Annotated in this window: 53 protein-coding genes (2 of these 53 running past the window's edge); 45 read left to right on the top strand and 8 right to left on the bottom strand. The window is 60.5% G+C overall.

What is annotated here, in order from left to right; translation table 11 throughout:
• Nucleotides 1-2,179, bottom strand: the 5' portion of a protein-coding gene (barA, locus tag PU634_RS13280) for a two-component sensor histidine kinase BarA (protein ID WP_306761268.1). It extends 518 nt beyond the left edge of the window; only the first 2,179 of its 2,697 coding nucleotides appear in the window; its start codon is at nt 2,177-2,179; its stop codon lies beyond the left edge, outside the window.
• 80 nt (nt 2,180-2,259) lie between these two features.
• Here barA and rlmD point away from each other — a divergent pair, with 80 nt between their 5' ends.
• The 5 genes from rlmD to PU634_RS13255 all read left to right on the top strand — a co-directional run bounded on the left by rlmD (nt 2,260) and on the right by PU634_RS13255 (nt 7,912).
• Entirely contained in the window at nt 2,260-3,570 is a 1,311-nt protein-coding gene (gene rlmD, locus PU634_RS13275; RefSeq protein ID WP_306761267.1) for a 23S rRNA (uracil(1939)-C(5))-methyltransferase RlmD, read from the top strand.
• 9 nt (nt 3,571-3,579) lie between these two features.
• The gene (gene relA / locus PU634_RS13270) at nt 3,580-5,790 is read left to right on the top strand and encodes a GTP diphosphokinase (protein ID WP_306761266.1); all 2,211 of its coding nucleotides are present in this window, start codon (nt 3,580-3,582) and stop codon (nt 5,788-5,790) included.
• Between the two features lie 44 nt (nt 5,791-5,834).
• A complete protein-coding gene (gene mazG, locus PU634_RS13265) occupies nt 5,835-6,638 on the top strand; it encodes a nucleoside triphosphate pyrophosphohydrolase (protein WP_306761265.1) in 804 nt (267 codons plus the stop codon).
• A 53-nt stretch (nt 6,639-6,691) separates the two neighbouring features.
• A complete protein-coding gene (locus tag PU634_RS13260) occupies nt 6,692-7,360 on the top strand; it encodes a tetratricopeptide repeat protein (RefSeq protein ID WP_306761264.1) in 669 nt (222 codons plus the stop codon).
• Between the two features lie 93 nt (nt 7,361-7,453).
• Nucleotides 7,454-7,912: an Rrf2 family transcriptional regulator gene (locus PU634_RS13255; protein ID WP_306761263.1), complete on the top strand. Its 459-nt coding sequence runs from the start codon at nt 7,454-7,456 to the stop codon at nt 7,910-7,912.
• Between the two features lie 7 nt (nt 7,913-7,919).
• On the opposite strand, the gene PU634_RS13250 is transcribed toward PU634_RS13255, so the two are convergent.
• Both PU634_RS13250 and PU634_RS13245 read right to left on the bottom strand, forming a co-directional pair.
• Nucleotides 7,920-9,197, bottom strand: a complete 1,278-nt coding sequence (locus tag PU634_RS13250; RefSeq protein ID WP_306761262.1) for an HlyC/CorC family transporter — start codon at nt 9,195-9,197, stop codon at nt 7,920-7,922.
• Nucleotides 9,198-9,253: 56 nt separating this feature from the next.
• Entirely contained in the window at nt 9,254-10,045 is a 792-nt protein-coding gene (locus tag PU634_RS13245; protein ID WP_306761261.1) for a cytochrome C assembly family protein, read from the bottom strand.
• Between the two features lie 144 nt (nt 10,046-10,189).
• Here PU634_RS13245 and ffh point away from each other — a divergent pair, with 144 nt between their 5' ends.
• The 6 genes from ffh (at nt 10,190) to PU634_RS13215 (ending at nt 14,970) form a co-directional block, all read left to right on the top strand.
• Entirely contained in the window at nt 10,190-11,575 is a 1,386-nt protein-coding gene (ffh, locus tag PU634_RS13240; protein WP_306761260.1) for a signal recognition particle protein, read from the top strand.
• Nucleotides 11,576-11,743: 168 nt separating this feature from the next.
• Nucleotides 11,744-11,995, top strand: a complete 252-nt coding sequence (rpsP, locus tag PU634_RS13235) for a 30S ribosomal protein S16 (RefSeq protein WP_094201349.1) — start codon at nt 11,744-11,746, stop codon at nt 11,993-11,995.
• Between the two features lie 23 nt (nt 11,996-12,018).
• Nucleotides 12,019-12,540 carry a ribosome maturation factor RimM gene (rimM, locus tag PU634_RS13230; RefSeq protein WP_306761259.1) on the top strand — a complete coding sequence of 174 codons (522 nt, stop codon included), beginning with the start codon at nt 12,019-12,021 and terminating at the stop codon, nt 12,538-12,540.
• 27 nt (nt 12,541-12,567) lie between these two features.
• Nucleotides 12,568-13,314: a tRNA (guanosine(37)-N1)-methyltransferase TrmD gene (gene trmD / locus PU634_RS13225; RefSeq protein WP_306761258.1), complete on the top strand. Its 747-nt coding sequence runs from the start codon at nt 12,568-12,570 to the stop codon at nt 13,312-13,314.
• 32 nt (nt 13,315-13,346) lie between these two features.
• Nucleotides 13,347-13,700 carry a 50S ribosomal protein L19 gene (gene rplS, locus PU634_RS13220; RefSeq protein ID WP_306761257.1) on the top strand — a complete coding sequence of 118 codons (354 nt, stop codon included), beginning with the start codon at nt 13,347-13,349 and terminating at the stop codon, nt 13,698-13,700.
• Between the two features lie 103 nt (nt 13,701-13,803).
• Nucleotides 13,804-14,970, top strand: coding sequence for an MFS transporter (locus PU634_RS13215; RefSeq protein ID WP_306761256.1), 1,167 nt, complete (start codon nt 13,804-13,806; stop codon nt 14,968-14,970).
• 1 nt (nt 14,971) lies between these two features.
• Here the strand turns inward: PU634_RS13215 and mutH are convergent, their stop codons facing one another.
• A complete protein-coding gene (gene mutH / locus PU634_RS13210; protein ID WP_306761255.1) occupies nt 14,972-15,649 on the bottom strand; it encodes a DNA mismatch repair endonuclease MutH in 678 nt (225 codons plus the stop codon).
• Between the two features lie 615 nt (nt 15,650-16,264).
• Here mutH and rppH point away from each other — a divergent pair.
• The 7 genes from rppH (at nt 16,265) to PU634_RS13175 (ending at nt 23,501) form a co-directional block, all read left to right on the top strand.
• Nucleotides 16,265-16,819, top strand: a complete 555-nt coding sequence (rppH, locus tag PU634_RS13205; protein ID WP_306761254.1) for an RNA pyrophosphohydrolase — start codon at nt 16,265-16,267, stop codon at nt 16,817-16,819.
• 16 nt (nt 16,820-16,835) lie between these two features.
• Nucleotides 16,836-19,094 (top strand): phosphoenolpyruvate--protein phosphotransferase, encoded by a 2,259-nt coding sequence (gene ptsP / locus PU634_RS13200; protein ID WP_306761253.1) that lies wholly within the window; start codon nt 16,836-16,838, stop codon nt 19,092-19,094.
• Nucleotides 19,095-19,159: 65 nt separating this feature from the next.
• Entirely contained in the window at nt 19,160-19,978 is an 819-nt protein-coding gene (gene lgt, locus PU634_RS13195; protein WP_306761252.1) for a prolipoprotein diacylglyceryl transferase, read from the top strand.
• Nucleotides 19,975-20,769 (top strand): thymidylate synthase, encoded by a 795-nt coding sequence (gene thyA / locus PU634_RS13190; protein WP_306761251.1) that lies wholly within the window; start codon nt 19,975-19,977, stop codon nt 20,767-20,769. Before lgt ends, thyA begins: the two co-directional genes overlap by 4 nt.
• Before the next feature lie 177 nt (nt 20,770-20,946).
• Nucleotides 20,947-22,146, top strand: coding sequence for a Na+/H+ antiporter NhaA (nhaA, locus tag PU634_RS13185; protein ID WP_306761250.1), 1,200 nt, complete (start codon nt 20,947-20,949; stop codon nt 22,144-22,146).
• Between the two features lie 88 nt (nt 22,147-22,234).
• Entirely contained in the window at nt 22,235-23,179 is a 945-nt protein-coding gene (nhaR, locus tag PU634_RS13180) for a transcriptional activator NhaR (RefSeq protein WP_306761249.1), read from the top strand.
• A 28-nt stretch (nt 23,180-23,207) separates the two neighbouring features.
• The gene (locus tag PU634_RS13175; protein WP_306763694.1) at nt 23,208-23,501 is read left to right on the top strand and encodes an ArsR/SmtB family transcription factor; all 294 of its coding nucleotides are present in this window, start codon (nt 23,208-23,210) and stop codon (nt 23,499-23,501) included.
• 147 nt (nt 23,502-23,648) lie between these two features.
• Here PU634_RS13175 and rpsT read toward each other — a convergent pair whose 3' ends face one another.
• Nucleotides 23,649-23,909, bottom strand: coding sequence for a 30S ribosomal protein S20 (gene rpsT, locus PU634_RS13170; protein ID WP_014291441.1), 261 nt, complete (start codon nt 23,907-23,909; stop codon nt 23,649-23,651).
• A 238-nt stretch (nt 23,910-24,147) separates the two neighbouring features.
• Between rpsT and murJ the strand changes: the two genes are divergently transcribed.
• The 6 genes from murJ to ispH all read left to right on the top strand — a co-directional run bounded on the left by murJ (nt 24,148) and on the right by ispH (nt 31,431).
• The gene (gene murJ / locus PU634_RS13165; RefSeq protein WP_371319603.1) at nt 24,148-25,668 is read left to right on the top strand and encodes a murein biosynthesis integral membrane protein MurJ; all 1,521 of its coding nucleotides are present in this window, start codon (nt 24,148-24,150) and stop codon (nt 25,666-25,668) included.
• Between the two features lie 103 nt (nt 25,669-25,771).
• The gene (ribF, locus tag PU634_RS13160; RefSeq protein WP_306761247.1) at nt 25,772-26,719 is read left to right on the top strand and encodes a bifunctional riboflavin kinase/FAD synthetase; all 948 of its coding nucleotides are present in this window, start codon (nt 25,772-25,774) and stop codon (nt 26,717-26,719) included.
• A gap of 5 nt (nt 26,720-26,724) precedes the next feature.
• Complete coding sequence (gene ileS, locus PU634_RS13155; protein ID WP_306761246.1) at nt 26,725-29,550, top strand: isoleucine--tRNA ligase; 2,826 nt, start codon at nt 26,725-26,727, stop codon at nt 29,548-29,550.
• Nucleotides 29,550-30,038: a signal peptidase II gene (gene lspA / locus PU634_RS13150; RefSeq protein WP_306761245.1), complete on the top strand. Its 489-nt coding sequence runs from the start codon at nt 29,550-29,552 to the stop codon at nt 30,036-30,038. The genes ileS and lspA overlap by 1 nt, the downstream gene beginning before the upstream one ends.
• Nucleotides 30,035-30,484 carry an FKBP-type peptidyl-prolyl cis-trans isomerase gene (fkpB, locus tag PU634_RS13145; RefSeq protein WP_306761244.1) on the top strand — a complete coding sequence of 150 codons (450 nt, stop codon included), beginning with the start codon at nt 30,035-30,037 and terminating at the stop codon, nt 30,482-30,484. The genes lspA and fkpB overlap by 4 nt, the downstream gene beginning before the upstream one ends.
• 2 nt (nt 30,485-30,486) lie before the next feature.
• Nucleotides 30,487-31,431, top strand: a complete 945-nt coding sequence (gene ispH, locus PU634_RS13140) for a 4-hydroxy-3-methylbut-2-enyl diphosphate reductase (RefSeq protein WP_306761243.1) — start codon at nt 30,487-30,489, stop codon at nt 31,429-31,431.
• 25 nt (nt 31,432-31,456) lie between these two features.
• Here the strand turns inward: ispH and PU634_RS13135 are convergent, their stop codons facing one another.
• On the bottom strand, nt 31,457-31,843 hold the full coding sequence (locus PU634_RS13135) for a type IV pilin protein (RefSeq protein ID WP_306761242.1): 387 nt from the start codon (nt 31,841-31,843) through the stop codon (nt 31,457-31,459).
• Nucleotides 31,844-31,919: 76 nt separating this feature from the next.
• Here PU634_RS13135 and PU634_RS13130 point away from each other — a divergent pair, with 76 nt between their 5' ends.
• From PU634_RS13130 to PU634_RS13065, 14 genes are all read left to right on the top strand, one after another.
• A complete protein-coding gene (locus PU634_RS13130) occupies nt 31,920-32,420 on the top strand; it encodes a GspH/FimT family pseudopilin (RefSeq protein ID WP_306761241.1) in 501 nt (166 codons plus the stop codon).
• A complete protein-coding gene (locus PU634_RS13125; protein WP_306761240.1) occupies nt 32,414-33,085 on the top strand; it encodes a PilW family protein in 672 nt (223 codons plus the stop codon). The genes PU634_RS13130 and PU634_RS13125 overlap by 7 nt, the downstream gene beginning before the upstream one ends.
• Complete coding sequence (locus tag PU634_RS13120) at nt 33,072-34,226, top strand: pilus assembly PilX N-terminal domain-containing protein (protein ID WP_306761239.1); 1,155 nt, start codon at nt 33,072-33,074, stop codon at nt 34,224-34,226. The genes PU634_RS13125 and PU634_RS13120 overlap by 14 nt, the downstream gene beginning before the upstream one ends.
• Nucleotides 34,227-34,237: 11 nt before the next feature.
• Entirely contained in the window at nt 34,238-36,226 is a 1,989-nt protein-coding gene (locus tag PU634_RS13115; protein ID WP_306761238.1) for a type IV pilus modification PilV family protein, read from the top strand.
• A gap of 82 nt (nt 36,227-36,308) precedes the next feature.
• The gene (locus tag PU634_RS13110; RefSeq protein ID WP_306761237.1) at nt 36,309-37,928 is read left to right on the top strand and encodes an NAD+ synthase; all 1,620 of its coding nucleotides are present in this window, start codon (nt 36,309-36,311) and stop codon (nt 37,926-37,928) included.
• A 10-nt stretch (nt 37,929-37,938) separates the two neighbouring features.
• Nucleotides 37,939-38,277 (top strand): nitrogen regulatory protein P-II, encoded by a 339-nt coding sequence (glnB, locus tag PU634_RS13105; RefSeq protein WP_014291454.1) that lies wholly within the window; start codon nt 37,939-37,941, stop codon nt 38,275-38,277.
• 122 nt (nt 38,278-38,399) lie between these two features.
• Nucleotides 38,400-38,909 carry an S-ribosylhomocysteine lyase gene (gene luxS, locus PU634_RS13100; protein ID WP_306761236.1) on the top strand — a complete coding sequence of 170 codons (510 nt, stop codon included), beginning with the start codon at nt 38,400-38,402 and terminating at the stop codon, nt 38,907-38,909.
• Nucleotides 38,910-39,025: 116 nt separating this feature from the next.
• Nucleotides 39,026-41,362 carry a ribonuclease R gene (rnr, locus tag PU634_RS13095; protein ID WP_306761235.1) on the top strand — a complete coding sequence of 779 codons (2,337 nt, stop codon included), beginning with the start codon at nt 39,026-39,028 and terminating at the stop codon, nt 41,360-41,362.
• A gap of 95 nt (nt 41,363-41,457) precedes the next feature.
• Nucleotides 41,458-42,192 carry a 23S rRNA (guanosine(2251)-2'-O)-methyltransferase RlmB gene (gene rlmB / locus PU634_RS13090; protein ID WP_306761234.1) on the top strand — a complete coding sequence of 245 codons (735 nt, stop codon included), beginning with the start codon at nt 41,458-41,460 and terminating at the stop codon, nt 42,190-42,192.
• A 94-nt stretch (nt 42,193-42,286) separates the two neighbouring features.
• Nucleotides 42,287-43,150, top strand: coding sequence for a DMT family transporter (locus PU634_RS13085; protein ID WP_306761233.1), 864 nt, complete (start codon nt 42,287-42,289; stop codon nt 43,148-43,150).
• Nucleotides 43,151-43,367: 217 nt separating this feature from the next.
• Complete coding sequence (rpsF, locus tag PU634_RS13080) at nt 43,368-43,739, top strand: 30S ribosomal protein S6 (protein ID WP_106454056.1); 372 nt, start codon at nt 43,368-43,370, stop codon at nt 43,737-43,739.
• A 27-nt stretch (nt 43,740-43,766) separates the two neighbouring features.
• Nucleotides 43,767-43,994 carry a 30S ribosomal protein S18 gene (rpsR, locus tag PU634_RS13075; protein WP_014291460.1) on the top strand — a complete coding sequence of 76 codons (228 nt, stop codon included), beginning with the start codon at nt 43,767-43,769 and terminating at the stop codon, nt 43,992-43,994.
• 40 nt (nt 43,995-44,034) lie between these two features.
• The gene (gene rplI, locus PU634_RS13070) at nt 44,035-44,484 is read left to right on the top strand and encodes a 50S ribosomal protein L9 (protein ID WP_306761232.1); all 450 of its coding nucleotides are present in this window, start codon (nt 44,035-44,037) and stop codon (nt 44,482-44,484) included.
• A gap of 96 nt (nt 44,485-44,580) precedes the next feature.
• Entirely contained in the window at nt 44,581-45,318 is a 738-nt protein-coding gene (locus PU634_RS13065) for a ferredoxin--NADP reductase (protein WP_306761231.1), read from the top strand.
• Nucleotides 45,319-45,370: 52 nt separating this feature from the next.
• Here the strand turns inward: PU634_RS13065 and PU634_RS13060 are convergent, their stop codons facing one another.
• Complete coding sequence (locus PU634_RS13060) at nt 45,371-45,538, bottom strand: hypothetical protein (protein ID WP_306761230.1); 168 nt, start codon at nt 45,536-45,538, stop codon at nt 45,371-45,373.
• A 162-nt stretch (nt 45,539-45,700) separates the two neighbouring features.
• On the opposite strand from PU634_RS13060, the gene PU634_RS13055 reads away from it, so the two are divergent.
• The 4 genes from PU634_RS13055 to PU634_RS13040 are packed head-to-tail and all read left to right on the top strand — an operon-like array spanning nt 45,701 to nt 51,865.
• A complete protein-coding gene (locus PU634_RS13055; protein WP_306761229.1) occupies nt 45,701-46,633 on the top strand; it encodes an NADP-dependent oxidoreductase in 933 nt (310 codons plus the stop codon).
• A gap of 30 nt (nt 46,634-46,663) precedes the next feature.
• On the top strand, nt 46,664-49,468 hold the full coding sequence (locus PU634_RS13050) for a M16 family metallopeptidase (protein WP_306761228.1): 2,805 nt from the start codon (nt 46,664-46,666) through the stop codon (nt 49,466-49,468).
• Between the two features lie 55 nt (nt 49,469-49,523).
• Nucleotides 49,524-51,125: a glutamate--cysteine ligase gene (gshA, locus tag PU634_RS13045; protein WP_306761227.1), complete on the top strand. Its 1,602-nt coding sequence runs from the start codon at nt 49,524-49,526 to the stop codon at nt 51,123-51,125.
• Nucleotides 51,122-51,865 carry a helical backbone metal receptor gene (locus tag PU634_RS13040; protein WP_306761226.1) on the top strand — a complete coding sequence of 248 codons (744 nt, stop codon included), beginning with the start codon at nt 51,122-51,124 and terminating at the stop codon, nt 51,863-51,865. Before gshA ends, PU634_RS13040 begins: the two co-directional genes overlap by 4 nt.
• Nucleotides 51,866-52,044: 179 nt before the next feature.
• Here the strand turns inward: PU634_RS13040 and PU634_RS13035 are convergent, their stop codons facing one another.
• Nucleotides 52,045-52,791 carry an outer membrane protein assembly factor BamD gene (locus tag PU634_RS13035; protein ID WP_306761225.1) on the bottom strand — a complete coding sequence of 249 codons (747 nt, stop codon included), beginning with the start codon at nt 52,789-52,791 and terminating at the stop codon, nt 52,045-52,047.
• A 102-nt stretch (nt 52,792-52,893) separates the two neighbouring features.
• On the opposite strand from PU634_RS13035, the gene rluD reads away from it, so the two are divergent.
• From rluD to clpB, 3 genes are all read left to right on the top strand, one after another.
• Nucleotides 52,894-53,874: a 23S rRNA pseudouridine(1911/1915/1917) synthase RluD gene (gene rluD, locus PU634_RS13030; RefSeq protein WP_306761224.1), complete on the top strand. Its 981-nt coding sequence runs from the start codon at nt 52,894-52,896 to the stop codon at nt 53,872-53,874.
• On the top strand, nt 53,865-54,590 hold the full coding sequence (gene yfiH / locus PU634_RS13025; RefSeq protein WP_306761223.1) for a purine nucleoside phosphorylase YfiH: 726 nt from the start codon (nt 53,865-53,867) through the stop codon (nt 54,588-54,590). Before rluD ends, yfiH begins: the two co-directional genes overlap by 10 nt.
• A gap of 105 nt (nt 54,591-54,695) precedes the next feature.
• A protein-coding gene (gene clpB, locus PU634_RS13020) for an ATP-dependent chaperone ClpB (RefSeq protein WP_306761222.1) crosses the window boundary here: on the top strand, nt 54,696-57,176 show its 5' portion. Its footprint extends 93 nt past the window's final position; only the first 2,481 of its 2,574 coding nucleotides appear in the window; it begins with the start codon at nt 54,696-54,698; its stop codon lies off the right edge, out of view.

Genomic DNA, 57,176 nt, shown 5'->3' with positions numbered 1-57,176 from the left:
CCTGCGTGGCCTGAATGCCGTCGAGCACCGGCATCTGAATGTCCATAAAAATGATGTCGTAGCGGTTGGCGGTGGCCAGATTGAGCGCCTCCCGTCCGTTGCGGCCGGTGTCCACCTGGCTGACCTGCTCGGCCAGCATGGCGCTGATCAGCTTGAGGTTGGCCGGGTTGTCATCCACCGCCAGCACCCGCATCGGCCGGCGGCTGGCCGGCGGCGGCAGGGCGATGGGCGCCACCGGCTCGTCGGCGGGGCGGCGCTGCTCGGTCAGGGCCTGGGCCAGCTTCTGGTAATGGGCCGGCTTGCTCAGGCAATAACTGGCGCCGGCCACCAGCAGCGAGTCGCTGAGGGTGGGATCGGTGGAGCTCAGCAGTATGATGGTCTTGTTGTTGAAGGAGAGCTGACGCTTGAGCTCCTGCTCGATCTGGCTGGGCAGGGCGTGGGGGCCAAAGCCGAGCAGGGCCACGTCCACCGGCTGTGCCGGCGAGGGCTCGTACAGCACCTGCATGCCCCATTCCCGCAGCAGGGCGCTGGTGGCGCGGCGGCTGAAGCCGTCCTCTTCCTGATAGAGCACCGTCTTGCCGCTGAGCTCGGACAGCGGCAGCGGCTCGGCCAGGGGCAGGGCGGCCTTGTCCAGCTCCAGGGTAAAGCTGAACACCGACCCCGATCCCGGCTCGGAGTAAAGCTCGATGTCACCGGCCATCTGGTGCACCAGCTTTTGCGTTATCACCAGCCCGAGGCCGGTGCCGCCATAGCGGCGGGAAATGCTGGAGTCGGCCTGGTTAAAGGCCTGAAACAGCTGGCGGCGCTGGCTGTCGGAAATGCCGATGCCGGTATCCTGCACGTGAATGCACAGCCCGCTGCGCTCGGGCAGGCTGGCGGGGCGGGCATCCACCCGCACGTCCACGTTGCCCTGCTCGGTAAATTTGATGGCGTTGCCCACCAGGTTGTTGAGCACCTGCTGCAGCCTGAGCGGATCGCCCACCAGGCTGTCGTGCACCGCGGCATCCACCCGCATGGACAGCTCCAGCCCCTTGTCGTGGGCGCTGGGCGCCAGCAGGGTCATCACCTCCTGCAGGGTGTCGCGCAGGGAAAAGGGGATCTGCTCCATTTTCAGCTTGCCCGCTTCCAGCTTGGAGAAGTCGAGAATATCGTTGATGATGCCGAGCAGGTTTCGGGCCGATTTTTCGATGGTCTTGAGGTAGTCGAGCTGGTTGGCGGTAAGCTTGGTTTTTTGCAACTGGCGGGCAAAGCCGATCACGCCGTTGAGCGGGGTGCGCAGCTCGTGGGACATGTTGGCCAGAAACTCGGTCTTGACCCGGGCGGCTTCCTGGGCCCGCTTCTTGGCCATGTCGAGCTCGATGTTCTGTATCTCGATCTGTTCCAGGGTTTCGCGCAGATCCGAGGTGGCCTGATCGATGTTCTGCTGCATTTCGTCGTGGTATTCCGACAACGACTTGGCCATGGCGTTGATGCCGTTTTTAAGCATCTCCAGCTCGCCGCTGAACTCGCCGCTCACCCGGGTATCGAGCCGGCCTTCCCGAATCTTGTAGACGGCGCTGACCATATCGGTGATGGGCTGGGACACCCCCTTGATCAGCCTGACCCCGAACAGGGCGCTCACGCACACCCCCAGCAGCACGATCAGGCCGGCAAAGAAGGTATCGCGATAATGCAGCAGCATGGCCGAGTCGTCGGTCAGCTGCATGGCCACATACCCCAGGGGCTGGGTGGAGGACTCCTCCCACAGGGCGTCGACCCGGGCCGTGTCAGTGAGTACCGGCGTGCGCAGAATAATGCCGCCTTCGCCGGTTTCCACACTGGTGGCGGCGGGAATGCCGGCACCGGCGGGCAGGCGCAGGCTGTTGAAATCCCGGTGGTAGTTGGAGGTCACCAGCAGCCGGCCCTCGGTGTCGAACAGGGCGATGGCGCTGACCAGCGGGCTGTTGTTGCGGTGAATGTTGCTGAGCAGGCGGTTGAGGGCTTCCCGGTTGCGACCGGACAGTGCCAGCTCGCTGGCCAGGGCCAGGGGTTCGATGACGTTGACCCCTTCCTGGATCAGCGCATCCTCCAGCTGCTGGTAACGGTTTACCGAGAAATACCCGGCCAGCAAAATGCCGATGATCAGGGTCGGAATAATGGTAAAGGCCAGTACCCGGGCTCGCAGGCCGTATTTGGTCATAGTGGGCTAATGTGGGACAATGCGCGTTCAAAAGACAGTAGACTTATGATGACATAGCCGGTTCGAGGGCTCCACGTTTTATGGTTCAGTTCTTCAAGGTCAAAAAGCCCGCTGTGCCGGCGCAGACACCGCTGGATATTCGCATTCTGGAACTCAATGGCCACGGCATGGGCGTGGCCCGCCACCAGGGCAAGCCGCTGTTTGTGGCCGGCGTACTGCCCGGTGAGGAAGTGCGGGTAAAACTGACCACCCAGACCAGCCGTTACGCCACCGCTACCCTGCAGAAGGTGCTCAAGGCCTCGCCCGAGCGGGTCCGGCCCTTTTGCAGCCATGCCGCTGACTGCGGCGGCTGCAACCTGCAGCAGGTGCCGCTCCCGGCCCAGCGCGCCCTCAAGCACAAGGCGGTGACCGGTCTGTTTGCCCGTCATGGCATTCATGCGCTGCCCGAGCCGGAATGGCTGAGCGGTGAGGGCCAGGGCTATCGCCGGGTGGCGCGGCTGGCCATTCGCCGCCAGGGCAAGGGCGTGGCCCTGGGGTTTCGCCAGCCCCAGTCTCACGAGCTGGTGGAGATAGCGCACTGCGGTGTGCTCACGCCGGCGCTTTCGAGCCTGATCGCTCCGTTGCGCCAGTTGCTCAACCGGCTGCGGGCCCTGCGTCAGCTGGGCCATCTCGAGCTTTATGACTCGGCCGAGGGCGTGGCCCTGCTGCTGCGCCACACCGGCACCCTGCCGGTGGCGGATCTGGACAGCCTGCTGGCCTTTGCCCAGGCGCGCACACTGGCGTTGTTTTTGCAGGATGATACCGCCAGACGCCCTTTACATGTTCCATTTCCGCTTTATTATCAGATAGATAATTTACGGCTCTGTTTTACCCCCGGCGACTTTATTCAGGTCAACGGTGCCCTCAATGAGGGCATGGTGCACCAGGCCATCGACTGGCTGGCGCCCGAGCCGGGCATGCCGGTACTGGATTTGTTCTGCGGCATCGGCAACTTCTGTCTGCCCCTGGCGGCCGCCGGCCACCCGGTGGTGGGGGTGGAAGGAGTGATGGAAATGGTGGAGCAGGCCCGGGGCAATGCCGAAGACAACCAACTGAGCCGGGCCCGTTTTTACCGGGCCGATCTGGCCGCCGACTTTACCGGCGAGCCCTGGGCCACGGAAGGCTTTGACCGAGTGCTGATCGATCCCGGCCGGGCCGGTGCCGAGCGGGTAATGCCCTATCTGGCCGAGCTGGCGCCCGAGCGGCTGCTGTATGTGTCGTGCAACCCCGCCACCCTGGCCCGGGACAGCGAAATCCTGCTGGCCGCCGGCTACCGCCTCGGCCGGCTCGGACTGATAGATATGTTTCCCCACACGCCCCATTGCGAGGCAATGGCGCTGTTCGAACGCTAAGGACGCTCAATGGTTTCAGTGCGCGATACTCACCTCAAGTCGACTTTCTTTCTTGACGAATGGGCCCAGGGACTGCCGCTGGATGCCAACGAGCGAGAGCAACTGAAGGCGGTGTATGAATACTGCGCGCGACTGGAGCCCTGTCAGCAGATAAGGGATCGTCTGCATGCCCAGGGGGTGGAAATGGTCGGCATTCTGCTGACCCTGAGCATGGATGCCGACACCCTGACGTCGGCCCTGCTTTATCCGTTTGTGGAGCAGGGAGCGCTGAGCCCGGAGCGGGTGCGGGAGGACTTCGGTGACAACATTCACCGCCTGCTGCAGGGCGTGGCCGACATGGAGGCGATTCGCTCGCTGCAGCACGTGCACGGCGACAAGGGTAACGAAGCCCAGGTCGACAAGGTGCGGCGCATGTTGCTGGCCATGGTAGAGGACGTGCGCGCCGTGGTGATCAAGCTGGCCGAGCGCATCACCTGCCTGCGCGAGGTCAAGCGTGCCGACGAGGAAACCCGGGTGCTGGTGGCCAAGGAGATCGCCAACATCTATGCGCCCCTGGCCAACCGGCTGGGTATCGGCCAGCTCAAATGGGAGCTGGAGGATCTGTCGTTTCGCTATCTGCACCCGGACACCTACAAGCGCATTGCCCACTTGCTGGATGAGAAGCGGCTGGCGCGGGAAGACTACATCAGCAATTTTGTCGCTACCCTGCAGGCGGCGCTGAAGGAGGCCGGGGTGGAGGCCGAAGTCTATGGCCGGCCCAAGCATATTTACAGCATCTGGCGCAAGATGCAGAAAAAGAACCTCGACTTCGACGAGCTGTTTGACGTGCGCGCGGTGCGGGTGGTGACCCACCGGCTGCAGGACTGCTACGCCGCGCTTGGCATAGTGCACACCCAGTGGCGTCACATTCCGCGGGAATTCGACGACTATGTTGCCAATCCCAAGCCCAACGGTTACCAGTCCATTCACACCGTGGTGATCGGCCCTGAGGGCAAGACGGTGGAGATTCAGATCCGCACCGATCAGATGCATCAGGATGCGGAGCTGGGGGTGGCGGCCCACTGGAAATACAAGGAAGGCACCGGCGGCGGCAGGCAGGGTGGTTTCGAGGAAAAGATCGCCTGGCTCAGAAAGCTGCTGGCCTGGCAGGAAGACATGGCCGAAAGCGGCTCTCTGGTGGACGAGCTGCGCAGCCAGGTGTTTGAAGACCGGGTGTACGTGTTTACCCCCAAGGGCGATGTGGTGGACATGCCCGCCGGCGCCACCCCCCTGGACTTTGCCTATTACGTGCACAGCCAGGTGGGCCACCGCTGCATCGGCGCCAAGGTGGACGGTCGCATCGTACCCTTTACCTATCAGCTGCAGACCGGCGATCAGGTGGAGATCATCACCCAGAAGCAGCCCAACCCCAGCCGTGACTGGATGAACCCCAACCAGGGCTTTCTGCGCACCGCCCGGGCCCGCTCCAAGGTGGCCACCTGGTTCAAGAAACAGGACAGGGACAAGAACATACTGGCCGGGCGCGAACTGCTCGACAAGGAGCTGGAGCGGCTGGGGCTGAGCTTTGCCAAGGTCGACAAAAAAGTGCTGGAGCGCTTTAACGTGACCAGCCTGGACGACCTGCTGGCGGGCATCGGCGGGGGCGATCTGCGCATCAACCAGCTGCTCAATCATCTGCAGAGCCAGCACAAGAAGCCCACCGACGCCGAGCAGGATCAGCAGGTGCTGCGCGAGCTGGAGCAGAAGGCCGCGAAAAAACAGGACAGCAAGCCCAGGGGCCACATAGTGGTGCAGGGAGTAGGCAACCTGCTGACCAATACCGCCCGCTGCTGCCAGCCCATTCCCGGCGATGAGATCATCGGCTTTATCACCCAGGGGCGGGGCATTTCCATTCACAGATCCGACTGTGATCAGCTCAAGGAGCTGACCGCCCAGCATCCGGAGCGGGTGGTGGAGGCGGTATGGGGTGAAGACAACGGCGGCGGCTATCAGCTGACGCTGCGGGTCGTGGCCAACGATCGTTCCGGCCTGTTGCGGGACATCACCACCATACTGGCCAACGAAAAAATCAATGTGATGGGGGTCAACAGCCGCTCCAACCGCAAGCAGCAGACCGCCACCATCGACATGGAGCTGGAAGTCTACAACATCGACACCCTGAGCCGGACCCTGGCCCGCATCAGCCAGCTGCCGGACATTCTGGAAGCCCGGCGGCTGTAGCTGGCCGCCCTTTTATGGCAACGGCTTACCCACTAGGGAGACACATGGAACAACATCATTATTCGCTGACCGATTTGCTGGCGATCATGGCCGCGTTGCGGGATCCGGAAAACGGCTGCCCCTGGGATCTGAAACAGGACTTCGCCAGCATAGTGCCGCATACCCTGGAAGAAGCCTACGAAGTGGCCGACACCATTGCCCGCCGGGCCTGGGACGAGTTGCCCGGGGAGCTCGGGGATCTGCTGTTTCAGGTGGTATTTTACGCCCGCCTGGGCGAGGAGCAGTCCCGTTTCAATTTTGGCGATGTGGTGCAGGCCATCAGCGCCAAGCTGGTCAGCCGCCATCCTCATGTGTTTGGCAACGCCCGTTTCGATGACGAGGCCGCCATCAAGGCCAACTGGGAGGCCACCAAGTCCGGGGAGCGCAAGGCACGCGATGCCGCGGCCACCAGTGCTCTGGATGACATTCCCCTGGCGCTGCCGGCGCTGACCCGGGCTCATAAAATCCAGAAGCGCTGCGCCGCCGTTGGGTTTGACTGGCGTGAGCTGCCACCGGTGGTGGACAAGATTCGGGAAGAGCTGGACGAAGTGATGGAGGAAGTGAACCGTCCCGAGCGCGATGCAGATCGTATCGCCGATGAGCTGGGGGACCTGTTGTTCGCCACCGTCAACCTGGTGCGTCACCTTCAGCAGGAGCCAGAAAGCGTGTTGCGCCGGGCCAACGACAAGTTCGAGCGCCGTTTTCGCGCCGTGGAGCAATTGCTCACCGCCGATGGCAAGGACAGCCGCGCCTGCTCGCTGGCAGAGCTGGACCATTACTGGAACCGGGTCAAGGACGGCGAGGGCTGAGCCGCTTAATGTTTGCCGGATCCGGCCGATAACCGGCACATAAAGGAGGAGCCATGACGCGTTTGCCCCTGTTGTTGCTGTGCTGTTGTTTGTCGGTGTCGGCGGCCGAGCCCCTGGCCACGGATGCTGCCACGCCTGCCACCCTGGCGGTGGATCTGGACGGGCTCAAGGCCGTGCCCCTGTACGAAGAAAGCGAGCTGATCGGGCTTATCAACCAGAACCGCCACCTGCAGCGGGTGCGGGATCAGGATGAGTGCCAGCTGGTGCAGGACATCGAGGCCCGGGCCGAGGTCCTGCGGCTGCCGTCCTACCAGTTTCTGTGGGGCGACATGCTGGCCTGGGGGGTGTGCGTGCCCGCCGAGCCGCGTCGGGGACTGCAAATGCTGTGGGCGGCGGCCCGCCAGGGACTGCCCGCGGCCCTGGAGCAACTGGGGCGTTACTATTATGCGGGCACCCTGGTGCAGCAAAACCGGGAGCGGGCCGAGCCGCTGATGCAGGAAGCGGCCAGCCTGGGGCTGGAAAAGGCACAGCTGACCTGGGCCGCCTGGCTGCTGGAGGGGGCCGGCAGCCCGCTGGACTATCCCCAGGCCTATTTGTGGCTCAAGCAGATTGTCACCGATGACAAAAGCCGCTACCGGCAAGCGGAGCGCCTGAGTCAGGGCCTGGCGGCGCGCATGCCGGCGCACACCGTCAAGGCATTGAACCACCAGCTGTTATACTGAGCCCGGTCGCCTTTTGGCATGACATTTAATGTCAGCCCGGGCATGAATGTGTATCATGTATATATGTTCGCCCCTCACTCGGATCCGTGACCCATGAAGCTGACCACCTATACCGACTTCGGCCTGCGGGCCCTGATGTATCTGGCCACCCTGCCGCGGGGCGAGCTCACCAGTGTGGCCCGGGTATCGGCACTGTACGATGTGTCGCGCAATCACATGGTCAAGGTGATCAATCAGCTGGCGCGGGAAGGCTACATTCACGCCCTGCGCGGCAAGAACGGCGGCATTCGCCTGGCTAAAGAGCCGAAAGACATCAATGTGGGTCGGGTGATCCGGCTGCTGGAGCACAACCTCAGGGGCATTGACTGTGGCAGTCCGGCCTGTCAGCTGGTGCCGGCCTGCCGGCTGAGGAACGCCCTGGGGCAGGCGATGGAGGCGTTCTTGCAGGTGATGGAGGGTTACACCCTGGCGGATCTGGTGGGCAACCGGGACGAGCTGATGACCATCTTCAGCCATCTGGAAGCGGAAAGCCTGCGCCGCAGCGCAGGCTGAACCTTGCTCAAGGGTGCCCCGGCAGGTAGTACTGGGGCTGCACCCGCACCTGCTTGATCACGTTGTTTTCCACTTCCAGGATCTCTATCGGGTAACCCGCCAGACGCAGGCCGATATTGGCCTCGGGAATGTCTTCCAGATACTCCAGAATAAGTCCGTTAAGAGAACGGGGGCCGTCGGTGGGCAGGTTCCAGTTCAGCTCCTTGTTCAGATCCCGAATGCTGGCGGAGCCTTCAATCAGGTAGGAGCCGTCGTCCTGGGGCTTGATCTCGTCGCTCAGGGTGGGGCTGATGGTGGTGGTGAAGTCACCCACTATTTCTTCCAGAATGTCATCCAGGGTGATCAGGCCCTGAATATCGCCGTACTCGTCCACAATCAGGCCAATGCGCTCCTTGTTGCGCTGGAATTTGAGCAACTGCACATTGAGCGGCGTGGCCTCGGGAATAAAATACAGTTCCCGGGCCGCCCGCATCAGGCTGGGCTTGCACAACTCCTCCTTGGCCAGCAGGCGCAGGGCGTCGCGGGCGTGAATAAAGCCCAGAGCATCGTCGATGTTGTCCCGGTACAGCAGCACCTTGGTGTGAGGGCTTTGCAGCAGGCGGCGGTTGATGCTCTTCCAGTCCTGAGTGATGTCGATGCCGTAGATCTCGTTGCGCGGCACCATGATGTCGTCCACCGTCACCTTTTCCAGATCCAGAATCGACACCAGCATGTCCTGGTGGCGGCGGGGAATAAGGCCTCCGGCCTCGTTGACGATGGTGCGCAATTCCTCAGAGGTGATGGCGGTGTCTTCGCCGCCCTTGGGGTTGATGCGAAACAGTGCCAGCAGGCCGTTGGAAATGGCGTTGATGGTCCACACCGCCGGATACAGCAGCACCATCAGGGGCCGCAGAATAATGGAGGCGGGAAAGGCCACCTTTTCCGGGTAGAGCGCGGCCAGGGTCTTGGGGGTGACTTCCGAGAAGATCAGCACCGCCAGGGTCAGGCCGATGGTGGCCACGGCCACGCCGTAGTCGCCAAACAGGCGAATGGCCAGCAGGGTGGCAATGGCGGAGGCCAGAATGTTGACCAGGTTGTTGCCTATCAGGATGAGGCCAATCAGGCGGTCCGGGCGTGACAGCAGCTTTTCAACCCGGGTGGCGGCCTTGTGGCGGCTTTGCACCAGGTGCCGCAACCGGTAACGGTTGAGCGACATCATGCCGGTTTCGGAGCTGGAGAAAAAGGCGGAAACAAACAGCAGTGCAATCAGGATGCCGGTAAGCGCACCCGTCGATATGTCGTCCAAACAGACCGTCCTGTGTAAAAAACCTGATCAATTTCTACGAGTTTGCCGAAAGTCTGTCAAGAACCGAGCAGAACTTCCCGCACGAAGCGGCTGCCAAAATAGGCCAGGGTCAGCAGCAGGCTGCCGGCCACGCTGGTCCAGATCACCTTGCGCCCCCGCCAGCCCAGGCGGTGATGGCCCCACAGCAGGCCCACATACACGCACCAGGCGATAATGGTGAGCACCGCCTTGTGTACCTTGCCAGGGCTGAACATTTCCTGCAAAAAGAACAGGCCGCTGGAAATGGACAGGGTCAGCAGTACTACGCCGGCAAAGATCAACCGGAACAGATAACGCTCCAGGGTCATCAGCGGCGGCATGGCGGGCAGGTTGGTGAGCTTGTGTTTCTTCAGCCGGTGGTCGAGAAAACCGAGCAGAATGGCCAGCAGGCAGGCAATGCCCAGCAGCGAGTAGGACATCAGTCCCAGGGTGATGTGCACCAGCACCTCGGGACGGGTTTCCAGATGCATGGTGTAATGGCCGGGCAGCAGCATGTCGGCCACCAGCAGCAGCAAGGCAAAACCGTACACCACCGGCATCAGCACCCAGACGTTGAAGCGGGTCACCAGCAGGGTCATCAGGCCGGCCACGATCAGACTGACCAGTGAGGCAACGTTAAGCATGCTCAGGTTCTGCCCCGGCACCAGCACCACCGTATTGACCAGCCAGGTGCCGTGCAGCAGCAGGGCACACACCGCGGCCAGCAGGCCGTAGCGGCGCCCCTGGTTGTGCGGGTTAAACAGGTTGTGCACGCAGGCAAAGGCCGCCAACAGGTAAAACGCCATCGCCAGAACAGCAAGCAGTTCCATAATGAATGTCAGCCATTTATCGGAAATATAAAAAGAAAGGCCAGTATACCCCCAAGGCCTTTGCCATCGCCAGCCGGCGCGCTTAAGTTCGGAGCGCAACTTGGTTATACTGGTCGCAATTTTCGCCATTTGCGGACGTAGTTCATGTTTGAGAATCTCACCGAAAGGCTGTCGCGCACGCTGAAAAACATCAGCGGCCGCGGACGCCTGACCGAAGACAATATCAAGGAAACCCTGCGCGAAGTGCGCATGGCTCTGCTCGAAGCCGACGTCGCCCTGCCGGTGGTGCGGGAGTTCGTCAACCGGGTCAAGGAACGGGCGGTGGGCCAGGAGGTTTCCAAGTCCCTGAGCCCGGGCCAGGCCTTTATCAAGATCGTCAACGCCGAGCTGGTGGCGGTGATGGGCGAGGCCAACGAAGCCCTCGACCTGGCGGTGAGCCCGCCGGCGGTGGTATTGATGGCGGGCCTGCAGGGGGCCGGTAAAACCACCTCGGTGGGCAAGCTGGCCAAGTACCTGAAGGAGCGGGAAAAGAAGAAGGTGCTGGTGGTCAGTGCCGACGTCTATCGTCCGGCGGCGATCAAGCAGCTCGAGACCCTGGCGGCGGATCTGGAGGTGGAATGCTTCCCCAGCGACATCAGCCAGAAGCCGGTGGACATCGGCCGCAACGCCGTGGAGCACGCCCGCAAGAAATTCTTTGACGTGGTGCTGGTGGATACCGCCGGTCGTCTGCATGTCGACGAAGACATGATGACCGAGATCCAGCAGTTGCACGCCGCCATCGAGCCGGTGGAAACCCTGTTCGTGGTGGACGCCATGACCGGTCAGGACGCCGCCAACACCGCCAAGGCCTTCAGCGAGGCGCTGCCGCTCACCGGGGTGATCCTCACCAAGGCCGACGGTGACGCCCGGGGCGGTGCTGCGCTGTCGGTGCGCCACATTACCGGCAAGCCGATCAAGTTTATCGGTATGGGTGAAAAGGTCGATGCCCTTGAACCCTTCCACCCGGACCGGGTGGCCTCGCGCATTCTGGGCATGGGCGACGTGCTGTCGCTGATCGACCAGATGGAGCGCTCGGTGGACAAGAACAAGGCCGCCGAAATGGCCCAGAAGCTCAAGAAGGGCAAGGGCTTTGATCTGGAAGACTTCCGTGACCAGCTGGTGCAGATGCGCAACATGGGCGGCATGATGAGCCTGATGGACAAGTTGCCGGGCATGAACCAGCTGCCCGACAACCTCAAGGATCAGGTCAACGACAAGCTCACCGTGCGCATGGAAGCCATCATCAACTCCATGACGCCGAAAGAGCGCCGTCATCCGGAGCTGATCAAGGGCAGCCGCAAGCGCCGTATTGCGCTGGGCTCGGGCACCGAGGTGCAGGAAGTGAACAAGCTGCTCAAGCAGTTCACCCAGATGCAGAAAATGATGAAGAAAATGTCCGGCAAGGGTGGCATGCGCAAGATGATGAGCCAGATGCAGGGCATGATGGGACCGGGGGGACTGGGCGGCGGTGGCCGTCGCGGGCCATTCTGACCGGACCACGAATTCTTCGCCGGCGGCTGCCGGCAGAAGGAAAGCAAGCTGCGCAGGCCCCCTTTTGGTTGCATTCTCACCTGATCGGAGTACAATTGCGCGGCTTATTTTAAGCCGGGGTTCGCATTGTTCGCGAACCTTGTTTGTTTCAAGTGAATAGAGGACGGTATGGTAACCATTCGTTTACAACGTGGTGGCGCGAAAAAGCGTCCGTTCTACCAGGTAGTAGTTGCAGACAGCCGCTACGCTCGCGATGGTCGTTTCATCGAGAAAGTAGGCTTCTTCAACCCGATCGCCGCCGGCCAGGCAGAAAAACTGCGTCTGGACCTGGAGCGCATCAACCACTGGGTAGCCCAGGGTGCAAGCCTCTCCGAGCGCGTGGCCAAGCTGGTCAAAGACGCTTCCAAAGCCGCCGCCTGAGCCGGTCGGGCGAGGAGTGAAAGGTGAGTGAACCTGTCATAGTAGGCCGCCTGGGCGCCGTTTACGGCATTAAGGGCTGGTTGAAAGTCAACTCCTTTACCGAACAGCCCGATGGCATTTTCGATTATCAGCCCTGGCTGATAAGAGATGGCAAAGGCTGGCGTGAAATTCAGGTCACTGGATGGAAACGCCACAACAAGAGCCTGATTTGCAAGCTGGCCGATATCGACCAGCGTGAAGAGGCTCAGGCACTGACCGGTGCCGACATCGCAGTCAGCGCCGAGGCTCTGCCCTCGCTGCCGGCGGATGAATTTTACTGGCGCGATCTGGTCGGTTGTCAGGTGAAAAACACCCAGGGGTATGACCTCGGTGTGGTGTCTCAGCTGATGGAAACCGGCTCCAACGACGTGCTGGTGGTCAAAGCCAATGCCAACGACGCATTTGGTCAACGGGAACGGTTGATTCCGTTTCTGGAACAACAGGTGATCAAGTCCGTGAACATTCAGGACCGAGTCATCGAAGTAGAGTGGGATCCGGATTTTTAATCCCGGTAGTCCTGCGCGGAGAGAATCATGTGGATAGGGGTCGTCAGCCTCTTCCCGGAGATGTTCCGGGCAGTCAGTGACTACGGGGTCACCGGTAGGGCCGTGAAAGAAGGCCTGCTGACATTTGAAAGCTGGAATCCGCGGGATTTCACCCGGGATAAACACCGCACTGTCGACGACAGACCCTACGGGGGCGGACCGGGCATGCTGATGATGGTGCAACCATTGCGCGACGCCATAGCGGCGGCGCGGGCAGCGGCGGGCGAGGGCGCCAGGGTAATTTACCTTTCCCCTCAGGGCCGCAGGCTGGATCAGCAGGGCGTGCGCGAGCTGGCAACTCAGGACAAATTAATCCTGGTGGCCGGACGCTATGAAGGTGTGGACGAGCGGGTAATAGAAGCCGATATCGACGAAGAATGGTCGGTGGGCGATTACGTGCTCAGTGGCGGCGAATTGCCGGCCATGGTGCTGATAGATGCGGTGGCCCGTCTGGTGCCCGGCGTATTGGGTGACATGGCCAGTGCGGAGCAGGACTCCTTCAGTGAAGGTTTGCTGGATCATCCTCACTACACCCGCCCCGAGCAGCTGGAGGGAATGGCCGTTCCCGAAGTGTTGCTCAGTGGCAACCACGCCGACATAGAGCGCTGGAGAATGCAGCAGTCGCTGGGCCGTACCTGGTTGAGAAGGCCGGAACTGCTTAACAACCTAGCTCTGACTGACGAGCAGGAACAGCTTCTTGCCCAATTTGTGCGCGAACAGCAGGACAAACAGTAGAGTTTTCAGTTTACCCTAGGTAAGGAAATATCATGAGCAACATCATCAAGCAGCTTGAAGAAGAACAACTGCGCAAGGACATTCCCGACTTTGGTCCGGGTGACACCGTGCGTGTACAGGTACGCGTTGTAGAAGGCGGCAAAGAGCGTCTGCAGGCTTACGAAGGCATCGTTATCGCCAAGCGTAACCGCGGTCTGCACTCTTCCTTCACCGTGCGCAAAATCTCCAACGGTGAAGGCGTTGAGCGTACCTTCCAGACTCACAGCCCGCTGATCGGCAGCGTGGAAGTGAAGCGTCGTGGCGCCGTGCGTCGTGCCAAGCTTTACTACCTGCGCGACCGCTCCGGCAAGTCTGCTCGTATCAAAGAGCGTCTCGCCACCAAATAAGCCGAACCGGCTGTCGAAAAGGGCCCGCATTTGCGGGCCTTTTTGTTTTCGGGCAGGCGCGTTATCATGCTTCAATTGTTTCTAATGTAACCAGGAATGCATCATGCCGATCACCGTGTGGGGGCTGGCCATCGCCCAGGCGCTGCTGGCCTCGGGCAATATTTTGCTGGTGTCGGTGTCGGCGCTGATCGGCCAGCAACTGGCCAGCGCGCCCTGGCAGATCACCCTGCCGGTGGCCTGCCAGTTTACCGGCCTGATCGCCGCCACCCTGCCGGCGGCACACCTGATGCAGCGGCTGGGCCGCAAGGCGGGCTTTGTGCTGGGCAACCTGTTCGGCTTGCTGGGGGCTTGGGTGGCGCTGCAGGGGCTGACGGCGACCAGCCTGATCCTGTTTGCCTGTGGCACCTTTCTCACCGGCATCGCCATCGGGGTGGGCCAGCAATACCGCTTTGCCGCGCTGGAAGCCTGCGACAGCGGCCGGCATGCCCGGGCCATCAGCCTGGTGATGGCCGGCGGCATACTGGCGGCGGTGATCGGCCCCAACCTGGCGGTGTGGTCCCAGGGCTGGCATGACGGCAGTGCCTATGCCGGTGCCTTTTACGGCCTGCTGGGCCTGTATGCGCTGGCGCTGCTGCTGATCCTGCTGCTGCCGTTGCCGGCGGCGACCCCGGTGCGGCCCGGCGAACGGCTGCGGGCCTACGGCGAGCTGTTTCGTCAGCCGCTGCTGCTGGCGGCGGTGGCTTCGGGCATGATCGGCTACGGCATCATGGTGCTGCTGATGACCGCCACGCCGCTGGCGATGGACGGTCACAGCCACGACTTTCCTGCCACCGCCATGGTGATCCAGTGGCATGTGCTGGGCATGTTTGTGCCGTCCTTTTTTACCGGCAATCTTATCCGCCGCTTTGGCACCCGCAAGGTCATTCTCTGGGGCTGTGCGGCGCTGCTGCTGAGTGTGCTGGTGAACCTGTCCGGCACCGGTTTCTGGCACTATTGGTGGGGGCTGCTATGGCTGGGCGTGGGCTGGAATTTCACCTTTATCGGCGCCACCCACCTGCTTACCTTCAGCTACCGGCCGGCAGAAAAGGCCAGAGTGCAGGGCATCAACGAGTTTATGGTGTTCAGCGCCGCCGCCCTCGGCAGTCTGTTTGCCGGCCAGGGCGTGGTGCTGCTGGGCTGGAGCGGTCTGAACCTGTTTGCCGTGCCCTGGATTTTGCTGGTATTCGCCCTGATCTGGCGGCTCAATATGCGGGAGCCGGTGGCAGCCTGATTCACAGCATAAAGTGCCGGGCCAGCAGGGCGGCGGTGAAACCGGTTTTCAGATAAAAGCCCCGGGGCCGGGTCTGAATATAACCGCCGTCGGGGCCGATGGCGTCGGTGAGGGCGCGACCGTTGGCGGCCTTGGGGCGCAGTTGCAGGGCCTGGCCGTGGCGGGCGGTGATCTCCTGCACCCGCCCCAGGCTTATCAGCTCCATGATCTCTTCCCAGTCCTGGCGCAGCAGCCATTCTTCTTCCTCACTCGGCGTCCACAGCAATGGCTGGCCAATCAGGCGATCACCGGGAGGGGTATGCCGTTCGCCAATCACCGGCACCCACAGCACCCGGGACAGCTTGTTGCGCACATTGCTGGTGTGCCAGGTCAGGCCGGCAATATCGAGCAGCGGCGCCACGCATACGAAGGTGGTTTCCAGTGGCCGGGCGGCGGCGTCCAGCGGAATGGTCTTGAGCTCTACCCCCAGCTCGGGAAAGTCCTGCTCGGGCTTGGACCCGGCGCTGGCGCCCAGGCTCAGCTCCAGTAACTGACCGATCCAGCCCTTGTCCCGGCGCAGGTTGGCCGGCACCGGCAATCCCCGTTCACCGGCCACCGCGGCCAGTGAACAACCGGCCAGTTGCCGGGCACGTTCCAGTAACGTTGCAACACTGTCGGGACGGGAAATCGGGGTGTTCAATTTTTCATCACCTTTTGTGTGGAGTGCCGTCGCCCGGGGGAACGGGGCGGCGCACGATCATATACCCGTTTTACTCAAGTATGAACATGCCGTTGCACAAGCTTATCCACAGAAAAACTGGATAACTGGCCGGGGACCGCCGGCACGCCTGAGTTTGCCGAAGTAAAGCCGAAAAACCGGAAAATTTTTGGCAAAGGTTCGGCGGGATTATACCCTGCCCTGTGGATAACATTGCGATGGTGAATTCTTGACCTAGGCAACTTATCAACATCGGGATCCACCTTTGCCGACCTGATCAAAGATCCAGATCGATCCTTTTTTTTGTTTTTATGATATTGTTTTACAAGTATTTATTTTATTTTTATCGATACAGATCACCTTCACTGAGCCATCGGGGTTAACAACTCGGTGCCGCCTATACCGCTTTTATCACAGTATTATCCACATGTTCTGGGGGAAACGAGACCCAGGGTCAGCTTTTTTTGTTTATAAGTATTGACAAAACACCGAGTTATTCAGTTCGTTAGTGGAAAAGAGCCGTGCAGGCTTGATTTGCCGGGAATGGGGGAATATGGAACAATCGATACCATGTTAGCTTTATAGTCTGGTGATTGCGTGATAGATGGCGACGGATTTCGTCCCAATGTAGGCATAGTGATCTGCAATCGCAAAGGCCAGGTATTGTGGGCCAGGCGCTATGGTCAGCACTCCTGGCAGTTTCCCCAGGGCGGCGTGGACGACGGCGAAAACCCCGAGCAGGCCATGTACCGGGAATTGTACGAGGAAATCGGACTCAAGCCCGAGAACGTGACCCTGCTGGCGGTGACCCGTCACTGGCTCAAGTACAAGCTGCCCAAGCGGCTGGTGCGCTGGGACAGCAATCCGGTCTGCATTGGCCAGAAACAGAAATGGTTTTTGCTGCGATTGGACTCGGATCATGAATCACACATCGAATTCGGCTGCCACGGGCATCCGGAGTTCGATGACTGGCGCTGGGTCAGCTATTGGTATCCGGTGCGTCAGGTGGTGTCTTTTAAACGGGAAGTATACCGGCGGGTGTTGCGGGAATTTGCCCCCATCGTAATGGCAGAAAGCCGTCAGCGGACCGACCAGGGGCGCCAGCGGGTGGAGCAGGGACGTCCGCGGGACGGACGCAGACGGCACAGGTAATAAAGGGGGAGCGGCAGTGTTAAGGGAACTGAGGGAAATCGTCCAGCGGGTCACGGCCAGCTCCGATCTGAACGAGGCCATGGCGGGGCTGGCACAACAGACCCGTCAGGCCATGCTGGTGGACTGCTGCTCCATCTATTTGCGCCGGGATGACGAACCCTGTTATCTGCTGGCCGCCACCGACGGCCTGGCGCCGGAGGCGGTGGGCCGGGCCCGCATTCCCCTGGGCGAAGGCATTGTTGGCCTGATCGGTGAAAAGGAAGAGCTGATCAACCTGGCCGATGCCCAGCACCACCCCAGCTTCAAATACCTGCCCGAAGCCCACGAAGACGAATTCCGCTCCTTTCTCGGTGCCCCGATTATTCATCAGCGCAAGACCCTTGGGGTGCTGGTGGTGCAGCAAAAGCAGGTGCGCCTGTTCGAGGAAGGGGAAGAGTCCTTTCTGGTAACCCTGGCGGCCCAGCTGGCCACCGTCATCGCCCATGCCGAGGCCAGGGGGAATCTCAAGTCCCGCAACTGGCACGGCATGCTGCGTGGCTTGGCCGGCTCACCCGGGGTAGCCATCGGCAAGGCCTGGGTATGGCGCCCCAGGGTGGAGCTCGATCGAGTGCGGGTGCGCCGGGCCGACGATTTGCCTCAGCAGCATCAGCGACTCGACAAGGTGTTACAGCAGGTGGAAGCCGAGCTCGATGGCATGGCGCTGCGCTTCAAGGAGTCCCAGGCCGGCGAGTCGATGGCGGTGTTTGAGGTGTACCAGTACATTCTCAAGGATCCGGTGTTTATCGGCCTGATCCGTGAGGAGATCGAGCACGGCTGGACCGCCGGCAGCGCGGTCAAGCGGGTATGCGAGAAGCAGATCGCCCAGTTTGCCAACATGGCCGACCCTTACCTGCGCGAGCGCGCCGCCGACATTCGGGATCTGGGCCAGCGGCTGCTGACCCGGCTGATCCACGAAGACGAGGGCCCGCTGGCGCTGTCTGAGCCCATTATTCTGGTGGCCGACGAGATCAGCGCCACCCTGATTGCCGAAATTCCCCGCAACAAGCTGAAGGCCATCGTCTCGGCCAGGGGCTCCATCAACTCCCACGCCGCCATTCTGGCCCGGGCCATGGGCATTCCGGCGGTCATGGGCATCGATCACTCCTTTGAACTGCTGGAAGATCGCCAGCTGGTGGTGGATGGCTACACCGGCGAGCTGCTGGTGGAGCCGGCGCCCTCGGTGCTGAAGGAATACCGCCGGGTGATCGCCGAAGAAGCCCAGATGGACGAACTGTTCGCCACGGTGCGCAAGGAGGCGTCACGCACCCAGGACGGGGTGCAGGTCTCGCTGTTGCTGAATGCCGGCCTCAGTGCCGACGCCGATATCGCCATGAACGACGCCGCCGACGGGGTGGGCCTGTTCCGTACCGAGATCCCCTTTATGATGCGGGATCGCTTTCCTTCCGAGCAGGAGCAGGTGCACAGCTACCGCCGGGTGCTCACCAGCTATGTGGGCAAGCCGGTGTGCATGCGCACCCTGGACGTGGGCGGCGACAAGCAGCTGCCCTATTTTCCCATCGTCGAGGAAAACCCCTTTCTCGGCTGGCGCGGCATTCGCCTGACCCTGGATCATCCGGAGATCTTTCTGGTGCAGCTCAAGGCCATGCTGCGGGCCAGCATCGGCCTCGATAACCTGTCGATCATGCTGCCCATGGTGGGCAGCCTGGATGAGGTGCGGGCGGCCCGCCGGCTGCTGGACCGGGCCTGGCGTGAGGTGTCGGCGGAAACCGCCGATGAGCAGGGCATTATTCGCTACCCCAGCCTGGGGGTGATGATTGAAGTGCCGTCGCTGCTGTATCAGCTGGGCGAGCTGGCGCCGCTGGTGGACTTCTGGTCGGTGGGCACCAACGATCTCACTCAATACCTGCTGGCGGTGGATCGCAACAACGGCCGGGTGGCCGACATTTACGACTCGCTGCACCCGGCGGTGCTGCGCGCCCTGCAGCAGATTATCGACACCGCCCGCAAACATGCCCGGCCGGTGTCCATTTGCGGCGAGCTGGCCGGGGATCCCATCGGTGTGCTGGTGCTGATGGCCATGGGCTATCGCCGTTTCAGCATGAACAACAGCAATATCATGCGCATTAAATACATCGTCCGCCAGTCCCGCACCGATGAGCTGCACCGGCTGTTGCAGGAGGCCCTCAGCCACCGCCATATCGGCGCCTTCAAGGGGATTTTCGGCCGCTATCTGGAAGAACGCGGCCTGGGCGGCTTGCTGCGCTCGGCGCTCTGACGAAGCGCTGCAACCGACCGCCATTTGCCTTACAATAGCCGCTTTCCAATTTTCGGGGTAAGCGCATGTCTGATTCTCACTGGGTGTTTCCCGGCTTCGATCCCGTGGCCATTCAGCTGGGGCCGCTGGCGGTGCACTGGTACGGCCTTATGTATCTGCTGGGCTTTCTGTTTGCCTGGTGGCTGGGCAACCGGCGGGCGGCACAACCCGGCTCCGACTGGACCAGGGATCAGGTCTCCGATGTGCTGTTCTACGGTTTTCTCGGGGTGATTGTCGGTGGCCGGCTCGGCTATGTGCTGTTCTATCAGTTCGACACCTTTCTCGCCGATCCGCTGTACCTCATCAAGATCTGGTCCGGCGGCATGTCGTTCCACGGTGGCCTGATCGGTGTGCTCACCGCCTTTTGGCTGTTTGGCCGCAAGCATCACAAAACCTTCTTTGCGGTGGCGGACTTTATCGCCCCGCTGATCCCCTTTGGCCTGGGTGCCGGTCGTCTGGGCAACTTCATCAACGGCGAGCTGTGGGGCCGGGTAACCGATGCGCCCTGGGGGGTGATTTTTCCCACCGCCGGCGCCTTGCCCCGGCACCCGTCCCAGCTGTATCAGTTCGCCCTGGAAGGAGTGCTGCTGCTGCTTATTCTCAACCTGGCCTGGCGCGCCCGCCCGCCCCGGGGCGTGATCTCCGGGCTGTTTCTGCTGTGCTACGGCGCGTTCCGCTTTATGGTAGAGTTCGTCCGCCAGCCTGATGCCCAGCTGGGGCTTTACCTGGACCTGTTCAGCATGGGCCAGCTGCTGTCGTTGCCGATGGTGATCGGCGGCGCCTTGATGTTATGGGCGGCCTGCCGTCGCCCTCACTGGTTTGGTAACGGAGCAAAGACCGCATGAAAGCCTATCTTGAGCTGATGCAACACATTCTTGATCATGGTGAGCGCAAGGAAGACCGCACCGGCACCGGTACCCTGTCGGTGTTCGGTTATCAGATGCGCTTTAACCTGGCCGAGGGTTTTCCGCTGGTCACCACCAAGAAATGCCACCTCAGATCCATCATTCACGAGCTGTTGTGGTTTCTCAATGGTGACACCAATATCGCCTACCTCAAGGACAACGGCGTCAGCATCTGGGACGAATGGGCCGATGACAACGGCGATCTGGGCCCGGTCTACGGCAAGCAGTGGCGCAGCTGGCAGGCGGCCGACGGCCGGGTGATCGATCAGATCAGCCAGGCCCTGGAGACCATCAAGACCAATCCGGACAGCCGCCGCATTATCGTCTCGGCCTGGAACGTGGGTGAAATCGAACACATGGCGCTGGCGCCCTGCCATGCTCTGTTTCAGTTCTACGTGGCCAACGGCAAGCTGTCGTGTCAGCTCTATCAGCGCAGCTGCGATGTGTTTCTGGGATTGCCGTTCAATATTGCCAGCTATGCGCTGCTCACCATGATGATGGCCCAGCAGGCGGGCTTGCAGCCGGGGGACTTCGTCTGGACCGGGGGTGACGTGCATCTTTACAGCAACCACCTAGAGCAGGCCCGGCTGCAACTGGGGCGGGAACCGAGAGCCTTGCCCACCATGCGGCTGGCCCGCCGCCCGGATTCACTGTTTGAGTATGTTTATGAGGATTTTATTCTGGAAGACTACCATCCTCACCCCCATATAAAAGCGCCGGTAGCCGTTTGACAGATTTTTGTTTGTAAATAAAGCTATACTTTAGTTTAACATTTTAATTTCATCGGTATTTGTGAGTCGTTTTGCACTTTCTTTCGTTTTTCCCGAGGTGTTAATCAGAAACAACCGATTATTACCTCTGTAACAAGCTGATTACACTCGGGCTGTTCTTTGAGAAGGAGCTCGATTATGTCTCATGTGCTTAAACGCTTTCTGGCCATGGAGTCGGCCGGTGGAATACTGCTGATCATCGCGGCCCTGATCGCCATGCTGATGGCCAACACCGGCCTGTCCGGTGTGTACCATGACTTCCTCGACATGCGTATTCAGCTGCGCATCAGCGATCTCAACCTCGACAAACCGCTGCTGCTGTGGGTGAACGACGGCATGATGGCGGTGTTCTTTCTGCTGGTAGGTCTTGAGGTCAAGCGCGAGATGGTGGAAGGCGCCCTGTCTACCCGTGAGAAGGCCATGTTTCCGGCCCTGGCGGCCATTGGCGGCATGGTGTTTCCGGCGCTGTGGTTTATGCTGCTGAACCTGGGCGAGCCCGCCAACCAGAGTGGCTGGGCCATTCCCGCCGCCACCGACATCGCCTTTGCCCTGGGGGTGATGGCGCTGCTGGGCAAGCGGGTGCCCCTTACCCTGAAAGTCTTTCTGCTGGCACTGGCCATCATCGACGATCTGGGGGCCATCATCATTATCGCCCTGTTCTACAACCACGGTGTCGATTTCACCGCCATGGCGGTGGGCGCGCTCGGTATTGTCGGTCTGGTATGGCTGAACCGGGCCAAGGTATGCAATCTGGTGCCCTACCTGCTGCTGGGCTGGATTATCTGGGTGGCAGTGCTCAAATCGGGCGTGCATGCCACCCTGGCCGGGGTGATCCTTGGGTTCCTTATTCCGTTGTATGGTCACCGTTTCTCGCCATCCAGGCAGCTGGAGCACTTCCTGCATCCCTGGTGCGCCTTTGTGATATTGCCGCTGTTTGCCTTCGTGAATGCCGGCGTGTCACTGGAAGGGCTGTCGCTGGCTGATCTGACTTCGGCGCTGCCGCTGGGCGTGATGGCGGGTCTGTTGCTGGGCAAGCCCATGGGCATCTTCCTGGTCAGCTGGCTGTCGGTACGCCTGGGCTACGCCCAGTTACCGGCGGGGGTATGCTTTAAGCAGATCTTTGCGGTGTCGGTGCTGTGCGGCATCGGATTTACCATGTCGATCTTCATTTCCTCACTGGCCTTTGCCGATCAGGCCCAGCTGGCCAACCTGTCGCGTCTGGGCATTCTGATGGGCTCCACCCTGGCGGCGATAAGTGGTTACGTGATGCTGAGACGGGTGCTGCCGCAAAAGGAGCCGCAACGGCGCAAGGTGGCGGTGCGTACGCAACTGGTGTAAGAAAGCGCCGATAGTGAATGGAGCCGGCCGGGTGTAAAAACCCGGCCGGTTTCTTTATGATGGGCCATTGCACGACGGAGGCGGCAGCTTGTCACACCTGAATTACAATCATCTTTACTATTTCTGGATGACCCAGAAAAAGGGCTCGGTCACCAAGGCCGCCGAGGCTCTGTTTCTGACCCCCCAGACCGTGACCGGGCAGATCCGCCAGCTTGAGGAACGCCTGGGGGGCAAGCTGTTCAAGCGTAAGGGCCGTCAGCTGGAAGCGAGCGAGCTGGGGCAACTGGTGTTTCAGTATGCGGATCGCATGTTCAGCCTGTCCTATGAGATGCTGGATATCGTCAACTACCGCAAGGAAGATCATCTGGTGTTTGAGGTGGGCATCGCCGATGCCCTGTCGAAGCGGCTGGCGAGCCGGGTGCTGCTGTCGGTGATCCCCAACGACGGCTCCATTCACCTGCGCTGTTACGAGTCTACCCACGAAATGCTGCTGGAGCAGCTCAGCCAGCACAAGCTCGACATGATCCTTTCCGACTGTCCGGTAGATTCGGCCCAGCACGCCGGCCTGCTGTCGAAAAAGCTGGGGGAGTGCGATATCGGTTTTTACTGCCGCGAACCGCTGCCGGTCAAACCCTTTCCCGCCTGTCTGGAAGAGCGCAAGCTGCTGATCCCGGGACGGCGCACCGCCATGGGCCGCCAGTTGCGTCACTGGCTGGAAGTGCAGGGCCTCAAGCCCCAGATCCTGGGGGAGTTCGACGACGCCGCCCTGATGAAGGCCTTTGGCTTTTTCAACCAGGGTATTTTTGTGGCCCCCGCCATTTACCGGGACGCCATATTGCAGTACCAGCCGGTGATCGAAATTGGCCGGGCCTCGGAGCTGAAAGAGGAATATTATGTGATCTTCGCCGAACGCATGATCCAGCATCCGGCGGTAAAGCGGTTGTGCGAAAGTGACTTTACTTCCCTGTTCTCCGGCCTGGACGACTTTTCGGCGGTCACGCCTCCCGCCACCTTTGACGATGAATTCAGCTGAGAGCTCAAACGTGAACGCGACCAAAGCAATGAATATCGAGGACATGGAAGCCAACGCCGCCCGGGCGGTGAAGCTGCTCAAGGCCCTGGCCAACGAGCGGCGGCTGTTTATTCTGTGCCATCTGCTCGACAACGAACTGTCGGTGGGGGAGATGAACCAGTTTCTGGGCCTGAGCCAGTCGGCCCTGTCCCAGCACCTGGCGATTTTGCGCAACGACGATCTGGTGAGCACCCGCAAGGAAGCCCAGACCGTGTATTATTCGCTGAAAAGCGACGAAGTGCGGGAAATGATCGCCCTGCTGCACCGGCTGTATTGTCAGTAGGGTTTCGGGGGAAGTGGTAGGCCCCGATTTATCGGGGCAACGGCATCGCCTGCAGCTGGCTTTGCCCGGCTGAAGCCGGGCCTACACCGAGAAGCAGACAACAAAAAACCGGCATATAGCCGGTTTTTTCGATGCCAGGAAAAGCGCTTACAGGGCTTTGATCTGGGCATTCAGGCGGCTCTTGTGGCGAGCGGCCTTGTTCTTGTGGATCAGACCTTTGGTGGCCATGCGGTCCAGCAGCGGCTGAGCGGCGTCAAACGCCTTCTGGGCGTTGGCCTTGTCACCGGTGGCGATGGCGGCAATTACTTTTTTCACGTAGGTGCGCACCATGGAACGGCGGCTGGCGTTGTGCTTACGACGCTTTTCAGCCTGAATCGCGCGTTTCTTAGCAGACTTGATGTTAGCCAAGGTAAAACTCCTGAATCTGTCTTAGCGAGTGCTCATAAAAGGCCGAGGAATATGCCTTTTTCACCGCTGTTTGTCAATTGATTTGTGCAAATAAACACCGCCCTGTGGCGTGGCACAGGGCAGGGGGTTAAACTGTCCGCCGAATTCTAGCAGTATTCACCTGCGTTCAGCAATTTCTTACCGTGAGGTTTTCATTTTGAGCAAGGCGCTGTTGCGGTCGGGCATGATTGTCTCTGCCATGACCCTGGTTTCCCGCGTGCTGGGGCTGGCCCGGGATGTGGTCATCGCCAATCTGATGGGGGCGGGGGCCTCCGCCGACGTGTTCTTTTTTGCCAACCGTATTCCCAACTTTCTGCGCCGGCTGTTTGCCGAAGGGGCCTTCAACCAGGCCTTTGTGCCGGTGATGACCGAGTACAAGCAGACCAAAAGCTTCAAGGACACCCAGGACCTGCTGGCGGCGGTGTCGGGCACTCTGGGGCTGATTGTAACGGTGGTGACCCTGGCGGGCATGGTGGGCTCGGGGGTGGTCACCGCCCTGTTCGGCGCCGGCTGGTTTATGGAGTGGCTGCAGGGCGGCCCCGAGGCCCACAAGTTCGAGCTGGCGTCACTGCTGCTGAAAATCACCTTTCCCTATCTGTGGTTTATCTGTTTCACCGCCATGGCCGGGGCCATTCTCAACACCTTTGGCAAGTTCGCGGTGTCGTCCTTTACCCCGGTGTTTCTCAATGTGTGCATCATAGCCGCGGCCTGGTGGCTGTCGCCCCGGCTGGCCCAGCCGGAAATCGGTCTGGCGGTGGGGGTGTTTGCCGGCGGTCTGGTGCAGTTTCTGTTTCAGTTTCCGTTTCTGGCCCGCCTCAAGTTGCTGGTGCGGCCGCGCTGGGCCTGGCATCACCCCGGGGTGGTAAAAATCCGCACCCTGATGATTCCGGCGCTGTTTGGCGTCTCGGTGAGCCAGGTGAACCTGCTGTTCGACACCATGCTGGCCTCCTTTCTGGCCACCGGCTCCATCAGCTATCTGTATTATTCCGACCGGTTGCTGGAATTTCCCTTGGGGCTGTTTGGCATTGCCATCGCCACCGTGATTTTGCCGGCCCTGTCCAGCCGCCATGTGGACGATGCTCACGACGGCTTTGCCGCCACCATGGACTGGGGCGTGCGCATGGTGCTGCTGATGGGCTTTCCCGCCATGCTGGGGTTGATTGTGCTGAGCGAGCCCATGTTGCGGGTGCTGTTTATGCGCGGTGAATTCGGTATGGAGGAAGTGGCGGCGGCGGGCAAGAGCCTGGTGGCCTATGGCCTGGGGCTGCAGGCCTTCATGCTGATCAAGGTGCTGGCGCCGGGCTACTACGCCCGTCAGGATACCAGGACCCCGGTGCGCTTTGGCATTATCGCCATGGTGGCCAACATGGTGTTCAATGCCGTGCTGATCTTTCCCCTGGGCTATGTGGGCCTGGCGCTGGCCACGGCGATGTCGGGCATGCTCAACGCCGGCCTGCTGGGCTGGGGGCTGTATCAGCGTGCGGTCTACCGGCCCAGCCGGACCACGCTGATTTTCACGGGGCAGGTGGCCGCAGCGGGTGCCGGCATGGCGGCTTTGCTGTGGTGGCTGTCGCCGCCGCTGACGGTGTGGGCCGGCTGGGAGCTGGGGCAGAGCGGCCTGCACCTGCTGGGTTATATCGGCGCCGGTGCCCTCTGTTACGGCGCGCTGCTGCTGCTGCTGGGCGTGCGGCCGCGGCATTTTCGGGCCGTTGAGGCCTGATTCGCGCGAAATGCGCCGAATCGCGCCCTTGTCCAACAAGGGCTGATCCCGAGGGCCGGCTGAGGTATAATCCGCCGATTTGCAGGGGCCGGCAGCAGGACTTATGGAGTTAATTCGCGGCATTCACAATATCAAGGCCTGGCATCGTGGCTGCGTGCTGTCCATCGGCAATTTCGACGGCGTGCATCTGGGGCACCAGGCGGTGCTGCGCGGGCTGGTGGAGCAGGCGCGCCGGCTTGGCGTGCCCGCCTGTGTGATGGTGTTTGAGCCCCAGCCGCAGGAGTTGTTCGCCGGCAGCGAGGCGCCGCCCCGGCTGACCCGGCTTCGGGAAAAGTACATGCAACTGGCCCGGCTTGGCATCGACCGGTTGCTGTGCGTGCGCTTTACTCCCGACTTTGCCGCCCGAAGCCCGGATGACTTTATCCGCGGTCTGCTGGTCGACAAACTGGGGGTGCGCTTTCTGGTGGTGGGTGACGATTTTCGCTTTGGCCGTAACCGGGGCGGAGATTTCAGCCTGCTGACCCAGGCCGGCCGGGCCTTTGACTTTGAGGTGGTCAGCACCCAGAGCTGGCGCATGGAAAACCGCCGGGTCAGCAGCACGCTGATTCGCAAGGCACTGGCCGACGATCGTCTGGACGAGGCGGCCCGCATGCTGGGCCGGCCCTTCAGCCTGTGCGGCCGGGTGGCCCACGGCGCCAAGCTGGGCCGGACCATCGGCTTTCCCACCGCCAATGTGGCGCTCAAGCGCCGGGTGATTCCGGTGGCGGGCGTGTATGCGGTGCGGCTGAGGGTGGACGGCCACGATTATGCCGGCGTGGCCAATATCGGCCACAAGCCCACGGTCAACGGCACTCAGGCACTGCTGGAAGTGCACCTGTTTGGTTTTGCCGGCGATCTCTACGGCAAACAGGTGGAAGTGGCCCTGTGCCACAAGCTGCGTAATGAACAAAAATTCGCTTCCTTTGCGCTGTTGAAGGAGCAGATTCAACGCGATGCCGCCAGGGCCCGACAGTGGTTCGGGCTGGCGGTGTCAGAACCGAACGGAATGTAGGATCCATGAGCGACTATAAACACACCCTGAATTTGCCCGAAACGGAGTTTCCCATGCGCGGCAACCTGGCTCAGCGCGAGCCGGCCATGCTGCAGCGCTGGATTGATGAAGATCTCTACGGTGCCGTGCGCCGCGCCAAGGCCGGCAAGAAGCCCTTTATTCTTCACGACGGTCCTCCCTACGCCAACGGCAGCATTCACATTGGTCACTCGGTCAACAAGATCCTGAAAGACATCATCGTCAAGTCCAAGGGCCTGCTGGGTTACGATTCGCCCTACATTCCGGGCTGGGACTGCCATGGCCTGCCCATTGAACTGAAAGTGGAAAGCAAGGTCGGCAAGCCCGGCGTCAAGGTGTCGGCCGCCGAGTTCCGCGAGGCCTGTCGTGCCTACGCCAAGGAGCAGGTGGAAGGTCAGAAGGCCGACTTTATTCGCCTGGGGGTGCTGGGTGACTGGGATAACCCCTACCTGACCATGAACTTCGACACCGAGGCCAATATCATTCGTGCTCTCGGCAAGATCATCGACAAGGGCCACCTGCACAAAGGCTCCAAGCCGGTGCACTGGTGTACCGACTGCGGCTCCGCCCTGGCCGAGGCCGAGGTGGAATACGAAGACAAGCGCTCGCCGGCCATCGACGTGCGCTTCAAGGCCGTTGACGAGGCCTCCGTGGTGGCCAGCTTTGACTGTGCCGACGGCCACACCGGCCAGGGCCCGGTGTCCGTGGTGATCTGGACCACCACCCCCTGGACCCTGCCTGCCAACCGGGCGGTGGCACTGCACGCCGAGCTCAACTACGCCCTGGTACAGGTGGAAGGTGACCACCCCGAGCGGTTGATCCTGGCCGCCGATCTGGTCAAGGATGTGATGGATCGTGCCGGCATCAGCCACTACCACAATCTGGGTTACTGCCAGGGTGCGGCCCTGGAACTGAAGCGTTTCCAGCATCCCTTCTACGACTTCGATGTACCGGCCATTCTGGGCGACCACGTCACCACCGACTCCGGTACCGGTGCCGTGCACACCGCCCCCGGCCACGGCCAGGAAGACTTTGCGGTCGGCCAGCACTACGGACTGGAAGTGGCCAACCCGGTCGGCGGTAACGGCGTTTACCTGCCCGACACCGAGTTGTTCGCCGGTCAGCACGTGTTCAAGGCCAATGACGCCGTGGTGGAGGTGCTCAAGGAGCGAGGCGCCCTGCTGCACCACGAGGCTTACACCCATTCCTACCCGCACTGCTGGCGGCACAAGACCCCCATCATCTTCCGTGCCACCCCCCAGTGGTTTATCAGCATGGATCAGGCCGGCCTGCGTGGCCAGGCGCTGTCCGAGATCCAGAAGGTACAGTGGGTACCCGAGTGGGGGCAGAACCGTATTCAGTCCATGGTGGAGAACCGCCCCGACTGGTGTATCTCCCGTCAGCGCACCTGGGGTGTGCCCATCGCCCTGTTTGTGCACAAAGACACTCAGGAGCTGCACCCCCGTGCCACCGAGCTGATGGAAGAAGTGGCCAGGCGGGTGGAGCAGGCCGGCATTCAGGCCTGGTGGGATCTGGATCCGGCCGAGCTGCTGGGCGAGGAAGCCGATCAGTACGAAAAAGTACTCGATACTCTGGACGTGTGGTTCGACTCCGGCTCCACCCACGCCTCGGTGGTGGATGTGCGCCCCGAGTTCCAGGGCCATCCCGCCGACATGTATCTGGAAGGTTCCGATCAGCATCGGGGCTGGTTTATGTCGTCGCTGATGATCTCCACCGCCATGAAGGGCCATGCTCCTTACCGGCAGGTGCTGACCCACGGCTTCACCGTGGACGGCCAGGGCCGCAAGATGTCCAAGTCCATCGGTAACGTGGTCAGTCCTCAGGAGGTAATGAACAAGCTGGGTGCCGATATTCTGCGGCTGTGGGTGGCCAGCACCGACTATTCCGGTGAAATGACGGTGTCCGACGAGATTTTGAAGCGTAGCGCCGACGCCTACCGCCGTATTCGTAACACCGCCCGCTTCCTGCTGGCCAACCTCAACGGTTTCAATCCGGAAACCGACATGGTGGCGCCGGAAGACATGGTGGTGATCGATCGCTGGGCGGTGGGCCGTGCTCAGGCCATTCAGCAGGAAATCACTCAGGCCTATGACGAGTACAACTTCCACCTGGTGACCCAGAAGCTGATGCAGTTCTGCTCCATCGAGATGGGCTCTTTCTACCTGGATGTGATCAAGGACCGCCAGTACACCGCCAAGGCCGACAGCCAGGCGCGCCGCTCCTGCCAGACTGCGCTCTATCACATTGTGGAGGCCCTGGTTCGCTGGATGGCGCCGATCATGAGCTTTACCGCCGACGAGATCTGGGCCCTGCTGCCCGGCGAGCGTGAGCGTTTTGTGTTTACCGAAGAGTTCTACGACGGCCTGTTTGGCCTGGCCGAAGGCGAGCAGCTGAACGACGCCTACTGGGCCGAGTTGCTCAAGGTGCGTCAGGCGGTGAACAAGGCGCTGGAAAGTGCCCGCAGCAACAAGGTGATCGGCGGCGCGCTGGAAGCCGACATTACCCTCTATGCCGACGACGCCCTGGCCGGCAAACTGGCGCAACTGGGCGACGAACTGCGCTTTGTGATGCTGACCTCCAGGGTCACCATTGCGCCGCTTTCCGACGCCGCGGACGCCGCCGATACCGATCTGGCCGGCCTCAAGGTGGGCGTGGCCCGAAGCGCGGCCGAGAAGTGTGGCCGTTGCTGGCACCATGTGGACGATGTGGGCACCATTGAGGGCCATGACGGCATTTGCGGTCGTTGTGTGTCCAACGTGGCCGGAGACGGCGAAGTTCGCCGGTTTGCCTGATGGGCGCCGTGCTCAATACCGGCCTGCGCTGGTGGTGGCTGGCGCTGGTGACCATTGCGCTGGATCAGGTGAGCAAATGGCTGACCGTGACTTACCTGGATTACGGTTACCCGGGGGTGGAAATTGCCCCCTTCTTTAACCTGGTGCACGTCTACAATCCGGGCGCGGCGTTCAGCTTTCTTGCCGATCAGGGCGGCTGGCAGCGCTGGTTCTTTGCCGGCCTGGCGTTTGCCGTGACCGGGTTGCTCAGCCTGTGGATGTACAAGGCGCCGCGCTCCGCACGCTGGCTGCCGGCGGCCTATGCCCTGATCATCGGCGGCGCCATCGGCAACGTGATCGACCGCTTGCTGCTCGGCCACGTGGTCGACTTTCTCGACTTCTACGTGGGTAACTGGCACTGGCCGGCGTTCAACCTGGCCGACAGCTTCATTTTCGTCGGTGCCGCCATGATCATCATCGACAGCTTTAAAAAGGACAGCCCCCAATGAGCAATATCATCGGCCCCAACAGCACGGTCCTGTTTCACTTCACCATCAAGCTGGAAGACGGCTCGGTGGCCGACAGCACTCAGGTGCACGGCAAGCCCGCCAGGCTGCAGATGGGTGACGGCAGCCTGACCGACAACTTCGAAGCCTGCCTGCTGGGGCTGGCAAGCGGCGCCAAAAAGGTGTTTGAGCTGACCCCGGACGATGCCTTTGGTCCGATCAACCCGGACAACATTCACCATATGGAACGCAGCCGCTTTGGTGCCGACCTGGAGCTGGAAGAAGGCGCCATACTGTCCTTTACCCAGCCCAACGGCGCCGAGATCCCCGGCATTATTCGCGGTGTGGCCGGTGACTCGGTGACCGTGGATTTCAACCATCCCCTGGCCGGCCAGAATGTCACCTTTGAGGTGGAGATCCTGGCCGTCGACGACGAAAACGGAGCCTGATCATGGAAATCCTGCTCGCCAACCCCCGCGGCTTCTGTGCCGGTGTGGACCGGGCCATCAGCATAGTGCAGAGTGCCCTGGAAAAATTCGGCGCCCCCATCTACGTGCGCCATGAAGTGGTGCACAACCGCTATGTGGTCAACAAGCTCAAGGACGCGGGCGCCATTTTTGTGGACGAGCTGGACCAGGTGCCCGATGACAACATCGTCATTTTCTCCGCCCACGGGGTGTCCAAGGCGGTGCGGGAAGAGGCCAAACGGCGTGGTCTCAAGGTGTTTGACGCTACCTGTCCGCTGGTCACCAAGGTGCATATGGAAGTGCACAGGGCCAGCCGCAAGGGTATTGAGACCATTCTGATCGGCCATGCCGGCCACCCCGAGGTGGAAGGCACTATGGGGCAGTATGAAAGTGCCGAGGGCGGCATGTATCTGGTGGAAAACCCGGAAGACGTGGCGGCCCTTGAGGTGAAGCACCCCGACAAGCTCACCTTCGTGACCCAGACCACCCTGAGCGTGGATGAAACCTCGGACGTAATCGACGCCCTGCGCGCGCGTTTTCCCACCATTGAAGGGCCGCGCAAGGATGACATCTGCTATGCCACCCAGAACCGCCAGGATGCGGTGCGGGAGCTGGCGGCCAAGGTGGATCTGATGCTGGTGGTGGGCTCGCGCAACTCGTCCAACTCCAACCGGCTGCGGGAGCTGGCGGAGAAGATCGGCACCCAGGCGCACCTGATTGACTGTGTCGAGATGATCGAGCCGGCCTGGCTTGAGAGTGTGGCCCGCATTGGCGTGACCGCCGGCGCCTCGGCCCCGGAAGTGCTGGTGCAGGAGGTAATCTCCCACCTGCAGTCGCTGGGCGGCAATACCGTGGTGGAACACCCGGGACGGGAAGAAAACATTGTGTTTGAGGTGCCCGCCGAGCTCAAGGTAAAGCAGGTTTCCTGACCAAACCGCCCCTCGGGGCGGTTTTTTATTGCCAGCAGCTGGCCGGCGCCTTGCTGCCGCCTCGGGTGAGGGTTAACGGGCTGCAGGCTGTGGCACCCTCCTTGTCGTTCAACTGGCTGCCCTTGGCGGTGGCCGACAGGGTATAGCCGCTGCCGGAAACCGAAGCGCCAAAAGTATAGTGGTCGGTGCTGACCGGGCTGATTAAATCGGCTGCCGAACTGGAATAAGTGGGATGGGAAATACGCCAGTCTTCCTGGGCCAGCTGCATTTTATACAGGCTTTGTATGGCCTCGATGCGCCGGCTTTTTTGCATATAGGCGGAATAGGAGGGGTAGGCCACGGCGGTGATGATGGCCAGTACCGCCACCGTGATCAACAACTCAATCAGGGTAAACCCCAGATGTTTTGGCATGGGGATGTCCTTGTCTAAATGCATGCTTTGCATCAAGCTTACTCCAGTTTGGGTCACAATGGAGACCTGTCTTTTGATGAATGAGAAAGTCCCGCTTCAGATGCAGCGTGGTTTGACCCTGATTGAACTGCTGGTGGGTCTGGTGGTGATGACGGTGCTGACCAGCCTGGCGGTGCCCGGTTTTCAGAGCCTGCGTGAGCAATATACGGTGCGCAGCGCCGGCATGGCGGTGTATGCCGATCTGCAACTGGCCCGCAGCGAAGCCATCAAGCGCAACCGGGAAGTGACGGTGTGTTTTACCAACTCGGGCGCGGCAAACTGGAGCTATGCGTTGCATGACTCCGATGACTGCACCGGCGATATTATTGAAAGCGTCAGTAGTCAGAATTATCCGTACATGGTGCTTAATGCTTCTTATTCCCCCAGTCGTCTGACCTTTGGCCCGAGGCGCAGCAGCCTTTCCAGTGGCAATGTACAGCTTTCTAACGGCGATTACTTAATGGAAGTTAAAACTTCCAATACCGGCCGGATAAGAACCTGCTCTGCTGATGATTTGATAGGAGTCCCTGAATGCTAGTTGCTCATCGGCAGCAGGGCATGACCCTGGTGGAAATGCTGGTGTCGCTGGTGGCCGGCCTGCTGGTGGTGGCCGGCGCCCTGTCGCTGTTTTCTTCGGTGATTGTGGCGGGCAATACCACATTGATGCTGTCGCGGCTGAATCAGGATGTGCAGTCGGTGACCGATATCATGGTACGGGATATTCAGCGGGCGGGCTATCACCCCAGTGCTGCTCAGGGCATGGATGGTGATGCTTCGGCTGCGATCGCCGCCGAGGCCATGGTGTTTTCCATGGCCGATGATTTATACGCTTCCAGTGGTGCATCTGCCCCGAATTGCATTCGCATCAAGTATTGGGATGATGGAGATGTGGTTCAGGCTTATCGCTATGATGCTGCCGATAGAGAGCTGCAATGCCGAAGTACAAGCTCTGCAGGAAAGTGCGATGCTTCCAATGATAAAGCCACCGATATCTCTACGTTATGTAACGCTGGCAGTAATTGGCCAAGGTTTTTGGCGGAAGATGAAATCTCGATTGATGATCTACGCTTTGAGCTGGTGTCCGGCGGCAGTGCCACCGGTATGCGCACCATCAGGCTTACCCTGAGTGCTTCTCATGTTGACCGGCCGGCGTTGTCGGTGAGCCTGCAGCGGGAGATAAAACTGAGAAATGACGGCTACTAACACGCAAAAGGGGTTCGCTACCCTCACCATCACTCTGGTGCTGGTCTCCATGCTGGTGGCGGTGTCGGTATTTATTGGCAAGGTGCTGGTTTCCGACAAGCGCATTACCCTTAACGAAATCGAGTACCGGGTCGCGCTGGCGGCGGCAGAAAAAGGTATTGCCGACGCCATGGCGCAGCTCAAGGTTAATCCGGCGGCGACCAGCGTATCGGGCTCACTGAACACGTCGTCGTCGGCGGCTACTTATCAGGTTACCATGACGCCGAATTCGCCCGTTGATAATGTGTGGCAGTTGCTGTCGGTAGCGACTCTGGCCAATGGCGCTAGTACTACTGTCAGCGTGCAGGTGGCCGAACGGAGCATTCTCAACCCGCAACTTTCCGGGCCAGCGGCCCCTATGGTAATCGCAGGCAACATGCCGACTAATGGTAATATTACCATTGTAGGGAATCCCAATGGGGGAGGGCCGGGTATACCAATTTCTGTTTGGTCAGACAAGGTGGTCAATTTAGGGGGGAGTGCTCAGACCTGTGGCATGCAAGAATATCATTCATCAGCGGGATGCACCAAGGATAATGCCTACAGCTATAAAGCGGCAGGAGGAGTAGTCGTAAAGGGGAAAGATATTATAGAAAGCGATATTGGGTTTCCCGATGACTTGGTGGATTATCTTTTCGGTATTTCTGACGGCCCTAAAGCGTGGGAAACACTTGAAAAGTATGCAACGGAAGTTCTTACATCTTGTGACGCATTAAACGGAAAGGCCGGCTTTTTTATTGTTGAAGGGGCATCCAGCTGCACACTAGATCCGATGGGGACAAAGTCAGCACCTGTTCTTCTTGTGCTCAAGGATATGGAATTGACCGTTAATGGGAATGGCAGTTTTTATGGCCTGCTGTTTGCGTATGACTCGAATACTAGTGATGGCACAAATTATAAGGTAAAACTTAACGGTAATACCAAGTTTTATGGTGCCATGATTTCTAATTACAGTGAGATTAACTTGCCGAATGGTAATTATGACTCCGTGTATGATCAGGATGTCATGTGTGCTATAGCGGGATGCAACAGTGGTAGTGGCGGTGGTGGCAATCCGTTCAGTAGATTGACCACGATACCGGGTAGCTGGAAAGACTGGTAACAGGAGAGGCCATGAAACGGCAATACGGATTTGGGCTGATTGAAGTCATGCTGGCCTTTGTGATTGTGGCGGCCACCGCCGGTACCTTGCTGCAGTTGAACAAGACCTACTTGGAATATAGCCGGGACGGTCGCAGTCGGGAAGTGGCTATACGGCTGGCGGAGTCCAAACTGGATGAACTGCGCCGGTTTCAGACCCGCTCAGGGTTTGATGCCATCGTTGGCGGCAGCGACAGCATAAGCCTGGATAGTATTGACTATGCCCGCAGCTGGACGGTAACGGCCTATGCCTGGAACAGCGCCAGCTCCGCCTGGAAGACCACATCATCGAGCGATAACAACACCGGCAAAAAGCAGGTGGTGGTGACCGTTAACTGGACCGATGCCGGCTCCTCCCGGAGTTTCTCCCTGGAGTCACTGCTTTCTCCTAACCTACCAGCAAGTGGTGGTCCTTTTGGTAGCAGTGGAAATAAGATCGGCTTGGGATTGGGAGGGCCAAAAGTATCTCATGTTCCGGGATCCATCCCGGATATAATATCCATTGAGTTGGACCCTGCTACGGGAGTCAGGCAGGAGACTACCAAGCCGGCACCCGATATTCAGACTGGTAAATATGCTGGTGATGTGGTGGTCAGTTTCGAAAATGTAATATTTGATCCTTCCAGCAATAGCCTGATTAATGGAGATAGCCGGACTTTGCATTGCAGTTGTGAGAGCAAAAATGGCACACAATTAACGGCCAGGCCGGCGGCACCGGTGGTATTGACCCAGAGCATTTACTGGAGAGCTGGGAACCCTGTTTCAAAACTCTGGGGAGACAGTAAAAACAACAACCCGGATTGCCAGACTTGCTGCGTCAATCATTATGATGTGCCATCCAGTAACCTGCTTGAAGATAATTACAACCAGTTTAACAAGGGGCATGTGCATTCATCGGGAAACTATTACGAGTCCTGTCGGATGCTGCGTATTGATGGCTATTATCGTGTCATGCCGGACTGGAACTTGGTGGCTCTCAATGTCTTTCCTCCCGGTTATCTGAGTAACGCTGGTAATGTGGCTCTGTATCAGGAGTATATCAAGTATGTTGTAAAGGATTATGTGGAGGAAATGAAGGCTGGCACCCATACGGCTACTTATCAGCCGGACAGCTTCAGAGCCTGGCTGGGAAGCAACAAGACGGCAGTGGAAACAGCGGCCTTTGACAGTAAGAAGCAACTCTATGCGTCCTATTCCTATCAATTTGCGGCCCGAGCCATTTATGTGGACTTGCTGCCTCAGACGCTGCTTGACAAGGTGGACTTCAGTGAAGACAACTGGCTGAGCCGAGTATCGTTCAATGAGGTGAATGTGACTTTGCTTGCCAGCTGGTCGGTCACAGGAGCTGACTATCTGGTGGTTCGTAATGACCCTATCAAAACCATTATCGACTTGGAAAACGATTATTTCGGCACCTATCTGCGAGGTTATGTCAAGGCGCTCAAAACCACCCTCACACCGGCACCCGAGGTAGTAGCCAGTCTTACCCGATATAACACCGGACTGACCGGCAAGCCGGCAATATCTTCCTTTGATGGCAGCAATGCCTACAGTGCCGGTTTGGGCGTGACGGTGTTGCCTGGCTCACCGGCCACGACTACCTTTGGCGGGGAGGTTCAGTGCCTGACAGTGGCTTCCCAAAACTCCTCGGCTAGCAAGCCGTGTAGCAAAAATGACTTTAACAAGACACAGCTGGCCGTTAATAACGGTAACTGTACCCTCAACAAGGAAGCGGATGTGGCTACCGCCACCTTTCAGTGTACCGTGCCCGTTACCGAGACCAGTGTAAACCTGATGTTCTCCGAAACCAGCAACAACAGCAACTTTGTGTTTAATGGTGATAGCGGCAGTGGCAACCCGTTTCAGCTGACGCTTGACCAAGAGGATTTGGATGAGAGTATTTGCGTGCTGCAGATTCATAATGGTGTGGAGAACTACCAGGTACTAAATTGTGGTAACTGAGCCAAGGGAGCGACGCCGGGCGCTGGTAACCCTGGTGCCTTTTTTTTATCATGCAGGCATTGCCTAACATTACAGATTCTTCATGTCCTCAAACCTCACCCTGGCGCTGGCCCAGCTCAACCCGACCGTCGGTGCCATTGAAACCAATACTCAAACCATGCTGACCGCCGCCGCCAATGCCGCTGAGCAGGGCGCCGAGCTGGTGTTGTTTCCCGAGCTGGCGGTCACCGGCTATCCGCCGGAAGACCTGCTATTCCGTGATGATTTGTACGCGCGGGTTGATTCCGCCCTGAATACGCTGGCCGCCGCCAGTCAGAGCATCGCCCTGGTGGTGGGTCACCCCTGGCGGGAAAACGGCAAGCTGTATAACGCCGCTTCTTTCTTTTACCAAGGCGAGCTGCAGGGGCGCTATTTCAAGCAACTGCTGCCCAACTACGGGGTGTTCGACGAAAAACGCTATTTCACCGCCGGCACCGACTCCTGCGTCATCGAGTTCAAGGGCCACAAGCTGGGTCTGCTGATCTGCGAAGACGTGTGGGAGCCGGCGCCCATGGCCCAGGTAAAGGCCGCCGGTGCCGAACTGGTGCTGAGCCTCAATGCGTCGCCCTATCACAAAGGTAAGGCCTGGATCCGCAAGGATCTGCTGGCCCAGCGCAGTCGCGACAACGGCCTGCCGCTGGTGTACCTCAACCAGGTGGGCGGCCAGGACGAACTGGTGTTCGACGGTCGCTCCAAGGTGTTCAACGCCCAGGGCGAACTCACTCAAAGCCTGCCCGCCTTTGCCGAGGCGCAGGCATTGGTGCGCTTTGAACAGGGAGCCCCCGTGCCCGGCGAGATACAGCCGCCCCTCGAGCCCTTGGCCGAAGTGTATCAGGCGCTGGTGCTGGCCACCCGGGATTATGTCAACAAGAACGGCTTTAATGGTGCCGTGCTGGGGCTGTCCGGCGGCATCGACTCGGCCCTGACCCTGGCCATTGCCGTGGATGCGCTGGGCAAGGATAAAGTTCAGGCGGTGATGATGCCGTTTCGTTATACCGCCTCCATCAGCGTGGAAGACGCCAGGGAGGAAGCCGAACGCCTGGGCGTGGAGTTCGATATCGTCTCCATCGAGCCCATGTTCGACGCCTTTATGGGCCAGCTGGCGCCCCTGTTTGAAGGCACCGAGCGCGACACCACAGAGGAAAACCTGCAGGCCCGCTCCCGTGGCGTGCTGTTGATGGCCATTTCCAACAAGCGTCGCCGGCTGGTGCTGACCACCGGCAACAAGAGCGAGGTGGCGGTGGGCTACTGCACCCTCTACGGCGACATGGTGGGCGGCTTTGCCCCCATCAAGGACGTGCCCAAGACCCTGGTGTTTGAGCTGTCCCGCTACCGCAACACCCTTGGCTATGTGATCCCCCAGCGGGTCATCGACCGGCCGCCGTCGGCGGAGCTGGCACCGGATCAGCTCGACCAGGACAGCCTGCCGCCCTATGATGTGCTCGACGCCATTCTTGAGGGTTATGTGGAACAGGATAAGTCCCTGCAGGAGCTGCTGGCCGCCGGCTTTGATGAAGCCGACGTGCGCCGGGTGCTCAAGCTGGTGGACATCAACGAATACAAGCGCCGCCAGAGCGCCGTGGGGCCGCGGATCACGGCGCGCAACTTCGGCAAGGACAGGCGCTACCCCATTACCTCGGGGTTTGGCAAAACAAACTGGTAAGGAGCCACCGATGAAAAAAATTGAAGCCATTATCAAGCCCTTCAAGCTGGACGACGTGCGCGAAGCCCTGGCCGAACGCGGCATCACCGGTATGACGGTATCGGAAGTAAAAGGGTTTGGTCGCCAGAAGGGCCACACCGAGCTGTATCGCGGCGCCGAATACATGGTGGACTTTCTGCCCAAGGTCAAGCTGGAGCTGGTGGTGCAGGACGAGCTGGTGGAAGCCTGCATTGAGGCCATTGAAACCACGGCCCGCACCGGCAAGATTGGTGACGGCAAGATTTTTGTGCTCGACGTGGGCCAGGTGATCCGCATTCGTACCGGCGAACAGAACGAAGAAGCGGTGTAAACGGCGGGGATTAGGGAGCAGGGGGCAGGCTTGTGTCAGCCCCTAATCCCCAGTCCCTTGTTTTAACTGCCCGTTTTTTTTGCCACAATGATTGATTGAATTTGAATTGAGGAAGTATTCCCATGCCACTGCTGGACAGTTTCACCGTAGATCACACCCGCATGGAAGCCCCGGCGGTGCGGGTTGCCAAGACCATGGCCACGCCCCACAACGACACCATTACCGTGTTTGACCTGCGTTTCTGCCTGCCCAACCAGGAAATCCTGTCCGAAAAGGGCATTCACACCCTGGAGCACCTGTTTGCGGGCTTTATGCGCAATCACCTCAACGGCGACGGTGTGGAGATCATCGACATTTCCCCCATGGGGTGTCGCACCGGTTTTTACATGAGCCTGGTGGGCGCGCCCGACGAGCGGCGGGTGGCCGCGGCCTGGAAGGCGGCGATGGAAGACGTGCTCAAGGTGGAAAATCAGTCCCAGATCCCCGAACTCAACGAATATCAGTGCGGCACCTATGTGATGCACTCCCTGGATGAAGCCCAGGCCATCGCCCGCAATATTCTCGAGCGGGGCATCGGCATCAACAGCAACCAGAGCCTGGCCCTGCCGGAAGAAATGCTGAAAACCCTGTAATGCCCGGCGGCTTCCCTCATTCTTCAACACGCTCGGTCACCCTGAGCGTGTTGTCACTTGTTATTCTTACACTGTTGATATAAACCCTTTATCACAGTGCTCAAACGGACCCTTATATGTCACAACAGCAAGATCCTTTCCAGCAGCGGGAAGCCGAAAAATACGATAACCCCATTCCCAGCCGGGAGTTTATTCTTGAGCACCTCAAGCAGCGCGGTACCCCGGCCACCCGGGACGAGATCTTTGCCGAGCTGGACCTCGCCGGCGAAGAGCAGGAAGAAGCCCTGCGCCGCCGGCTGCGCGCCATGGAGCGCGACGGTCAGCTGGTGTTTACCCGTAACAAGTGTTACGCCCTGCCCGACAAGCTGAACCTGATCAAGGGCCAGGTCATCGGCCACCGCGAAGGTTTTGGCTTTGTCCGTCCGGAAGACGGCGGTGACGACCTGTTCCTGGCTCAGCGCGAAATGGACGCGGTGATGCACGGCGACTACGTGCTGGTGCAGCCGCTGCGCTTCGACTCCCGCGGCCGGCGTGAAGCCCGCCTGGTCAGAGTGCTGGAGTCCCGCAACCTGGACGTGGTAGGCCGCTACTTCGTGGAAAACGGCGTCAGCTATGTGGTGCCCGACGACAGCCGCATTGCCCAGGACATTCTCATTCCCCAGGGGGAGACCATGGGCGCGCGCATGGGCCAGGTGGTGGTGATCACCATTACCCAGCGTCCCACCAAGCGCATGACCGGTATCGGCAAGGTGATTGAGGTACTGGGGGAGACCATGGACCCGGGCATGGAGATCCAGATCGCCCTGCGCACTCACGATATTCCCCACGTCTGGCCGGAAGAGGTCAAGCAGCAAATCGCCAAGCTGACCGAGGAAGTGCCGGAAGAAGCCAAGCAGGGGCGCAAGGATCTGCGGGATCTGCCCCTGGTCACCATCGACGGTGAAGACGCCCGCGACTTTGACGATGCGGTGTACTGTCAGCCCAAACGCTCCGGCGGATGGCGCCTGTGGGTGGCCATCGCCGACGTGTCCTATTACGTGCGCCCGAATTCGGCGCTGGATACCGAAGCCTACAAGCGCGGCAATTCCGTGTATTTCCCGGAGCAGGTAATCCCCATGCTGCCCGAGGTGTTGTCCAACGGCCTGTGCTCCCTCAACCCCCAGGTGGACCGTCTGTGCATGGTGGCGGAGATGACAGTGTCCGCCAGCGGCAAGCTGTCCGGCTTCAAGTTTTACGAAGCGGTGATGAACTCCCACGCCCGCCTCACCTACACCAAGGTGGCGGCCATTCTGGAAGGGGATGAAGTGCTGCGTGAGCGTTACGCGCCCCTGGTGCCGCACCTGGAAGAGCTCAACCGCCTGTATCAGGCCATGAAGGAAGCCCGTCATCAGCGCGGTGCGGTGGAGTTTGAAACCGAGGAAACCCGGTTCGTGTTCAACCCCCAGCGCAAGATCGAGCGGATCGTGCCGCTGGTGCGCAACGACGCCCACAAGATCATCGAAGAGTGCATGATCATGGCCAACGTGGCCGCCGCCCGCTTTATTGAAAAGCAGGAAGCCCACGCCCTGTTCCGGGTGCACGACAAGCCGGGTGAGGAAAAGCTGACCGGGTTCCGCAGCTTCCTCGGCGAGCTGGGCCTGGAGCTGAAAGGTGGTCTGGAGCCGGAGCCGGCGGATTACGCCCTGCTCGCCGAGCAGATCAAGGACCGACCCGACGCCGAACTGATTCAGACCATGCTGCTGCGCTCCATGAAGCAGGCGGTCTATCAGGCCGATAACACCGGTCACTTTGGCCTGGCGCTGAAGTCCTACGCCCACTTTACCTCGCCCATTCGTCGCTATCCGGATCTGGTGCTGCACCGCGCCATCAAGGCCCAGCTGGCCAAAATGCACGGCGGTGAGCGCAGCAAGACCGGCGGTGTGCCCTACCAGTACGAGCAGGTGGCGCCCATGGGTGAACACTGCTCCATGACCGAGCGCCGGGCCGACGACGCCACCCGCGACGTGGCCGACTGGCTCAAGTGTGAATACATGCTGGATCACGTGGGCAGCGAATTTGGCGGCACCATCGCCAACGTCACCGGCTTTGGCTTCTTCGTGCGCCTCGACGAGTTCCATATCGACGGCCTGGTGCATATCTCCAGCCTGCAGAACGACTACTACCAGTTCGATCCGGCGCGCCAGCAGCTGATTGGTGAAAACTTCCGCCGCCGCTACCGCCTGGGTGACAAAATCAAGGTCAAGGTAATGGCGGTGAACCTGGACGAGCGCAAGATCGACTTCGAGCTGGTGGAAGACGCTCCCAAGGGGGATTTGGATGCCGGCAAGGGCGCCAGAAATCTGAAGTCGCGCAAGCGCGCCAAGCCCACCGGTGGCAAGGGTGGCGACAAGGCCGAACAAGGCGAAAAGAGCGGTAAACCCCGTTCCCGTTCGCGCTCCCGCAAGCGTCGCTGATTAAAACCCGGGACTGGGGACTAGGGAGCAGGGACTGGTGAAAGCACCTAATCCCTAATCCCTGGTCCCTAATCCCTAATCCCCCGAGAAATCAAATGAGTAGTGAACTGATTTTCGGCATTCACGCCCTGAATGCCGCCCTGGAAAACCACCCCGAAAACATTCTGGAAGTCTGGCTGCTCAAGGGCCGGGACGACGCCCGCCTGCAGGACGTACAGGCCCGCCTGCAGCAGGTGGGCGTGCGGGCCCAGCTGGCCAACCGCCAGACCCTGGACGGCAAGGCCGGTGGTGCCCAGCACCAGGGTGTGGTGGCCCGTATCAAGGCATTGCCGGCACTGAACGAGGCGGATCTGGACGCCCTGCTGGCCCGCACCGGCACCCCGCTGCTGCTGGTGCTGGACGGCGTGACCGACCCGCACAACCTGGGGGCCTGTCTGCGTACCGCCGACGCCGCCGGTGTGCACGGCGTGATCGTGCCCCGCGACAAGTCCGCCGGCCTGACCCCGGTGGCGCGCAAGGTGGCCTGCGGTGCCGCCGAGGTGGTGCCGCTGTTTCAGGTGACCAATCTGTCGCGCACCCTGCGCGCCCTGCAGGACAAGGGCATCTGGGTGGTGGGCACCGCCGGCGAGGCGGATCACGGCCTCTATCAGGCCAAATTCACCGGGCCGCTGGCGCTGGTGATGGGCGCCGAGGGCAAGGGCATGCGCCGCCTTACCCGGGAGCATTGTGACGAGCTGGTGAGCATTCCCATGGCGGGCTCGGTGTCCAGTCTGAACGTGTCGGTGGCCACCGGCATCTGTCTGTTTGAAATGGTGCGCCAGCGCGGGTAATGGTAGTGAGGGGAGAGGGGGAGGAGAGGCCTCACTCCTTACCCCTCACTCCTCACAAGAAATAAGACGGGGCTAATCGGGTGATGGAATTGACATGCAACAGCTAGTGGGCCGAATGCGGGCCGACAGTCAGCTGCTGGCGATTTTTCTGCTGGTGCTCGGCAACCTGATGATCTCCTTTGGCGACGTGCTGGTCAAACTCATGGGCCAGAGTCAGATCAGCCCCTACCAGTATGTGTTTCTGCGCTTTACCCTGACTTCCCTGTTGCTGCTGCCGTTCTGGTGGCGGCTGGCGCCGGAACGCCGGGGCTGGGGTCAGTGGAAAATTCATTTTCTGCGCGGTCACCTGCTGCTGATGGGCTCCGTTTGTGTATTTGTCAGCTTGATTTACCTGCCCCTGGCCACCGCCAATGCGGTCTTTTACGCAGCCCCTCTGCTGACCCTGCCACTGGCGGCGCTGATCAACCGGGAATCGGTGCGCCCGGCCACCTACGGCGTGAGCCTGCTCGGCTTTGGCGGCATTCTGGTGGTGCTGAACCCGGCCGAATGGCACTGGGCCGGCTGGGTGGCGCTGCTGACCGCACTGTCGATGGCGGCCACCAATGTGCTGGTACGTCGCTTGCCCCGAGGTCGCTCGGTGCTGGCCACCCTGTTCATGACCCAGATGCTGGCCATTCCCGCCAGCCTGGCGCTGGCATTGCCCGGCTGGCAGCCCATTCCCGGCGAGGTATGGTGGCTGCTGGTGGGCGCCACCCTGGTGGGCATTATCTATCAGGGCATCTGCATCATGGCCTACGCCATGGCCGATGCCAGCAAGATTGCCGCCAGCGAATACTCGGGGCTGATTTTCGTCACCCTGATGGGCATGGTGCTGTTTGCCGAGTTCCCCGACTGGAACGTTTACCTGGGGGCACTTATCGTGATCGCCGCCATCGGGTTGCAGCGCCGACTGCGCTGACCAAACCAGGGAATAGGGACTTGGGATTAGGGATTGGTAAAACACCCCATTCCCCATTCCCCATTCCCCATTCCCCATTCCCGTATTTAATTCCTTGCCGCCTGGCTGGTTATCCCTTAAACTACGCCGCCTTGAAATCAGTCATAAAACCCAAGTTCCTTGCCTCCGCTGGTGTGACTGAGCCCGCGCCGAGGCTATAACCCGTAAGGAGCAATCCATGCGTCATTACGAAATCGTATTCATGGTTCACCCTGACCAGAGTGAACAGGTTCCCGGCATGATCGAGCGCTACACCGGCGCCATCACCACTTCCGGTGGTCAAATCCACCGTCTGGAAGACTGGGGCCGCCGTCAGCTGGCTTACCCGATCAACAAGCTGCACAAGGCTCACTACGTTCTGATGAACGTTGAAGCCGACCAGGCTGTGATCGACGAGCTGGAAACCAACTTCCGCTACAACGACGCCGTGCTGCGCAACATGATCATGCGCACCAAGCAGGCCATCACCGAGCCTTCCGAAATGGCCAAGGCCAAGGAAGAGCGCCAGCCGCGCCGCGACGATGCTCGCGCCGAAGCCGCTGCCGAGTAATTCACGTTTTAGTAGAGGAAGAGAATCATGGCACGTTATTTCCGTCGTCGTAAGTTCTGCCGTTTCACCGCTGACGGTGTTACCGAGATCGATTACAAAGACATCGCTACCCTGAAAAACTACATCACCGAGTCCGGTAAAATCGTACCGAGCCGCATCACCGGCACCCGCGCCAAATATCAGCGCCAGCTGGCCCGTGCGATCAAACGCGCTCGTTACCTGGCCCTGCTGCCTTACACCGATCTGCACAAGTAAGCAGCGGCCTAACTCGTACCTGTAAAGAGGAAAGGTAATCATGCAAGTAATTCTGCTGGATAAAATCGCCAAGCTGGGCGGCCTGGGTGACCAGGTAACCGTCAAGTCCGGTTATGCCCGTAACTACCTGCTGCCCCAGGGCAAGGCCGTTCTGGCTACCAAAGACAACGTAGCGGCTTTTGAAGCCCGCCGCGCCGAGCTGGAAGCCAAGCTGGCCGAGCAGCTGGCTGCTGCCCAGGCTCGCGCCGACCAGCTGTCCGCGCTGGAACCCGTTGTTATCGAGTCCAAGTCCGGTGACGAAGGCAAGCTGTTCGGCTCCATCGGTGCCCGCGACGTGGCTGACGCCATCACCGCTGCCGGAGTGGAAGTGGCCAAGAGCGAAGTTCGTCTGTACGACGGCGTGCTGCGCAACGTAGGCGAGTACGAAATCGGTGTGCAGCTGCACGCCGACGTGAAAGCCACCGTCAAGCTGCAGGTCGTTGCTGCCTAAGCCCGATGGTTGCCTGAAAAAACCCGCGCTGGTCGCGGGTTTTTTATTGCCCGCGTTCCGGCTAAAGTGGAAGAAACACTGGCAGGAGGGTGCGCTATGGCAGACTGGATCACCGGGCGGGTCAAGGCCCGTAAAACCTGGTCCGACAATCTGTTTTCACTGGTGGTGGACGCCAAGGTGGCGCCCTTCATCGCCGGTCAGTTTACCAAGCTGGCTCTGCATACCGACGACAAAAAAGTGGCCCGGGCCTACTCCTATGTGAATGCTCCGGGTCAGGATCCCGAGTTTTACCTGATCACCATTCCCGAAGGGCAGCTCACGCCCCACCTGGCCTCGCTGAAGGTGGGCGACGAATTGCTGGTGCAGCGCACCGCCGCCGGTTTTCTTACCCTGAACGAAGTGCCGCCCGGGCGCGACCTGTGGTTGATGGCCACCGGTACCGGGGTGGGGCCTTTTGTGTCCATACTGGCCGAGGGCCGCTGCTGGGAACAGTTCGAGAACATTATATTGGTGCACGGCGTGCGCTATGCCGACGAGCTGGGTTACCGTCGTCGTATTGCCGAACTCACCGAGGGGCGCCGGCGGTTTCAGTATGTCCCTTTTGTGTCTCGTGAGGATGCAGATGAGGCGCAAACGGGGCGCATTACCCACGCCATTGCCGATGGCCGCCTGGAGCACAAAACCGGCCTTGCCTTTACCCCCGAACACAGCCGGATCATGCTCTGTGGCAACCCGCAAATGGTGCACGACACTATCACCGAGCTCAAGGCCAAGGGGCTGCAGAAACACCTGCGCCGCAAACCCGGTCAGATCCTGATGGAGAATTACTGGTAAAGCAGGGATTTGGGACTGGGGAATAGGGACTGCTAATCCCCAATCCCCGGGATTATCGTGTCAGCACCATCATCAGGCTGAGAAAGCCCGCCAGTCCCCAGCCCAGGCCGATGATCCAGTAAAACCCCCTGGCGCCTTTTTTAATGGGTATACGGTGGTATTGCAGAAATAAAAACCACAGCAGGGCCGGGATCAGCGGCAGCAGAAACAGTCGGGTCATGGCAATCCTTCCTTGGGGTAGGCGGTCCTGACAAAAGGTTGTCGTCTATGCTTCATTGCACTGTAGCAAGAGCGGGGCAGGGCGCCAACCGGCCTTTCGGGCAGGATGAAAGCCATGCTATGGTGCAGCCCACATAAGCCTCATATGGATAAGGAGCCCAACATGAAACAACTGGTCATTAACGCCTTTGGTGGTCCCGAGCAACTGCAACTGGTGGAGGCCGAACATCCGCCCCTGGCCTCCCATCAGGTGCGGCTGAAAATGCGCTACGCCGGGGTCAACCCCATCGATGCCAAGACCCGCGCCGGCCTGGGCTGGGGGGCCGAGGCGATCAAGGATCGCCTGCCCTGGTCGCCGGGCTTTGAGGTGATGGGTGAGGTGCTGGAAGTGGGCTCCGAAGTTTGCCGTTTTCTGCCCGGTGATCGGGCCTTTGGCCTGGTTGCCGGTGGCGCTTACGGTGAAGAGCTGGTGGTCAATTGCGATGACCTGATGCCCCTGCCCGATGAAGTGGCCGACGACATGGCCGGGGGCCTGGCGCTGGCCGGCACCACCGCCTGGCAGGGGCTGACCACTCACGGTGGCCTGCAGCCGGGGGAGCGGGTACTGATCTCCGCCGCCGCCGGCGGGGTAGGGCACCTGGCGGTGCAACTGGCCAGGGATGTGGGTGCCACCGTGGTGGCACTGGCGTCTGCCACCAATCACGACTTTGTCAAGGGGCTGGGGGCCGATGAAGTGGTGGACTATCACGACAAGGCCGCCGTTCAGGACATTGCGCCGGTGGATCTGCTGCTGGATCTGGTAGGGGGAACTTCCGGCGAGATGCTTTTGTCTCAGGTGAAACCGAATGGCCGGGTGGTGACCGTGCCCACCATTACCGCACCGCAGGTGATCGCCGCCGCCGAACAGAAGGGCCTTCGTGCCACCGGCATGCTCAAGGAAAATCAGCACGAGCACCTGGCCATGCTGGCCGACGCGGTAGCCGAAGGGCGGCTGAAGGTGGAAGTGAGCCGGGTGTTTGACCTGGCCGACGGGGCCGAGGCTCACCGGCAGATTGAGACCGGCCATACCCGCGGCAAGGTGCTGTTGCGGGGTTGACCGGCGCTGTTGCTGTTATAAGGAAACTTCATGAAGTATTGGTCTTTGTTGCTGTTGTTGTGTCCCCTGGCCGCCCAGGCGGCCCCCACTCTGGTGGAAAAGGTTGAAGCCGGTCAGGACGAGCTGGTGATCCCCTATGAAAAATACCGGCTCGACAACGGACTGACGGTGCTGCTCAATCCCGACAAGTCCGATCCCCTGGTGCATGTGGAGGTCACCTACCATGTGGGCTCGGCCCGTGAAAGGCCGGATCAGACCGGCTTTGCCCACTTTTTTGAGCACATGATGTTCCAGGGCTCAAAGCATGTGGGGGATCAGCAGCACTTTCGCCTGATCAACGAGGCCGGCGGCACCATGAACGGCACCACCAATCAGGACAGGACCAATTACTTTGAAACCGTGCCCGCCAACCATCTGGAAAAGGTGCTCTGGCTGGAGGCGGATCGTATGGGCTTTTTGCTGGAAGCGGTAAGCCAGCGCAAGTTCGAGATCCAGCGCGACACCGTGAAGAACGAGCGGGCCCAGCGCATCGACAACCAGCCCTATGGCCTGGTGGGGGAGCGTATGGACGAACTGCTCTACCCCCGCGACCATCCCTACAGCTGGCCCACCATCGGCTATGTGGAAGATCTGGATCGGGTGGATGTGAACGATCTCAAGGCCTTCTTTCTGCGCTGGTACGGCCCCAATAACGCCACTCTGGTGATTTCCGGTGACTTCGACACCGGGCAGACCCTGGAATGGGTGGAGAAATATTTCGGGCCCATTCCCGCCGGCCCCGAGGTGAAACGGGCCGAGCCGGCCCCGGCCAGGCTTGAGCGCAATCGCCACCAGACCCTGGAAGACCCGCGCATTCGCATGCCCATGCTGTATGTGTCCTATCCCACTGTCTGGCTGGGCCAGCAGGATGAAGCCGCCCTCGACGTGCTCGCCAATGTGCTGGGCGGCGGCAAGAGCTCGTTGCTCTATCAGGAGCTGGTGGAAACCGGCAAGGCGGTCAGCGCCGGTGCCGGACACTATTGCTCCGAGCTGGCCTGCACCTTCAGTATCTGGGCCTATGCCAACCCTTCGCAAAACGGTGATTTGACCCCGCTCAAGGAAGACGTGGAACGCATTATCAACAGCGTGGTGGAGCGCGGTATTCGGGCCGAGGACGTGTCCAAGGCGGTCACCGAACTGCGTGCCGACCTTATTCTTGGCCTCGACAGCGCCCAGGGCAAGGCCCGGCAGCTGTCGCTGGGGCAGGTGCTGAAGGGCGATCCCCTGTATGCCATCAACGCCTGGCGGCAACTGGCCGGCACTTCGCCCGACGAAGTGAGTGCCGCCTATGAGCGTTATCTTAAGAACAAGCCCCATGCGGTGCTGAGCGTGGTGCCCAAGGGCAAAATCGAGTGGCAGGCGGCCGAGCCCGATTATGTGACGGCCGAGCGCAACCTGCCCGAGTGGCAGCATATCGACGAGCTGCCCCTGCGAACGGTGCAGGATGACTTTGACCGAAGCCGAATGCCAGAGGCCGGCAAGCCGGTGGCCATTACGGTGCCGCCCCTGTGGCAGGAAACCATTGGCGATAACATTCGGTTGCTGGGCACGGTGAACAGCGAAATTCCCGCGGTGTCGGTGATCCTGGCCCTGCCCGGTGGCCAGCGTGCCGAAGCCGAGGGCGAAGCCGGCTTGGCCGCGCTCACCGCCGCCATGATGAACCAGGGCACCGAGCGGCTCAGCAACGGCGATTTCAGTGAGGCGCTGCAGCGTTTGGGGGCCAGCATCAATGTGCGCCATGGTTTTTATACCAACCTGATTGAGGTCACCAGCCTCACCGAAACCCTGCCCCAGACCCTAGCGCTGGTGGAGGAATTGTTGTTTCACCCAGGCCTGCGCCAGGAGGATCTGGACAAGGTCAAGTCACGGTTGCTGGAGTCCATGGCGCAGAGCCGTAACCAGCCATCCTGGCTGGCGCGTCAGGGCTTTAATGAGCTGATGTATGGCAACAGCCGGCTGGGGCTGCCCGATGATGGCCTGCCCGAACATGTAGAGGACTTCACCCTGGCGCAGGTGCAGGATTTTTACCAGCGCTATTACAACCCCAAAAACGGCCATGTGATCATTGCCGGTGATCTCAGCCCCGAGCAGGCTAAACAGGACTTTGCCTTTCTTGCCGACTGGCAGGGGCAGGCCGCGACACTGCCGGCGGTGACCGTGCCCGAGCAGCCCGCTGAGCCCGGCATTTATGTGATCGACATGCCCGGCGCGGTGCAGTCGGTGCTGCGGGTGGGCCGCCGGGCCCTGCCGGTGGACGCCACCGGGCCCTATTTTTACGGCCAGCTGATGAATTACAACCTGGGGGGCAACTTCAATAGCCGCATCAACCAGAACCTGCGGGAAGACAAGGGCTATACCTATGGCGCCTATTCCTACTTCAGCGGCAATCGCGATGCGGGGGTGTTTGTGGTTTCCGGTGACGTGCGCGGTGACGCCACCGCCGAGGCCATTGGCGAAATTTTGCAGGAAATGAACCGTTTTGCCGCCGATGGCCCCACCGCCGACGAACTGGCCTATCTCAAGAGCAGTTACTCCCAGCAGGATGCCCTCAGCTATGAAACCCTGGGTAAAAAAGCCGGTTTTCTGCTCAATCTGGCGATGCTGGAGCTGTCGCCCGATTACCTGTCGCAACAGCAGCAAATCGTGGCCGAGGTGGATGCCGCCACCCTGACCGGACAGGCCAAAAAGTGGCTTGACCCCGAAAAAATGGTCATTGTGGTGGCCGGCGACAAGACAAAACTTGAAAAATCGCTGGCGCAACTCAATCTTCCCATGCACGATTTGACCATTGAGTGACGAGGCCCGGCCTCCCGCGGCGTCCTGGAGGCGCCGCGCTACAGAGCGAACGACAATGACCAACACCTCATCTAGCCTGGCGCGGCGGCTTGACGCCTTTCGTGCGGTATCCAGACTGCCGGCCATCAAGGGCATTCGCCGCGGCATAGAGCGCGAGAGCCTGCGCATTACGCCCGACGGCAAGCTGGCGCAAACCCCGCATCCTGGGGTATTGGGCTCGGCCCTGAGCCACGCCCATATTACCACCGACTTTTCCGAATCCCTGATGGAGTTCATCACGCCGGTGTCCGACTCGGTGGAAACCCTGCTGGCCCAGCTCAGCGATATTCACCGATACACGGTGCGCCACCTGGATGGCGAGCAGCTCTGGCCCCTGAGCATGCCCTGCCTGCTCAAGGAAAATGAGCATATTCCGCTGGCGCAATATGGTCGTTCCAACGTGGGCCGCATGAAAACCCTGTATCGCCAGGGACTGCATCACCGCTATGGCAGCAACATGCAGGTGATCTCGGGGGTGCATTTCAATTTCTCCATGCCCGACAGTTTCTGGGTGGAGTGGCACGAGCTGGAAGGCAACGGCCGTTACCTGCAGGATTTTGTCTCCGATGCTTACCTGGGGCTGATCCGCAACTTTTACCGTTTTGGCTGGCTGATCCCTTACCTGTTTGGCGCCTCGCCCGCCCTGTGCGGCTCCTTTTTGCAGGGCCGGGAGCACCAGTTGCCCTTTGAGCGGCTGGGCAGGGGGACCCTCTACCTGCCCTATGCCACCTCGCTGCGGCTGTCGGATCTGGGCTACACCAACAGCGCCCAGGCCGGCCTCAATATCTCCCTCAACAGCCTGGATGAATACGTGGCCAGCCTGCGCCGGGCCATTGGTACCCATGCCCCCGAGTTTGCCCGCATTGGCGTCAAAGTGGACGGGGAATACCGTCAGCTCAACGACAACGTGCTGCAGATCGAGAACGAGCTGTATGCGCCCATTCGCCCCAAGCGCACCGCCGAGAGCGGCGAAAAGCCCACCGAAGCGCTGGAGGCCCGGGGGGTGGAATACATTGAAGTGCGTTCGGTGGATGTGAACCCTTTCTCGCCGGTGGGTATCGACGCCGGTCAGATCCGTTTTCTCGATACCTTCCTGCTGTGGTGCCTGCTCACGCCCTCGGCACCGCTGGGCGAGGAGGAAATCGCCCTGAACCGGCGCAACTTCACCCGGGTGGTGCTGGAAGGGCGCAAGCCCGGGCTGGTGCTGGAGCAGTTTGGGGGCGAGTCCATCACCCTTGCCGCCCTCGGCGAGCGGTATTTTGCCGAGCTGGCCAATGTGGCCAGCCTGCTCGATGCCTGCTGTGGCCGGGGCTGTTACCGCAAGGCTCACGAGCAGCAGCTGGCGGCCATGCGTGATCCAGAGCTGACCCTGTCGGCCCAGGTACTGCGTGAACTTAAGCAGCGCAATACCGACATTCTGCCATTCGGGCTGGCGTTGTCCGGATGCTACAGCGAACATTTCCAGCAGATCAGGCCCCGTTACTGGGACGACAACTATTTCGATGAAGAAGGTGTCCGTTCTCAGGCCCGTCAGCGCAAGCTGGAAGAGTCGGACATCGTCAGCTTTGATGACTTTCTTGCCGCCTACTTTGACCAGCCTGAGAACGGCGCGGCATGAGAGTGGTGTGTCTGGTGCCGTCCTGGACCGAAACCCTGCTTGAATGTGGTGTGGAGGTGGTGGGGCGCACCCGCTACTGTGTGCACCCTGTCGACAAGACAGGTGCAATACCGGTAGTGGGCGGCACCAAGGACGTGGACTGGAAGAAAGTATCGGCGCTGGCGCCGGATCTGGTGGTGTTCGACCGGGAAGAAAACACACGGGCCATGGCCGAGAGCTGTCCTTACCCTTGGGTGGCGACCCATGTGATTTCGGTGCAGGCCATGCCGGCGGCACTGGAACAGCTGGCACAGGCGCTGGACTGTGGCGCGCTGTGGCAGCTGGCGGAGCGTTACCGGGCGGTGCTGGCCGCGCCCGTTGGCTGTTCCGTACAGGCTCTGCCCTTGCTTCCCGATGCCGATGCCAGTGAACCTGCGGTGCTGAGTGAAGGTCGCCCCTGGGTGTATCTGATCTGGCGCAAGCCGTACATGACGGTGGGCACGGATACCTTTATTTATTCCCTGTTTGCCCATCTTGGGCGCACGCTGATTACCCCGGGGGAGCGTTACCCCGAGGTACATGAAGCCTGGCTGCGGCAGCACAACCCCGTGTTGCTCTGCGCCAGCGAGCCCTACCCCTTTGCCGGTAAACTGGCCAGGGTAAAGAGCGAACTGCAACTGGACGCCCTGCTTATCGACGGTGAACCCCTGTGCTGGTACGGCATCCGCAGCCTGCGGTTTCTGGAGTCGTTAAAACATTGATAACGGTTGGACTGATAGTTGGATGTAGGCGCCGCTTTAGCTGGCGCAAACCTGAAGGTTTCGTGGTTTTCAAGGCCTGTTGCGCAGGCTTTGCCGACTAAAGTGGCAGCTACAACAGGGCCGAAAACAGATAAAAAACCCGCAGATGCGGGTTTTTTGCGTTCAGCCGGAAAGAAAGATCAGCCTGCCGGATAGTTGGCCCTGAGCACGGCTTCGGCGTGGTTGGCCATGCCGGTGAGGCCGAGCTGATCATAGGCCTGCTGCATAATGCGCAGGGCGGGTTTGAGCTGCTCGGTGTCGGGGTAGGACTCCACCACAAACTTGGCACGGTTGGCGGCGGCCAGCCAGGCCTTGCGCTTGACGTAATAATTGGCCACCGCCAGATCATAACGGGCCAGGCGGTTTTTCAGGCTGATCATGCGGGCCCTGGCGTCGGCGGCATACACGCTGTCGGGGTGCTGGCGCAGCAGCTGGCGAAAATCGGCGAAGGCCTGGCGGGCATAGCTCGGGTCCCGGTCGGCCCGGTCCACGTTGAACAGGTCCTGAAAGAAGTTGTAGTCCGCCGACATATTGGTGAGACCGCGCATGTAACGGGCATAGTCAATGGCCGGGTGGTTGGGGTTCAGGCGAATAAAACGGTCGATGTTGGCTAGCGCCCGCACGGTATCGTCCTGCTTGTAGTAGGCGTAAATCAGGTCGAGCTGCACCTGATTGGAGTAGGCGCCGAACGGGTAGCGGGCATCCATGGCTTCCAGCAGTTCGGCGGCGCGAATGTAGTTTCCGGCCTGCAGGCGTTCCTGGGCATCCTGGTACAGCACTTCCGGCGCTTCGTCCGGAACTTCATTCTTGCCGGTGCTGGAGCAGCCGGTGGCGGCCAGCGCCAGGGTCAGTGTCAGGGTGAGCCAGAGGCTTCGTTGTTTCGCCATTGAAAAGTCCATTGTGATTGCAAAATTCGGAAACTGATTAAGCTCAGCGTCAAGAACCGCTAGAATAACCAATTAAATATCATTTGGTAACCAGTGGTCTTCATGAGCCAGCATATCGAACTGAACGGCGTGGTCGCCGATCATCAATACGGTCAACGTCTGGACCAGGCGTTGGCGGAAATGTTCCCCGATTACTCCCGTTCACGCATCAAAACCTGGATTCAGCAGGAGCAGGTGCAGCTGGACGGCGCCGTGGTCAGCAAGCCCCGGGAAAAAGTGCTGCCCGGCCAGCGCGTGGTGGTAACCGCCGAGCTGGAAGACGAGGTCCGGTTCGAGCCTCAGGCCATTGACCTCAATATCGTCTACGAAGACGACGACATTCTGGTGATCAACAAACCCGCCGGCCTGGTGGTGCATCCGGGGGCCGGTACGCCCGACGGCACCCTGCTCAATGCCCTGTTGCACCATTGCCCGGCCATTGCTGAAGTGCCCCGGGCCGGCATTGTGCACCGGCTCGACAAAGACACCACCGGACTGATGGTGGTGGCCAAGACAGTGCCGGCCCAGACCCATCTGGTTAGTGCCCTGCAGGCGCGTCACATTACCCGGGAATACGAGGCGGTGGCCATTGGCCATATGACCGCCGGTGGTACCGTAGAGGCCAACATCGGCCGCCACCCCACTCAGCGTATTCAGATGGCGGTGACACCTACCGGCAAGCCGGCAGTCACGCACTATCGGGTGATGGAGAAGTTCCGCGCCCATACCCGGCTGCGGCTGCGACTGGAAACCGGCCGTACTCATCAAATTCGCGTGCACATGGCGCATCTCAAGCATCCGCTGGTGGGTGATCCGGTTTACGGTGGCCGGCTCAAGCCGCCCCGCGCCGCCGAACCCGAGTTGCTGGAGTTTTTGCGTGGTTTCAAGCGCCAGGCTCTGCATGCCGTGATGCTGCGCTTGGAGCACCCCATCACCGGCGAGACGATGGAGTGGCATGCGCCCATTCCTCAGGACATGGTGGATCTGGTGGAAGTACTGCGCGCCGACACTCAGGCTCACCCGGATGATCTGGTATGGATCTGATCCTTCCCGACTGGCCGGCACCGGCCCATGTCTGTGCCGCCCAGAGTACCCGCACCGGTGGCGTGAGTGAGGCGCCTTGGCACAGCCTGAACCTGGGTACCCATGTGGGGGATCATGTCACCTCGGTGCGCACCAACCGTGAACGGCTGGCGGCCTGCCTGAATCTGCCTTCCGAGCCGGTCTGGCTGGAACAGGTGCATGGCATTCGTGTGCTTACCCTGCCGGCGGAAAATGACAACCTCACCGCCGATGCCGTGGTCAGCCGCACTCCGGGACAGGTGTGTGCGGTGATGACCGCCGACTGTCTGCCGGTGCTGTTCTGTGATGAGGCCGGCACCGTGGTGGCGGCGGCTCATGCCGGCTGGCGCGGGCTTGCTGCCGGCGTGCTGGAAGCCACCCTGCTGGAAATGAAGGTGGATCCCGAAACGGTGCTGGCCTGGCTGGGGCCGGCCATCGGCCCGAAAGCCTTTGAGGTGGGCGGCGAGGTACGTGAGGCTTTTATTGGACATTCCGGGCTCGCCGAGGAAGCCTTTGAGCCTCAGGGCGATAAATGGCTGGCGGATATTTACCATCTGGCCCGGCTGCGGCTGGCGGCGGCCGGGGTGCATCATATCTATGGGGGCGAGTATTGCACCCTGTCGGAGCCCGGGCGGTTTTTCTCCTACCGGCGCGACGGCCAGACCGGGCGAATGGCCTCGCTGATCTGGCTGGATTAGTAAAATCCGATAAGCCCCGGTTGAAAATCGCCCACAAGGCCCCATTCTTAGTATCAGTATTTAAGCTTGCATGCCCGCCCGGCGGGCGTTTCAAGGAGAGTTCTGATGCGTCTTGATCGTCTTACCAGTAAATTCCAGCTCGCCCTGCAAGACGCCCAGTCAATGGCGCTGGGGCGGGATCATGCCTACATAGAGCCGGCCCACCTGCTGGTGGCCATGCTCAACCAGGAAGGCGGCACCGTCCGGCCTCTGCTCACCACCGCCGGGGTGGACGGCAATGCCCTGCGGGTGGAACTCGACAAGTCCCTCGACCGCCTGCCCAGGGTCAGCGGCGGCGACATGGACGTGCAGGTATCGCCGGTGCTGGGGCGGCTGCTTAACCAGTGCGACAAGCTGGCCCAGCAGCGCAAGGATGCTTACATCTCGTCCGAGCTGTTTTTGCTCGCTTCCCTTGATGACAAGGGTGAGCTGGGCGAGCTGCTCAGGCGGGTGGGGCTGACCAAGGACAAGCTCACCAAGGCCATTGACGACATTCGCGGCGGCCAGAAGGTGGACGATCCCAACGCCGAGGAAAACCGTCAGGCACTGGAGAAATATACCATCGATCTTACCGAGCGGGCCGAGCAGGGCAAGCTGGACCCGGTGATTGGCCGGGATGACGAAATCCGCCGTACCATTCAGGTGCTGCAGCGGCGTACCAAGAACAACCCGGTGCTGATCGGCGAGCCCGGTGTGGGTAAAACCGCCATTGCCGAAGGCCTGGCCCAGCGCATTATCAATGGTGAGGTGCCGGAAGGACTCAAGAACAAGCGGGTGCTGTCACTGGACATGGGGGCCCTGGTGGCCGGCGCCAAATACCGCGGCGAGTTCGAGGAGCGACTCAAGGCGCTGCTCAACGAGCTGGCCAAGGAAGAGGGCCGGGTTATCCTCTTTATCGACGAGCTGCACACCATGGTGGGGGCGGGCAAGGGCGAGGGGGCCATGGATGCCGGCAACATGCTCAAGCCGGCCCTGGCCCGGGGCGAGCTGCACTGCGTGGGGGCCACCACCCTGGATGAATACCGCCAGTACGTGGAAAAGGACGCGGCCCTGGAGCGGCGTTTTCAGAAGGTGCTGATCGACGAGCCCTCGGTGGAGGACACCATCGCCATTCTGCGTGGTCTGAAGGAGCGTTATGAGTTGCACCACCATGTGCAGATCACGGATCCGGCCATCGTCGCGGCGGCGACTCTGTCTCATCGTTACATCGCCGATCGTCAGCTGCCCGACAAGGCCATTGACCTGATCGACGAGGCCGCCTCCAGCATTCGCCTGCAAATCGACTCCAAGCCCGAGCCGCTCGACCGGCTGGACCGGCGTATCATTCAGCTCAAGCTGGAAGAGCAGGCGCTGCTCAAGGAAGACGACGAAGGCAGCCGTAAGCGCCTGCAGCTCATCCGCGACGAGCTGGCCGAGAAGGAAAAGGAATACGCCGAGCTGGAAGAGGTGTGGACCTCCGAAAAAGCGGCCCTGGCCGGCACCCAGCATATCAAGGCGGAGCTGGAGCAGGTGCGGCAGGAGCTGGAAGTGGCCCGCCGGGCCAGCGATCTGGCGCGCATGTCCGAGCTGCAGTATGGCCGTATTCCCGAGCTGGAAAAGCAGCTGGATCTGGCCGCCCAGGCCGAGATGCAGGAGCAGCACCTGCTGAAGAACCGGGTGACCGACGAAGAGATTGCCGATGTGCTGTCACGCTGGACCGGCATACCCGTGGCCAAAATGCTGGAAGGAGAAAAGGAAAAGCTGCTGCGTATGGAAGACAGCCTGCACGAGCAGGTGGTTGGCCAGAACGAGGCGGTGGACGCCGTGGCCAATGCCATTCGCCGCAGCCGGGCCGGTCTGTCGGATCCCAACCGGCCGGTAGGCTCCTTCTTGTTCATGGGCCCGACCGGGGTGGGCAAGACCGAGCTGTGCAAGGCGCTGGCCGACTTTTTGTTCGACAGCCGCGATGCCATGGTGCGCATCGACATGTCGGAGTTTATGGAGAAGCACTCGGTGTCCCGGCTGGTGGGCGCGCCTCCCGGTTATGTGGGCTATGAGGAAGGTGGCTACCTGACCGAGGCGGTACGGCGCAAGCCCTACTCGGTGATCCTGCTGGACGAGGTGGAAAAGGCCCATCCGGATGTGTTCAACATTCTGTTGCAGGTACTGGATGACGGTCGCCTTACCGACGGTCAGGGCCGTACCGTGGACTTTCGCAATACCGTGGTGATCATGACTTCCAACATCGGCTCGGACTTGATCCAGGAGCACAGCGCGTCCAAGGATTACGATCAGATGAAGGCCATGCTGATGGAGGTACTGGGGCATCAGTTCCGGCCCGAGTTCATCAACCGTATCGACGAAATCGTGGTGTTCCATCCGCTGGCCGAGGAGCAGATCAAGGCCATTGCCCGCATTCAGTTGCAGGGTCTGGTGGAACGCCTCGAAAGCATGGATTATCGGGTGTCCATCAGCGATGCCTTGCTGGAGAAACTGGCTTCGGCCGGCTTCGACCCACTGTTTGGTGCAAGGCCGCTTAAGCGGGCCATTCAGCAGAAGGTGGAAGAT

This window comes from Oceanimonas pelagia, from assembly GCF_030849025.1.
In the GTDB taxonomy this organism is placed as follows: Bacteria; Pseudomonadota; Gammaproteobacteria; order Enterobacterales; family Aeromonadaceae; genus Oceanimonas; species Oceanimonas pelagia.
Note: the sequence above shows the minus strand (reverse complement) of the source record. Positions and strands in the feature narration are given on the sequence as shown.

What these genes read in the sequence shown, in the direction of transcription:
- rlmD (WP_306761267.1), top strand. Translation starts at nt 2,260, where the DNA reads ATGGTTCAGTTCTTCAAGGTCAAAAAGCCCGCTGTGCCGGCGCAGACA.
- relA (WP_306761266.1), top strand. Translation starts at nt 3,580, where the DNA reads ATGGTTTCAGTGCGCGATACTCACCTCAAGTCGACTTTCTTTCTTGAC.
- mazG (WP_306761265.1), top strand. Translation starts at nt 5,835, where the DNA reads ATGGAACAACATCATTATTCGCTGACCGATTTGCTGGCGATCATGGCC.
- PU634_RS13260 (WP_306761264.1), top strand. Translation starts at nt 6,692, where the DNA reads ATGACGCGTTTGCCCCTGTTGTTGCTGTGCTGTTGTTTGTCGGTGTCG.
- PU634_RS13255 (WP_306761263.1), top strand. Translation starts at nt 7,454, where the DNA reads ATGAAGCTGACCACCTATACCGACTTCGGCCTGCGGGCCCTGATGTAT.
- PU634_RS13245 (WP_306761261.1), bottom strand. Translation starts at nt 10,045, where the DNA reads ATGGAACTGCTTGCTGTTCTGGCGATGGCGTTTTACCTGTTGGCGGCC.
- ffh (WP_306761260.1), top strand. Translation starts at nt 10,190, where the DNA reads ATGTTTGAGAATCTCACCGAAAGGCTGTCGCGCACGCTGAAAAACATC.
- rpsP (WP_094201349.1), top strand. Translation starts at nt 11,744, where the DNA reads ATGGTAACCATTCGTTTACAACGTGGTGGCGCGAAAAAGCGTCCGTTC.
- trmD (WP_306761258.1), top strand. Translation starts at nt 12,568, where the DNA reads ATGTGGATAGGGGTCGTCAGCCTCTTCCCGGAGATGTTCCGGGCAGTC.
- rplS (WP_306761257.1), top strand. Translation starts at nt 13,347, where the DNA reads ATGAGCAACATCATCAAGCAGCTTGAAGAAGAACAACTGCGCAAGGAC.
- PU634_RS13215 (WP_306761256.1), top strand. Translation starts at nt 13,804, where the DNA reads ATGCCGATCACCGTGTGGGGGCTGGCCATCGCCCAGGCGCTGCTGGCC.
- lgt (WP_306761252.1), top strand. Translation starts at nt 19,160, where the DNA reads ATGTCTGATTCTCACTGGGTGTTTCCCGGCTTCGATCCCGTGGCCATT.
- thyA (WP_306761251.1), top strand. Translation starts at nt 19,975, where the DNA reads ATGAAAGCCTATCTTGAGCTGATGCAACACATTCTTGATCATGGTGAG.
- nhaA (WP_306761250.1), top strand. Translation starts at nt 20,947, where the DNA reads ATGTCTCATGTGCTTAAACGCTTTCTGGCCATGGAGTCGGCCGGTGGA.
- PU634_RS13175 (WP_306763694.1), top strand. Translation starts at nt 23,208, where the DNA reads ATGAATATCGAGGACATGGAAGCCAACGCCGCCCGGGCGGTGAAGCTG.
- murJ (WP_371319603.1), top strand. Translation starts at nt 24,148, where the DNA reads ATGACCCTGGTTTCCCGCGTGCTGGGGCTGGCCCGGGATGTGGTCATC.
- ribF (WP_306761247.1), top strand. Translation starts at nt 25,772, where the DNA reads ATGGAGTTAATTCGCGGCATTCACAATATCAAGGCCTGGCATCGTGGC.
- ileS (WP_306761246.1), top strand. Translation starts at nt 26,725, where the DNA reads ATGAGCGACTATAAACACACCCTGAATTTGCCCGAAACGGAGTTTCCC.
- lspA (WP_306761245.1), top strand. Translation starts at nt 29,550, where the DNA reads ATGGGCGCCGTGCTCAATACCGGCCTGCGCTGGTGGTGGCTGGCGCTG.
- fkpB (WP_306761244.1), top strand. Translation starts at nt 30,035, where the DNA reads ATGAGCAATATCATCGGCCCCAACAGCACGGTCCTGTTTCACTTCACC.
- ispH (WP_306761243.1), top strand. Translation starts at nt 30,487, where the DNA reads ATGGAAATCCTGCTCGCCAACCCCCGCGGCTTCTGTGCCGGTGTGGAC.
- PU634_RS13135 (WP_306761242.1), bottom strand. Translation starts at nt 31,843, where the DNA reads ATGCCAAAACATCTGGGGTTTACCCTGATTGAGTTGTTGATCACGGTG.
- PU634_RS13130 (WP_306761241.1), top strand. Translation starts at nt 31,920, where the DNA reads ATGAATGAGAAAGTCCCGCTTCAGATGCAGCGTGGTTTGACCCTGATT.
- PU634_RS13125 (WP_306761240.1), top strand. Translation starts at nt 32,414, where the DNA reads ATGCTAGTTGCTCATCGGCAGCAGGGCATGACCCTGGTGGAAATGCTG.
- PU634_RS13120 (WP_306761239.1), top strand. Translation starts at nt 33,072, where the DNA reads ATGACGGCTACTAACACGCAAAAGGGGTTCGCTACCCTCACCATCACT.
- PU634_RS13115 (WP_306761238.1), top strand. Translation starts at nt 34,238, where the DNA reads ATGAAACGGCAATACGGATTTGGGCTGATTGAAGTCATGCTGGCCTTT.
- PU634_RS13110 (WP_306761237.1), top strand. Translation starts at nt 36,309, where the DNA reads ATGTCCTCAAACCTCACCCTGGCGCTGGCCCAGCTCAACCCGACCGTC.
- glnB (WP_014291454.1), top strand. Translation starts at nt 37,939, where the DNA reads ATGAAAAAAATTGAAGCCATTATCAAGCCCTTCAAGCTGGACGACGTG.
- luxS (WP_306761236.1), top strand. Translation starts at nt 38,400, where the DNA reads ATGCCACTGCTGGACAGTTTCACCGTAGATCACACCCGCATGGAAGCC.
- rnr (WP_306761235.1), top strand. Translation starts at nt 39,026, where the DNA reads ATGTCACAACAGCAAGATCCTTTCCAGCAGCGGGAAGCCGAAAAATAC.
- rlmB (WP_306761234.1), top strand. Translation starts at nt 41,458, where the DNA reads ATGAGTAGTGAACTGATTTTCGGCATTCACGCCCTGAATGCCGCCCTG.
- PU634_RS13085 (WP_306761233.1), top strand. Translation starts at nt 42,287, where the DNA reads ATGCAACAGCTAGTGGGCCGAATGCGGGCCGACAGTCAGCTGCTGGCG.
- rpsF (WP_106454056.1), top strand. Translation starts at nt 43,368, where the DNA reads ATGCGTCATTACGAAATCGTATTCATGGTTCACCCTGACCAGAGTGAA.
- rpsR (WP_014291460.1), top strand. Translation starts at nt 43,767, where the DNA reads ATGGCACGTTATTTCCGTCGTCGTAAGTTCTGCCGTTTCACCGCTGAC.
- rplI (WP_306761232.1), top strand. Translation starts at nt 44,035, where the DNA reads ATGCAAGTAATTCTGCTGGATAAAATCGCCAAGCTGGGCGGCCTGGGT.
- PU634_RS13065 (WP_306761231.1), top strand. Translation starts at nt 44,581, where the DNA reads ATGGCAGACTGGATCACCGGGCGGGTCAAGGCCCGTAAAACCTGGTCC.
- PU634_RS13060 (WP_306761230.1), bottom strand. Translation starts at nt 45,538, where the DNA reads ATGACCCGACTGTTTCTGCTGCCGCTGATCCCGGCCCTGCTGTGGTTT.
- PU634_RS13055 (WP_306761229.1), top strand. Translation starts at nt 45,701, where the DNA reads ATGAAACAACTGGTCATTAACGCCTTTGGTGGTCCCGAGCAACTGCAA.
- PU634_RS13050 (WP_306761228.1), top strand. Translation starts at nt 46,664, where the DNA reads ATGAAGTATTGGTCTTTGTTGCTGTTGTTGTGTCCCCTGGCCGCCCAG.
- gshA (WP_306761227.1), top strand. Translation starts at nt 49,524, where the DNA reads ATGACCAACACCTCATCTAGCCTGGCGCGGCGGCTTGACGCCTTTCGT.
- PU634_RS13040 (WP_306761226.1), top strand. Translation starts at nt 51,122, where the DNA reads ATGAGAGTGGTGTGTCTGGTGCCGTCCTGGACCGAAACCCTGCTTGAA.
- PU634_RS13035 (WP_306761225.1), bottom strand. Translation starts at nt 52,791, where the DNA reads ATGGCGAAACAACGAAGCCTCTGGCTCACCCTGACACTGACCCTGGCG.
- rluD (WP_306761224.1), top strand. Translation starts at nt 52,894, where the DNA reads ATGAGCCAGCATATCGAACTGAACGGCGTGGTCGCCGATCATCAATAC.
- yfiH (WP_306761223.1), top strand. Translation starts at nt 53,865, where the DNA reads ATGGATCTGATCCTTCCCGACTGGCCGGCACCGGCCCATGTCTGTGCC.